Below are 56,429 nucleotides of genomic sequence, written 5' to 3' on the forward strand. Positions count from 1 at the left end.
CTTTTTCTAAGTTTTCGTGAATTTTACCTACAGCAACCGCCGCTTGATGTTGCGTTTCATACATTCCATATAAAGCAAAAATCTCTGATAATATAATATCATCCATTTGAATTTCACGAGGTGCTTGTGAGCGATATTGCCAAGCAGGAGGCCCCCAACCGATATACTCAGATCCTGATCCCATTAAAATTTCAGCGGTAAATCCTCCCCTTGATAAACAAGTGGCAGTAATTGCGGCCGCAAGCTCCGCCTCTGTTGCACCAGGCCTTGCAGTCACTCGCATTGCCTCGCTCATTGCTTCACCAATGGCGGCAGCATATCTTACATGAGCGAGCTCTTCTTCACTTTTAACTGATGCCCGTCTAAAGAAATCACGATACACACTGCTAAATTTTGCATAAGGAAATGCTTCCTTAATACCATTTAGAGTATTAAATGGCATTGCACCATCAAAATAAAATGGGGGATAAGGTTCTAAGCCAATAATACCAATATGTGCATTTTGTTGTACTCCCATCTCTTTTAGAAAATGAGCAATACTACGCCCTGTTTTTCCTACAACAAGATTATCTTCATCAATCCACTGCAAATCACCACGTAGTTTTGCCTGCATATGATCAGCTATCATCATTGGTGCAAAAGTAACTATCAATGGTTTCTTATCTTCATGAAAAATAACAACCGATCCTAATCTGTCATTTGTAAAATAGTGGTCAATACAAAACGGTGCAGGTGCTGCCGATTCTCTATCACCATAAATAATCAATGTATCTAATTGGTTATCTCTCATAATGTCTCTAGCTAACTGCCAGCGTCGGTCTCTTTCTTGTAAAGAAAAACTAGCTGGGATCACTGATTTACTTTTCATAGTAATACCTTCTTCTATTCATTCATTTGAATGAATTAAATTTAGCTTTAATATTTAAAATGATCAATCGTTTGGTTGATCAAAAAATGCGCTTTAAAAAATAAAAAGAAAAAAACCTGTAATATCAAAAGGTATTACAGGCTTAGACGTTTATGAAAAATAGGAAATAAAAGGATTAAGTATTTTGCGGTTGTACTTTCGGTCTAATAAACATTGCAGGAATAGTTAATGCCGCCATCAACCAGAAAATAAGGTATTCTTGGTTAGGAAGTTTTTCATATAACCATCCCGATACAATCGTCATAATAGCGATACTTCCCCCCATTGCTAGAGCAGAATAAACCGCTTGTAAACGAATAATTTCATGCTCTTGACGTGCAGTAATAAAACGCATTGCCGCTAAATGGCATACGGTAAATGTGCCACTATGCAAAATTTGTACAATAATAAGTGCCGGTAATGCTGTAAAACTGCCCATCATCCCCCAGCGCAATAGCCCTGCAAATGCTGAAAGTAATAATAAGTTTCGAGCACTCCAACGGCGGAATAAACGACGGCTAAACATAAAGACAACCACTTCAGCAACTACGCCTAAGGACCAAAGATAACCAATCGTTGCTGTATCATAGCCTGCTTTTTCCCAATAGAGTGCGCTAAAACCGTAATAAGCAGCATGAGCACCTTGTAGTAAAGAAACACATAATAGAAAACGCCAGACTGGGCCATCTGAAATCAGTTTCATAAATGAAACATGATGGTGTTCCGTTTTTTTGACCTTACCTTGAGGCATGATTTTTGGACGTAACATTGAGGTAAGGAATAATGCAAGAGTGCTGGCAATCAATCCATAAAGAATAATCGGGTGTCCAAAAGCATCAATCAATATCCCCAATAATGAGGAACTAATAATAAATGCAATAGATCCCCAAACCCGAATTTTGCCATAATCTAAAGGAAATTGTTTTTGCCATGTTCCCGCAAGTGAATCTCCCAAAGGCACCATGGGTGCAAAAAAAACGTTAAATCCGGTCATTACCAAAAAGAGCCAAGCCCAATGAGTGCCCAACATAAATGCAACGGTAAATAGGAGAGATAAAAAAGCAAAAAGTCGCAGTGCAGTAATGAGCTTTGATGGATCTTTTACAGCCGGCGTTAAAATCAAGCTTCCTACAAAACGAGCGGTTAAGCCCACCCCAAGTAGTAAGCCTATCATCGCAGGATCAACCCCCTCGCCCTTTAACCAGATAGACCAAAAAGGCAAGAAAATACCATATGAGAAAAAATACGTAAAATAATCTAAGGCAAGCCACAGTGTTGATGGAATAACCATCCAACCCCCCATTTTTAACATGCAAAAAAACCCGCCAAGAACATGTTCTCGAAGCGGGCTTGTATAACGGGTTTTATTATATCGTTACAAACTTATGCGTAAACTGGAAATTTAGCGCAGATATCCAAGACTTTTTGTTTCACTTTTTCAATGTTCGCTTCATCATTGATATTATCAAGGACATCACACATCCAACCGGCTAAATCTTTTGCTTCCGCTTCTTTAAAACCACGACGTGTAATCGCTGGAGAACCAATACGAATACCAGATGTAACAAATGGACTGCGAGGATCATTTGGCACACTATTTTTGTTCACAGTGATATTAGCACGACCCAGAGCAGCATCAGCATCTTTACCTGTAATATCTTTATCAACTAAGTCTAATAAAAACAGGTGGTTCTCTGTGCCACCAGATACTACTTTATAACCGCGCGCTAAGAAAACGTCTACCATTGCTTTCGCATTTTTTGCAACTTGTTGCTGGTAAACTTTAAACTCAGGTTCCATTGCTTCTTTTAATGCAACGGCTTTACCCGCGATCACATGCATTAAAGGACCACCTTGAGAGCCAGGGAATACGGCAGAGTTTAATTTCTTATAAAACTCTTCATCGCCACCCTTAGCAAGGATAAGACCACCACGAGGACCCGCTAATGTTTTGTGTGTTGTTGTAGTCACAACGTGAGCATGTGGTACTGGGTTTGGATAGACACCCGCTGCAATCATACCTGCAACGTGAGCCATATCGACAAATAAGTAAGCCCCTACGCTATCTGCGATTTCACGCATTTTAGCCCAATCAACCAAACCTGAATAAGCTGAAAAACCACCAATGATCATTTTTGGTTTATGCTTTTTAGCTTGCTCAGCGATATCTTGGTAATCAATTTTACCGGCTTCATCAATACCATAAGGAACGATATTGTAGAGTTTACCAGAGAAGTTAACCGGAGAGCCGTGAGTTAAGTGACCACCTTGGGCCAAATTCATCCCTAATACTGTATCACCCGGTTTAAGTAATGCCATATACACAGCCGCATTCGCTTGTGATCCAGAGTGAGGTTGTACGTTTGCATAATCAGCACCAAATAGTGCTTTGGCACGATCAATGGCTAATTGTTCAACAACATCAACGTATTCACAACCACCGTAGTAGCGTTTACCTGGATAACCTTCTGCATATTTGTTGGTCAGCTGAGATCCCTGCGCCTGCATAACACGAGGGCTAGTATAGTTTTCAGAAGCAATTAATTCGATGTGCTCTTCTTGACGAGTCACTTCACCTTCCATTGCATTCCATAATTCCGGATCGTAATCAGCAATATTCATTTCACGTTTTAACATTCACATCTCCTGACTCAGCTAACTTCACTAAAGGCGAACTCCCTTACGGGAGTAAGAATGACATACAGTGTAAACTCTTTTTCCTCATTGAGATAGTCCCAAAAGAAAAAATACGCAATCGTTTGCTAAACCACTATAACACAGTTCTATTACTTTTTGATAACCTCATTTTATCTGCTGTTTTTGTTCTTTTTGAGGCACATCTCGCTAATTTATGTAAACCCTCAACATCATTCTCTAAGATTTCCCCATTTTCCTAAAAAAAATAAAAACTCAGATTTACAAATAAAGCAAAAAGATATAAGTTGTATTAAAAATACATGTTATAAAAATCATATTAAACTGAATATTTTTCAGGAGCAATTATGTTAGATGCACAAACTATCGCGACAATTAAATCCACTATTCCTCTTATTGCTAAAACAGGCCCCGCGTTAACGGCGCATTTTTACGACAGAATGTTCTCTCGCCATCCTGAGTTAAAAGATATTTTTACCATGAGCCACCAAAGCAGTGGCGCACAACGTGAAGCGTTATTTAATGCGATATGTGCTTATGCAACGCACCTTGAGGATTTACCTGCTATTTTGCCGGCGGTAGAAAAAATTGCACAAAAACATGCCAGTTTGAATATTCTTCCTGAACATTATCCTATTGTTGGAGAAAACTTATTAGCCACCATTGATGAAATGTTTAACCCGGGCAAAGAAGTGCTTGATGCTTGGGGAGCCGCTTACCAAGTTTTGGCTGATGTTTTTATTAATCGGGAAGAGCAAATTTATCAACAAAAAGAACAAGCATCTGGAGGCTGGCGAGGATTACGTCACTTTAAAGTTAAGCATAAAGTAAAACAAAGTGAGGTTATTACCAGCTTTGAATTAGAGCCTGAAGATGGACAAGCGGTTACACCTTACCGTGCAGGCCAATATTTAAGTATTTATATTCGTGATGAGAAACTTGCAAATCAAGAAATTCGTCAATATTCCTTAACGCAATCGGCAAACAATAAAACCTATCGTATTGCGGTAAAACGTGAAGACAAGGGAATTTTATCTAATTTTCTTCATGACCATATCCAAGAAGGAGACATCTTACAAGTTGCCGCACCAGGGGGCGATTTTTATTTAGATATCTCATCAACAACGCCTGTCACATTAATTTCAGCAGGTGTAGGCTTAACTCCTATGTTAGCGATGTTGCACACTCTCTCTTCTCACCAAGCACAAGTCAATTGGTTACATGCAGCGGAGCATGGTGGCGTGCATGCTTTTAAGGAAGAAATCGCACAAGCAGGAAAGCAAATTGAACAATATCAACAAGCCGTATGGTATCGTCTCCCTCGTACTGAAGATATAATCAATAAAGACTATCAATTTGAAGGGTTGATGGATTTAACCAAGATACATGAATGGCTATCAATACCTAATATGCAGTTCTATTTCTGTGGTCCATTACCTTTTATGCAATCTGTCGCTAAACAACTTATTACTCTCGGTATTGAAAGCGATAAACTTCATTATGAGTGCTTTGGCCCTCATACTGTTATTAGCCAATAACAGCCAGAATAGGTAAGAGAATAAATTAAATAATAAGGAAAAAGCGCTGATTATTTTACTATTCAGCGCTTTTTATATTGGAAACAACTAACTATTTAATAAGTAACTTTTATTGATGTCGGTATAACATGATATTTAGACGAATAGCGATACCAAATAACACTAATTAAACAGAGTGTATAGCCGAACAACTCGCTACCTTCTTCCACCATATTTTTTACTGTGCGGTTATAGTCTTCACCTAACAATTTCTCCCACAAAATCCCCATACCAAATAAGCGAGAGAATAGTAAAACACTGAGTAAACCCGCCATAAGCATTCCTTGACTAGAATGCGTTATAAAATGGGTTAAGCCATATAATGTTTTTTTCCCTTCTCTGATAGCGATCGCTATACAGACAAATGTTACCGTTAATGCAAACCAAACCCATGAACCATGTGCTAATTGGTCAAAAACACCATCTAACTCACGAATTAAGATACACAAGAAAAAGCCCATAATCAGTGTGTATCCCCCTCTCATTTCTGGCTGTTTATAAGCAGGTATAAAGAAAAGAAGACATATTATAGCCACAATAAGTTCTTGCCCCAGTTCGGTTGCTGAGGTTTCAGAAATACCATTATTCAGCACCAAAATATCGAGGAAAATAAACCCTGTTGTTATTGCCACAATCATGGCGAAAAACAAAAATAAAGCAAAACGCTTTAATAAATAGCTAAGCACGATATTACCCATAGAATAATAAATATTTAAGTTGATGATAATAACTGTCTACAAAAGTTATTGAATAACATTTTGTGCCTTAAAAGGTGAGAATTTTAGTAAAATAAATTGTTTATTATCATCAATAGACTTGTATAAGATATAAATAGCACAATAGGTGAAACATAAAAAAACATTTTATGAACAAAGAAAGGTAATTATTAATATTACTTATTTAATGAGTATAATTATCAGCAATACAAATCATTTATTATCACTTATAAATTTATAAAAGATAATCAGTAAATAAATAAACTTATTGAGATAATATAAAAAAGAATTAATTAATAAAGATAAAAAAACCCGATAATTAAACTAATAATCATCAGGTTTCATAAACAACGCTTATTTATTTTTTAAATAGCTTCTTCGTCTTGCTCTCCAGTACGAATACGGATAACTCGATTCACATCAAAAACAAAAATTTTACCGTCGCCAATCTTCCCCGTTTGAGCGGTAGTCATTATAGTATCGACACAAGTTTCAGCGATTTCATCAGCAACAACGATCTCAATTTTTACTTTAGGTAAAAAATCGACCATATACTCTGCACCACGATAAAGTTCGGTATGCCCTTTCTGACGACCAAAGCCTTTTACCTCTGTTACCGTCATACCCGTGATACCAACTTCGGCTAATGCTTCTCTTACATCATCTAATTTAAACGGCTTAATTATCGCTTCAATTTTTTTCATCGGATTATCCTGCTATTACCAGTTATGGCGACCAAAACCGCTTGTGATCGGATAGCGACGATCTTTACCAAAATTACGACTGGTAATACGCGGTCCTACCGGTGCTTGACGACGCTTATATTCATTAATATCGACTAATTTTACCACTTTACGAACAATGGCTTCATCAAATCCAGCCGCAACCAAGTCAGAAACAGATTTATCTTGCTCAACATAGCCTTCAAGAAGGGCATCTAAAATATCATAAGGTGGTAGATTATCTTGATCTGTTTGTCCTGGTGCTAATTCTGCTGAAGGGGGCCTATCAATCACACGTTGTGGAATAGCGGGTGAAAGAGTATTACGATATTTAGCCAGTTCAAACACCAGTGTTTTAGGAACATCTTTTAAAACATCAAAGCCCCCCGCCATATCACCATATAAGGTCGAGTAGCCTACGGCAGATTCACTTTTATTACTCGTGGTGAGCACTAACCGACGACGTTTATTGGACATCGCCATTAAAATAACCGCACGACAACGCGCTTGTAGGTTTTCTTCTGTGGTATCGACAGCGCTACCTTTAAACATAGGCGAAAGTTGATCCATAAAAGCATCAAACATCGGCTCAATAGAGACAGTATCAAACTCAACACCTAATAAATCAGCTTGCTCTTTCGCATCGTGAATACTCATTTCTGAGGTATAGCGAAATGGCATCATTACCGCTTGAACGCTCTCTTTACCTAACGCATCAACGGCAATTGCAACCGTTAAGCCTGAGTCGATGCCCCCTGATAATCCTAATATAGCGCCTTTAAAACCATTTTTTGTCACATAATCACGCGTTGCCAGCACTAACGCTTGATAAACTTGCGCTACAGGAGAAAGCTCGGGTGCCGCATCTTGCATTGGTACGATAGTTAACTCATCAAACTCCACCACAGCCACTTGCTCATCAAAAGCCGCTAAACGATGGGTGATTGTTCCTCGCTCATCAAAGACTTTAGAACATCCATCAAAAACCAATTCATCTTGACCACCAATTTGGTTGAGATACACCACAGGCAGATGCGTTCTTTGGCAATGTTCTTTAATTAATTGGGTACGAATATGCGGCTTTTCACGACTATAAGGTGAAGCATTAATAGAAAGAACCAGATCAGCACCCGCTTGTTTTAGTGCATCAATAGGCTCGTTGATCCAAATATCTTCACAAATTAATAATCCTAAATGATAGCCTTTAAAAGGCACAACACAACGTTCATTTCCTTGTTGGAAATAACGTTTTTCATCAAATACACCATAATTAGGTAGCTGTTGTTTGAAGTAACGCGCCTGTAACTCACCTTGATAGAAAAATGACAGTGCATTATAAATAGTGCCGTTTTGCCACCAAGGATGCCCAACCACAATGGCCGTTTTCTTACTTGCTTGTTCTAAACGAACCAGTTGCTCTTCACAACGTTGTTGGAAATCAGGGCGAAATAGTAGATCTTCAGGAGAGTAACCGCATAACGCAAGCTCAGAAAACAAAACCAGATCGGCATCTTCTTGCGCTTTTACGGTGGCTAACATACGTTCACAGTTGCCTTCAATATCGCCAACAACCCAGTTTAACTGAGCAAGTGCGAGTTTTAATTTACGACTCATAAAAATTAGTCTCTCCAGCTATCTTTGCTATCTAAAGAAAGCAAGTTTAAAAAAATTTTTGTTATCTACAAAGATCATTCTTTGAAATCATTGGCATCAAGTCCATGACGTGACAACAATTTATAAAATTCTGTTCGATTTCGCCCTGCCATCCTTGCAGCTTGAGTGACATTGCCCTTTGTCATCTGCAATAACTTCCTTAAATAGGTCATCTCAAAATGTCCTCTTGCTTCAGCAAAAGTAGGTAATGCGGTATTTTCCCCTTGCAATGCTTGTGTGACAAGGGCTTCGCTAATCACAGGTGCAGTCGTTAAAGCGACACATTGCTCGATGACGTTAACTAACTGACGCACATTTCCCGGCCAACTTGCTGTCATTAGACATTTCATCGCATCCGTTGAGAAGCTACGCACAAAAGGTTTATGCCGTTTTGCTGATTCGCGCAATAAATGGTTAGCAAGAACAGGGATATCCTCGGCTCTTTCGCTCAACGTGGGGATACGTAAATTCACCACATTTAAACGATAGTATAAATCTTCTCGAAATTCATTACGCTCCATCGCTTTTGGCAAGTCACGATGGGTTGCAGAAAGAATACGCACATCAATATCAATATCACGATTACTGCCTAATGGCCGCACTTTACGCTCTTGTAATACACGCAGTAATTTCACTTGCAATGCCATTGGCATATCACCAATTTCATCCAGAAATAGAGTGCCTCCTTCTGCCGCTTGGAAAAGCCCTTCACGACTACTTACCGCGCCAGTAAAAGCACCTTTAGCATGTCCAAATAGTTCAGATTCTAATAATTGTTCAGGTAAAGCACCGCAGTTAATAGCAATAAAGGGTTTTTTAGCTCGTGGGCTGGCGCGGTGGATTGCTTGAGCAAGGACTTCTTTACCCGTACCGCTTTGCCCATTAATCAGTACGCTAACATCGGATTGTGCAACTAACTTGGCTTGCTCTAATAAACGTAACATTTGGGGGCTACGGGTCACGATATCTTTTGACCACTCTTCATCAGATACCGTCGTCACTAATTCTAATGCTTCATCGATAGCTTTATAAAGCGCATCTCTATCAACAGGTTTAGTCAAGAAACTAAACACCCCCTGTTGAGTTGCCGCGACAGCATCAGGAATGGAGCCATGTGCAGTTAAAATAATCACAGGCATACCGGGTTGTTGGCGCTGTATTTCTGCAAATAGCGCCATACCATCCATTTCATCCATACGTAAATCGCTGATCACCAGATCGATTTTTTCTTTTAATAATAGTTTAAGTGCTTCTTGCCCACTTTCAGCGGTAACGATATGAAACCCTTCACTTGTTAATCGCATACCCAGTAGCTTTAATAATCCCGGATCATCATCGACAAGTAAAAGATTCGCTGATTTATGGCCAGCCATGCACATTCTCCTTATTTAGATCCTGTTTCAGTAGGTTTAACCGTTGCGCTATTCTCTTTTTCTGTCGAGGTATTTTTCGCATCAGGTTTTACTTGCTCTGCTTTTGGTGGTTCAGGTTTAACTGCTGATACCGAAGGTTGTGAAACCTCATTATTTTCTTTGGTTATCGATTGCTCGCTTGCCGTTGACTTATTGGATTGCTCCGCTATCGGTTTATCGGCTGGTTTTTCTGCATTACTCGCATCTGAAGATTGAACATCAGATAGTGCTTCTTCTTGAGAAATAGCATCCACAGAAGCCCCTTGTTTTCGGCTCGATAATTGACGTTCAATTTGTGTGAGACTTTCGAGTTTTTTACGTGTGGTATTTAACTCATGCTCTAATGCATTATTTTGTTTTTTCAGCAAATCCATTTTATTTTCCGTTTCTGTAACAAAACGGCGATTACGATTTTTCTCATCAGCGAGAGCAAGCGTAAGCGTTTGATTCTCAATCCAAGTAGATAATAGAACACGCATAGAGCTTGGAAATTGCAATTGATAGCTTTCTAATAAAACCAGCTGAGCACGACGTTCAGCAACCGTCATTCCCGCTCGCTCTAATAAAATACTTTTATAAAAGGCGCCATCCCATCCGGCAACGATAACACTACTGGCTTGACGTTGTGCTTCTGTAGACATAATACGCTGTGTGCACTCAATGGTACGTAACCAAAATAGCGGATTATTGAGCCCTTCATGATAAAAAGCAGCTAAAGTTTTACATTCTGCCCAACGATAATCGATAGTTTTTTGTTTAACAACGGGGGTTTCAGGCTCAATATTAGCAGTTTCGGTCAGCGATTTTTGTGCACATCCAGCAAGAAACATAGGCAACATTATCCAACACAGATACTGTTTCCAGTGTGAAGCGATCCTCTTAATTGATGCAGGGGCCATAGATAATTGCTCATTAGCCAGTGTCTTTCGCTTTAATTTTTTATACTGATGAAAAGACACCTGTTTTTGTGACCTGATATGCATTATTTATTCTCAGAAAGTAGCGGTAGTTCAATACGAAAACAGACATCAGCATAGTCAGAATGAACAATATTTAACTCGCCATCCATTCTTTTGATACAGTCATGAGCAATACTTAACCCCAAACCACTCCCTTTGACAGCCCCTTTACGTAATAGAGAACCTTGAAAAAAGGGCTCAAAAATCATTTTTTGTTCTGATTCAGGGATCGGAGTGCCTTTATTGGCTATATCAATAACTATTTTCTGTTCAATTTGATAACTAGAGATCCAGATATTACCCGATTCAGCGCCATAGTGCACCGCATTCGAGTAGAGATTATCAATAACTCTTGATAATAACGTCGTTTCTGCTCGACATTTTTTCAGATCAAGTGAAATTATCGTCTTAATGCCTTTCGCTCGGGCGGGTAAACTATGCGCTAACACCACATCATTCACTAATGTGGTTAAATCAACTTCCTCAATTTGCTGAGGTACTTCGGAAAGTTTACGATTATAATCAAGTAATTGCTCAATTAATAATTGAAGTTGTTTACTACTATTATCAAGAATAGCTACGACTTCTTTTTGATCTAAGGTTAAAGGCCCTGCTACTTCATCCGCTAATAATTCTGTTCCTTCGCGCATACTGGCTAACGGTGTTTTTAACTCATGAGAAATATGACGTAAAAACTCATGGCGTTGCGATTCTAGCCATGCAAGACGTTCACTTAACCAAATAATACGTTGAGCTAAAGAGCGTAATTCACGTGGCCCCTGAAACGAATTCAAGTTATTATTTAATGTACGCCCTTCCCCCAATCGGTTAATCATTTTTTCTATACCTTTAACCGGACCGATGATCATACGGGTAAATAAGGCAATTAAAATCAGGCTAAAAACAAAAACAATTAAACTTTGCCAACCAAAATAACGCCCTTTTTCAGCAATAGCCATTTGTAGTTGCTCGCCACGACTAAAAATAATCTCTTTAGTTAACACGACAATGCGGTTATTGGCATAAGAAAATTGCTCTAATGCCTGTTGCATTTGAGAAGTGGGTTCACTATTTTTGCATTGAATTGATTTGAGCGTTTTCAAAGAAGTATTCAAGGCCTGTGCTTCTTTAGACTCAGAAAGAGGGATGATGGTCTGCTGCAAGGTAGAGAACATTTTGCTGTATTGTTGATAACGCTGTTGATACATTTCTTCATCAGTTTTATCACGCAATACACAATATCGTCGATAATTTCCTTCCATTTCAATAGCTAAATTACGCATCACCTCGCTACGCTCGGTATCCGCTAACGCATTTTTATTGGTAATAGCGGCTTGGTTACTAAGCTGATCCAAACTTTGATAAGCCTGATAGGCAAGGACGAGAAGCGGTAACAGCACCATCCAAAATGCCATGATAACCAATTGTCTTAAAGATCGGGGGAAAATACGCCACTTTTTCAATGAAATCATCTCAACACCTATTAGAGTAATGCGATGCTACATGACTTAATAACAAGAAAAAAGTCCGACATTGAAATTCAGATAGGAAAACGAACACAAGCGAGAACACGCAACAGGCTCTAGAAATGGGAGAGCGGAATATCTTACTGAGATATTCCGCTCGTCAATATTCATCTCTTTTCTCTCTAAAAGAGAATGAAGGTGGTGCCTCACTCCACGTGTCGCCCTGTGTTTGATAAGGCCCGAAGGCGAGTATCATGATGTTGGACGGTAGGCACCTTACTCTGGCGTCATTCTTGGCTTATGTGGTATGTTCCCACCCATATTGTGGACCGACATAAAAAGTTGAATGAGCAACTGATTAATATAATGCACAAGGCGTGCCAACTTTTCAATTAAAATCATAAATCATTAATTTTAAACGAAAAAGTATTTTTATCTTACTAAAATAAAAAACAGCCCCAATTTTTGATAGCGAAAAAATCAACAAGCTGTCTCCATTTCCAGACACCGTTAATTAAAAAATATTAAATTATTAAAATTCAACAAGTTAAATGTCACCTTTTGGCGACAATGAAAAAATGATGTGTCGTCGATTTTATACATTGATAATTTTTTCCTTTTATATCAACAAAATAAAGCCCCTCTAACTTGAGGGGCTTTGGGTTATAACACTGACTCTTTTTTATTACATCATTAGTCAAATTGCTTTCTGGCATTACGGAATAAGCGCATCCAAGGGCTATCTTCTCCCCAATTTTCTGGATGCCAAGAATGGCTCACTGTTCTAAAAACGCGCTCAGGGTGAGGCATCATGATTGTTGAGCGGCCATCTGTTGTGGTAACAGCGGTGATCCCTTTTACTGATCCATTAGGGTTTAATGGGTATTGCTCTGTTGGTTGACCATAGTGATCAACAAAACGCAATCCTACTAAATTTTGTGCTTCTAACTGCGCTAATTGTGCAGCGTCACGAAATTCAGCAAAACCTTCACCATGGGATACCGCAATTGGCATCTGTGAACCCGCCATACCTTGTAATAATAGCGACGGGCTATCAGTTACTTTTACTAAGCTAAAGCGGGCTTCAAAACGCTCTGAGCGATTGCGTACAAAGCGCGGCCATAAATCTGCCCCCGGAATAAGCTCGGCCAACGTTGACATCATTTGGCAACCATTACAAACCCCAAGTGATAACGTATCTTGACGTGCAAAGAATTGGGCAAACTCATCACGTAAACGATGATTAAATAAAATAGATTTAGCCCATCCCTCACCCGCACCGAGTACATCACCATAAGAGAAACCACCACAAGCAACCAATACATCAAAATCACTTAATGAGCGTTGTGCCGTATGTAAATCGCTCATATGAACATCAATAGCATCAAATCCAGCGCGATCAAAAGCTGCTGCCATTTCCACATGAGAGTTAACACCTTGCTCTCTTAATACCGCAATACGAGGACGACTGCCTGTAGCAATATAAGGCGCCGCAATATCCTCTGCGGGATCAAAGGTTAAGTGAACATTTAATCCCGGATCGTGACTATCTTGTTTGGCACGATGTTCTTCATCTGCACATTCAGGATTATCACGTAAACGTTGCATTTGCCATGTCGTTTCAGCCCACCAGACACGTAATGTACTACGTTTTTCGTGGTAAACTTCCGTTTCACGGCTTTGAATAATAATGTCATCACTTGGTGTTGCTTGCCCTAAGTAATGTAAACAATCCGCTAAACCATGTTCAGTAAACAGTGTTTCAACGCTTTCTTGATGCTCCCCTTTAATTTGGAACACCGCACCTAGCTCTTCATTAAATAGACCTGCTAAAATATCTTCGTCATAAGCACTGATATCAACATTAAGGCCACAATGTCCCGCAAACGCCATTTCGGCCAAAGTCACAAATAAGCCACCATCAGAGCGGTCATGATAAGCCAGTAATTTACCGTCGCTCACCAATTGTTGAATGACATTAAAAAACTGTTTTAACTGCTCTACATCACGTAAATCAGCCGCTTTTTGTCCTAGCTGACGATAAACCTGAGCTAATGCTGTTGCCCCTAATGCATTATGACCATTACCTAAATCGATTAGATATAAACGGTTTCCTTCTTGGGTAGAAAGCTCAGGAGTGACAGTTTTACGTACATCTTCAACACGGGAAAATGCGGTGATAACTAAAGAGAGCGGTGAAATAACTTCTTTCGTTTTCCCTTGTTCATCTTGCCAACGCGTTTTCATGGACATTGAGTCCTTACCCACCGGAATAGTAATACCTAATTGTGGGCATAGCTCTTCACCAATGGCTTTTACTGCATCATATAATCCCGCATCTTCACCAGGGTGACCCGCCGCAGCCATCCAGTTTGCGGAAAGTTTTATACGATTAAGTGACTGTACATCGCAACCAGCCATATTGGTTAAGGCTTCACCTACCGCCATTCGCGCTGATGCGGCAAAATCTAATAGTGCAATAGGGGCTCTTTCCCCTATTGACATCGCCTCGCCGTAATAGCTATCTAATGTGGCCGTTGTTACTGCACAGTTAGCCACCGGAATTTGCCAAGGTCCAACCATTTGGTCACGCGCAACCATTCCCGTAACACTACGATCACCAATAGTAATTAAGAACGTCTTCTCAGCAACGGCGGGTAAATGAAGTACGCGATAAACCGCTTCTTTTAAATCGATATCTTTACGATCGAGATATTCACCTGCTGTTTGATGTGATGTGACATCACGCAACATTTTCGGCGCTTTACCCAACAAGATATCTAAAGGCATATCTATTGGTTTATTATCAAAGTGTGTATCATTTAACACTAATTCACGCTCTTGTGTTGCCTCGCCAATGACCGCATAAGGGGCTCTTTCTCGTTGGCATAGCGCATCAAATAGTGGCATTTTTTCTGGAGATACCGCTAATACATAACGCTCTTGCGACTCATTACACCAGATCTCTAGAGGACTCATACCCGGTTCATCATTTAAAACGTTACGTAACTCAAAACGACCTCCACGCCCGCCATCATTGACAAGCTCAGGCATGGCATTAGAAAGCCCCCCCGCTCCGACATCATGAATAAATAAAATCGGGTTATCATCACCTAATTGCCAACAGCGATCGATAACCTCTTGGCAACGACGCTCCATTTCTGGGTTATCTCGTTGCACAGAGGCAAAATCTAAATCAGCATCTGACTGGCCGGAAGTCATAGAAGAAGCCGCACCACCTCCTAGGCCGATATTCATCGATGGGCCACCAAGTACAATTAACTTAGCACCCACGGAGATCTCACCTTTTTGCACGTGATCTTCGCGAATATTACCAATACCACCAGCCAACATAATAGGTTTATGGTAGCCTCGAATTTCAACACCATTATGGCTATTAACCTGCTCTTCATAGGTTCTGAAATAACCTAATAAGGCGGGACGACCAAATTCATTATTAAATGCGGCTCCACCTAAAGGGCCTTCTGTCATAATGTCCAGTGCACTGACAATACGTTCTGGTCTGCCAAAATCTTCTTCCCAAGGTTGTTCAAACCCCGGAATACGTAAGTTAGAAACGGAAAAACCGACTAAACCCGCTTTAGGTTTTGCCCCACGGCCTGTCGCCCCTTCATCACGAATTTCACCGCCAGAGCCGGTTGCTGCACCAGGCCACGGGGAAATTGCCGTTGGGTGATTGTGCGTTTCCACTTTCATTAAGATATGGACAGGCTCTTGATGATAACGGTAATGCCCTTTTTCCGTATCGGGATAAAAACGCCCAGCAACGGAGCCTTCCATTACAGCAGCATTATCTTTATAAGCCGACAAGACATAATCAGGAGTTTGCTCAAAAGTATTTTTAATCATTTTAAATAATGATTTGTCTTGCGCTTTACCGTCGATTATCCAATCTGCATTAAAAATTTTATGACGGCAATGCTCTGAGTTTGCTTGAGCGAACATATAAAGTTCTACATCAGTTGGATTGCGTTGCAAACGTTTAAAAGCATCTACTAGATAATCAACTTCATCATCAGCTAGCGCTAACCCCATTTCAATATTGGCAGCAACTAGCGCATCTTTACCGTGAGCAAGAACATCAATTGTTTTTAATGGGGTGGGTGTCTGTTCAGCAAATAGCGCATTAACTTGTTGATAATCGGTAAAAATTGTTTCCATCATACGATCATAAATAAAACCGTATAACAACTGCCACTGTTCTTCGGCCATCGTATCGCTATCTATATAATAAGCAATACCACGTTCAATTCTAACCACTTGTGCTAAACCACAATTATGGGCAATATCTGTCGCTTTAGTCGACCATGGTGAAATGGTTCCCGGTCGTGGTACAACAATACGCATCTCTCCAACAAGCTCATGCTCTGTTAATGAAGGGCCATAGTGCAGTAACTTGCTTAATTTAGCTTGTTCATCTTCAGATAGCTGTCCATCCACTTTTACAAAATGGATAAACTCCGCATAAATACCACGGACAGGAAGTTGGTTTTCCTGACATAAAGTTAATAGTTTATTAATACGAAAAGCGGATAAAGCGGGGGAGCCACGCAGGATTTCCATAATATTGAGTTCTCTCTTTTAGCAGCTAGCCTGATCAATCATTCAGGGGAAACGCGCCTAGTATAATAGAATAACCGCTCAGACGAAACCGTTTGCGTGAACAAAATAACAGCATTTAACTTAGCGTGTTTTCATCATTAATTGGTGTAATCAAGTTGCGTCTTAGCAAAATGTTGAGCAAAATGGTCGATTACTGGAAATTTATCCATGTTTAAATGACTACTTTACACACAATAAAAAACAACGTTAACGAGAACCAACCTATTGAACAATATAAGGATTAACTATTTCGTTATCGTTATCATAGCGCTATTTTCAGCCGCGATTATTGCACTGAATATTACTTGGCCTGACAGGCAAAAAGCGCAGATAAATAAGATTTTATCTCGTGGTGAACTTAGAGTGAGTACTATCCCTTCACCACTGATAACGATAAATGATAAAAAGGACCCCGTAGGTTTCGATTATGAATTAGTGAAACGCTTTGCTGATTATCTTGGCGTGAAACTTGTCGTTAATATGCGGACGAATATCAACCAACTCTTTGATGATCTGGAGAATAATAAAGCAGACTTTATTGCCGCTGGATTAATTTATAATAAAGAAAGGCTAGATACGACACGAAGTGGGCCAGCCTATTTCTCAGTTTCTCAACAACTGATCTATCGTAAAGGCACATTGAGGCCTCGTCGTTTTGATGAGCTTAATGGGCGCCTTGTCGTCGCAGCCGGTTCAGCTCATGCCAGCTTATTAAAAACATTAAAAGAAACGCAATATCCTGAACTCGAATGGGAAGAGTCAGAAACTAAAACGACATCACAGCTACTTGAAGAGTTATCTGAAGGTAAAATAACTTATGTACTAGCCGATTCAATCAGCGTCGCGGTACAACAACGCATTCACCCTAATGTTGCAGTCGCTTTTGAGGTGACGGAAAGTCGTCCATTAACGTGGTATTTACCAAATCAAGATGATAATAGTCTGTATGCAGCCATGTTGGATTACTTCAATCAACTTTCCCAAGACGATGTGCTCGCAAGACTAGAAGAGAAGTATTTTGGTCATGTTGGTTCATTTGACTACTTTGATACACTCTCTTTTATTACCGCCATTGACTCAATATTACCTAATTATCAACCTCTGTTTGAAAAATATGCCGAGACTTTTGATTGGCGTTTATTAGCAGCAATGGCTTGGCAAGAATCACATTGGGATCCCCATGCCACGTCACCGACAGGTGTAAGAGGCTTAATGATGCTAACACGTCCAACTGCGTCAAGTATGGGTATAACAGATAGGTTAGATCCTGAAGAAAGTATCAAAGGAGGTGCACAATATTTAAAACATCTTCTTTCTCGCCTACCAGATACTATCCCTGATGATGAAAAAATCTGGTTTGCACTTGCCGCTTATAACATGGGATATGGTCATATGTTAGATGCAAGAAAGCTAACCGAACAGCAAGGCGCCAATCCTAATAGCTGGTTAGATGTAAAAGCGCGGTTACCTTTGCTCAGCCAAAAGAAATACTATTTAGATCTTCCCTATGGTTATGCGAGAGGACATGAAGCTTATCGTTATGTTGAAAATATTCGTCGCTATCAACTCAGTTTAGAGGGATACCTACAAGCAAAAGAGAGTAAAAATAAGATCCTATCGAAAGACGAAAAAGACGATTCAGCCAATACTGCTTTATTACCGCCTCGCTCCGTAGGAACCCCCTCTTCATCTTAGTTGTCAATTATATAGCCTCTTTTTAGGGGCTTACTACCCTCGTTTTTTATTCATCTAACCACAATTTTAGCAGCATAATCCTCTCTATACCGTGCCATAACTTGGTATCCTCCCCCTCTTGAAGGACGGGTTTTACTGCGAACTTGATAAAAAATGTTACTATTTTAATACTTTTTTTATTAAAAATAGTTAAATTACTCATGTTAAAAAAAATAACAAATTAATCTAAAACCACTCACAGAATGAGTAATTTGACTTAAAAACAACCAATAAGGCTATTTTTAGTACATTGGAATAGGTTATATATAAGAAAATATTAATATAAATACTTAATCATTATCTCACTATTTACTATTCATTTTGTTATTAATTTCTTACAAAAATCTTATTTATCTATAAAAATTAACTTTATAGTTACAAACAAAGCTTATAAATAACTGAAAAATATACTTTATTATATTTTATTATTAGTTTTATTAATTTTTTTAAAGTTATGTTAATAACAGCATAGTTTATAACGTTAATATAATGTTAATCATCATATCTATTAAATTTCTCTGCCATATAAACTTTTTTACCCGTATTAGGAGTAATAAAGAGAATATTTCTATATAAAAAACTATTAAAAAGGAATTTATAGATTAAAATATGAAAATTGCACAAACTAACAAAATCTTATATCACTGATAGTATTTTTACTGATATCATATAAACCAGTCATTATCCGACTTGATGAAAAATGTAATGTACATCAATTTTTACATTTGGACATCAATACTATTTTTATTTTTAGTCAATAATAATACGTACTACCTTCAAGGGATCATCTATAATGAAACTGAGTAAAATTGCTTTGGCTGCGGCTTTAGTATTTGGTATTAATTCTGTTGCTACAGCTGAAAATGAAACGCCTGCACCAAAAGTAAGTTCAACTAAAGGCGAAATTCAATTAAAAGGTGAAATTGTTAATTCAGCATGTGGATTAGCAGCATCTTCAAGCCCTGTAATTGTTGATTTCAGTGAAATTCCAACTTCTGCATTAGCAAATCAGCAAAAAGCAGGAAATATCAAAAAAGATATTGAATTACAAGACTGTGATACAACTGTAGCGAAAACTGCCACAGTTAGCTATACACCAAGTGTTGTTAACGCTGTAAATAAAGATTTAGCCTCTTTTGTTTCTGGTAACGCATCTGGCGCAGGTATTGGCTTAATGGATGCGGGTAGTAAAGCAGTTAAATGGAATACTGCAACTACACCAGTACAATTAATTAACGGTGTATCTAAAATCCCATTCGTTGCTTATGTTCAAGCTGAATCAGCTGACGCTAAAGTAACGCCAGGTGAATTCCAAGCCGTTATCAACTTCCAAGTTGATTATCAGTAATCATATTGATTTAAATATCTAAATTAATAAATAAGTAATTACTGCGAAAACGCAGAGGATTTCCTCTGCGTTAAATTCAATAAAACACTTCAATTTAATAAAAATGAAAAGTAATTAAATAAATATTTATTATTTAATTACTTTTTATTTAATATAATAATTAGGCGTTTATTCATGTTAATTCCTTATTCACCCCACACAATATGGAAGACCATTTGTGCGACTTTGCTATTAAGCTTGGCGTTTTTCTCACAAGCAGAGCAGGACGATTCTGTGGAATTTAACATTCATATGCTAGACGCGGAAGATCGCGATAATGTCGACCTTTCACGTTTTTCTACCTCAAATTATATCATTCCGGGTATGTACTATTTAGATATTCGTCTAAATGGTCGCGACTTTCCTCGCCAAAATATTAATTATATTGAAGTAGCAGATAATCATTCCGTGGCTTGTATCGACCCTACTCTTTTAAAAAAGTTAACAATCAACCAAGAAAACCAAAAATATATCAAACAAATATCACCAGATTGTTTTGATATTAGCCAATTACCCGGTATCTCGATTAAAAATGATGGTGGTGTACTTGATATCACGTTACCGCGCTCATTAATGAAATATGAAGAATCTGATTGGACTCCTCCGGAGCTTTGGGATAGCGGAGTCTCTGGGCTTATTTTTGATTATACATTAACAGGAACGTCAACTCGCCCTAATAAAGGCAATAATAACAATACGTTAACTGGTTATGGTCAAGCGGGATTAAACTTGGGTGAATGGCGTTTACGAGCTGAATATCAAGGCAATTATTCTTCTGAATATTCATCTAACAATCGTTTTGATTGGAACCAAATTTATGCCTATAAGCCATTACCAGATCTCGCCGCCAAACTAACGGTTGGGGAAACTTATTTAAACTCTCAAATTTTTGATAGTTTCCGTTTTACAGGAGCCAATTTACAAAGCGATGAGAGAATGTTACCCCCTTCTCTCCAAGGCTATGCACCTGAAATTCATGGCATCGCCAATACCAATGCAAAAGTGACGGTAACCCAAAATGGACGTTTAATTTATGAGACAACCGTACCTGCTGGCCCTTTCGTGATTAACCATCTACAAAATACCGTACAGGGTCAACTCGATGTTAGAGTTGAAGAGCAAAATGGTAAGATTAACGAATTTCAAGTGCAAACCGCTAATTTGCCTTATATGACTCGCCCAGGATCTGTGCGTTTTAATACCTCACTGGGACAGTCATCTGTGAACAACCATAAAATGCAAGGCCCTATTTTCTATCAAGGGGATTTTTCATGGGGAATGAATAATACATGGTCTCTCTATGGTGGTGCTTTACTTACCGCTAAAGATTATAACGCATGGTCTTTAGGTATCGGCCATGATATGGGACGTTTTGGTACCCTTTCTGGTGATATTACACAGTCTTATAGCAAAACCTATGATAATGAAAAAATCAATGGGATGTCTTTTAAACTAAACTATGCAAAAACTTTTGATGAGTACCACAGTACCATTACTTTTGCAGGTTATCGTTTCTCAGAAAAAACATTTCGCTCTTTTTCTCAGTATATTGATGAGCGTTATAACGGCATCAATAATAATGGCTATGAAAAAGAAATGTACACCATTACCGGTAATAAAACTTTTTGGGCAGATGATGCAGAGAAATCGACCACCCTCTATCTCTCTTATCGCCACCAAAATTACTGGGATAAAAATACTCAAGAGCAGTATGGTGTCACAGTAAGTCGTAATTTTTCCATTATGGGGATTGAGCAAATCAATACCAACTTGTCAGCATTTCGTACCCAATATAAAGGGAATACTGACGATACGCTCTCTTTTAATATTTCACTACCATTAGGAAGTGGTCGCAATATTGGTTATAACTTGCAAGATAACAATGGCAAAGTGACACAAATGGCCTCTTATGCTGATAATCGCGATTATAATAATTTATGGCGCATAAGAGCAGGCTTAAGTTCGGATAAGAAAGCCAATACCGATGGTTATTATCAACATCGTTCCCAGTATGCAGAAATCAATGCCAATGCAAGCTATCAACAAGATAATTACTTAGCCGTGGGCGCAACGATAAAAGGCGGTTTTACTGCTACTCGTTATGGAGCTGCATTACACAGTAGCAGTATGACCTCTAGCACCGCAAGAATAATGGTGGATACTGATGGTGTTGCAGGGGTGCCCTTTAATGGTCAAAGCACGACTACGAACCGCTTCGGCATTGGTGTACTAACCGACTTAACAAGTTATAACAATGTTGATGCACGTATTGACGTCGATAAGATGGATCAAGATATCGAAACGCGTAAAGCCATTGCTTCAACAACCTTAACAGAAGGTGCCATTGGTTATTACCAATTTCCGGTTCGTCAAGGTGAACGCTTAATGGCTGTCTTACAGACAACTGATAATAAATACCCTCCTTTTGGTGCGGAAGTCACCAATCAAAAAGGGGAAAGTATTGGTATGGTGATGGAAGAAGGCCTTGTTTATATTGCGGGTGTTAACCTTAATGAATCATTAAATGTAATTTGGAACGGTAAAACACAATGTTCAATTACCATTCCCGCGGAAATAACAGATCCCTTAAAACATCAATCGCTCGTTTGTCAGGATCGTTAACAAATAAAATTAATAATGAGAGATAATTAACATGAACTCATTCAGCACACTAAAAACACTATTTTGTGGCTCTTTGCTGGCACTGAGTCTAGTGAATACAACACAAGCGGGTGTTTCACTGGATAGAACTCGTATTGTATTAACGGGTAATGAAAACTCAGCCAGTGTTAATTTAAAAAATACCAGCCCTGATATTCCTTTTTTAGCGCAATCTTGGGTTGAAAATGAAAATGGGCAGAAGATCTCTTCACCCTTAGTGGCACTTCCACCGTTACAACGCCTTGATGGTGCTCAAAAAGGCGTAGTTCGCATTACAAAAACAGCTGAAGTTGGGCTATTACCTCAAGATAGAGAATCACTGTTTTATTTAAATGTGCGTGAAATTCCACCCGCACCAAAACAAGCCAACGTATTACAGATGGCGATGCAGTCACGCATTAAATTATTCTATCGCCCTAGTGCCATAGTACCTGAAAAACCGGGAATGGTTTGGCAAGATCAACTGGTGTTTAAAAAACAAGGTAATAAATTTATTGTTAATAATCCAACCCCTTATTACATCACGATTATCTCACTTTCTAATAAATTAAATGGTGAGGATAGCGATAAATTAACCACCTTCCCAGGATTAATGGTTGCGCCAAAAGCTTCACTGGATATACCAGTAAAAACCAGTAACGTTAATCAGTTTTATATGATGTATGTAAATGATTACGGTGGACACCCAGAGCTCAAATTTGTATGTCAGCAAGATAGCTGCAAAGTAGCCCCTAAAGATCAACAACCTAAATATTAATAAACTTGATGCCGGTAGGAATAAAATGATCCTCAATAAAAAAAACATTCATTCCAAATCAGTAATGCTATTTTGTGCCGGCATTGTTTCTTTAATGCCATTGCACGCAATTGCTTATTTACAAGGTGAAGTGAGAACCAATGGTGGCCCTAATATTTTCTATGCCGTATTAGATCACACCACCTTTCCTAATAACAAAGCGGGAGAATTAGCAACAGTAAACTTTTCGTTGCCTGATCGCTATGATGGCACGGTATATTGTCCTAACTCACGTATTTATGATCGTGCATTAACCTATTTTAAAGCAACGACTGATTTACCTCCTGTTGGTAATAACTTTTATCAATTAAATGAGTATGTTGATATCAAAATTAATTTTGAAATTTGGGGGCCTAATCCTTTACCCACAGTGCCCTTTTCTGACATACCTAATAATAGAAATAACCAACAAGGTTGCAGAGTACCCTCTTCACCTAAACCGCATATTTCCTCAGGAAGTAGCGGTCAACTCACTTTCCGTTTAAGAAAACCCATTATTAATGGTGTCAGTCTTAATGGGCAATCTCTTGCACAAATGTATGCCATGGTAAGTCACAGCGGTGCGCCAAAAACCTATGGCTCAGAGCCCATTTCTAAATTAGTGATCACCTCGGGGATCATTACCACTAAAGATAAATGTATCTTTAATAATGGTTCACCAATTACCTTTGACTTTGGTAATGTGGGAAATACCTCTGATTATCTCAATGGGCAAAACTACAAAATTACTCGCAACATCCCCATCAAATGCGAAGGGGGAAGTTTTACCGATCCTAATAGCAGAATAATGTTTAAAGTTCAGACTGGTAGCTCAGGTATTGCGAGTTTTGATTCTAATTACCTTGGTACAACAGGCTCTGTAGATAGAAGTAACTTAGGTATCGTCTTAAGAGATAAGTCAGGTACGATTATCCCACCTAACCAATATTTTTCAGTTGGCAAACTCAATAATTTCAACGGAAATTGGGAAGTAAGTGCAGCCCCCATCGCCAAAGCGGGCAGTAAAATTACCGAAGGTGAATTTTCAGCTCATGCGACACTCATTGCGGAGTTTATGTAATGAAAAACAGCATAATAAAGTCAGCTATAACTTGCTTGTTATTGCTCTCTCCTAGCACTTTTGCTGCCACTGATATTATTGGTGGAGAGATGGAATTTAAAGGTGTTGTTGTTGCACATGGCTGTACGATTGTTGCGGGAGATGAAAATAAAGTTATTGATTTCAAACAAATATCTGCAAAAGATCTCTATTCTCTACAAAAAAGCAACCCCGTTGCTTTTAGTATCAGTTTAGAAAATTGTAGCCAAGATATTTATAAAAGTGTCACTATCACATTAGATGGTCAAGCGCATTCAACAATGCCCAATCATATAGCCGTTACTGGGAGTGGCTCAGAAGATCCGAAAAGTATTGGTATCGCTTTTACCGACAAGGCACATAATATTATTGAATTAAAAAAACCAAGTGCTCCTCAACAGCTTAATAATAAACGAGTACAATTTGATTTTATGGCCTATGTTGAAGCAACATCATCAGCTATTCAAAATCAAACGATACTCACAGGACCATTTCAAGCACAAGCAACCTATACACTCAATTACCAATAACAATTAAGCCAAATAGATGCTATTTGGCTTTCTCTTGTATGATTAAGCCTTGAGTAATTAAACGTTGCTGTTGTTTCAGTTGTTTTTTCTCTGCCCTTCTCATCTTAAAAAACTGGCTCAAGAGTTGTGCGCACTCCTCACCTAAAACACCCGATGTTATTTCAACTTTATGGTTCATTCCGGGATGTTGCAAAATATCAATAAATGAGCCTGCGGCACCTGTTTTTAGATCAGATGCACCATAGACCACTCTTTTTACACGGCTATGCACAATTGCTCCAGCGCACATAACGCAAGGCTCTAACGTGATATATAATGTGGCGTCAAGTAGGCGATAATTCTGTAGATGTTTCCCACCTTTACGCAATGCCATAATTTCCGCATGTGCAGTAGGATCATTATCAATAATGGAGTGATTCCAACCTTTAGCAATGATTTTATTATCAGCGACTAACACGGCTCCTACAGGAATTTCACCGAGTTGTTGTGCTTTATGTGCCTGCTCAATCGCTTTATGCATCCAATAAATATCATCTTTAATTTTATTCACAAGAACATCTCTTCATTATTATACAGCGCGGTATTGTAGCCTGTTTTAGATTGATAACTAAAGATATTAGCGTGTGAAATGTTGTAAAAGATATTCCCCTCTGCAACATCAATATATTTAGAATCTTTCACGTATATGATAATCTCACACTCTTTTGTATATAATTGTGTATTTATTTTGTGTGGCAGTGCTCTATTATTTGTAGTAACACTGTCAATTTGCAGTAAAAATACAACCAATAAACTAAAAGTAACATATAAGTGCAAGATATAAGTTACTGTAATTTAATAATTTATATATTAAGTGACTGATATGGCTTTACTAATTACGAAGAAATGCATCAACTGCGATATGTGCGAACCCGAATGTCCTAACGATGCCATTTCAATGGGGAATGATATTTATGAAATCAATCCTGATCTTTGCACTGAATGTGTAGGACATTATGATAAACCGACTTGTCAGTCGGTATGCCCTATCACGAATACAATTATCATCGATCCTGCTCATACTGAATCGCAAGATGAATTATGGGAAAAGTTTGTACTGATCCACCACGCTGACAAAATCTAAGCAAACGCAATCGGGAATAAATTTAAGCGTTATTTTTCTAAAATAACGGTTGCACAGGCGTAACGTTGCTCATCAGCCAGTGTCACGTGAATAGCATTTATTCCCGCTTTTTGCGCCATCTCTTTTGCCACAGCTAAAAAGTGCAATGTTGGTTTACCTAATTCATCATTAGCGACTTCAAAATGGTTAAATGCCAATCCTAAGCGAATGCCTGTACCTAATGCTTTGGCTGCGGCTTCTTTTACCGCAAATCGTTTAGCTAAAAAACGAACGGGTTGTTTATGTGATTGATATATAATCCATTCATTATCAGTAAGAATACGTCGCGCGAGGCGTTCTCCTGAACGCCCTATTATCTCTTCAATACGTGATATCTCAACGATATCCATACCTATACCAACAATAGCCATTAGCGACGCGCTTCTCTCATTAGGCGTTTCATTTCTTCAACGGCTGGTGCAAGCCCACTAAATACCGCTCGACCAATAATCGCATGACCAATATTGAGTTCATAAAGTTCAGGTAATGCAGCAATACGTTGTACATTATGATAATGCAAACCATGACCTGCATTGACTTTTAAACCTTTAGACGCTGCATAGGTTACCGCATCACGAATGCGAACAAACTCCTTCTCTTGAGCCTGTTCATCTTCAGCGTCAGCATAAGCACCGGTATGAATTTCAATAAAAGGAGCGCCGACACGATCTGCTGCATTAATTTGCTCATGGTCAGGATCAATAAATAAAGAGACTTTAATCCCCGCTAATGATAAACGTTTAATCGCATCAGCCACTTTCTCTTCATTACCCACCACGTCTAAACCACCTTCTGTGGTCACTTCTTGGCGTTTTTCAGGCACTAAACAACAAAAATCAGGTTGAGTTTGGCAAGCAATCTCAATCATCTCTTCTGTTACCGCCATTTCTAAATTTAATCTTGTTTGAACCGTTTGGCTGATCAGCATTAAATCACGATCGGTAATATGACGTCTGTCTTCACGTAAATGAATAGTGATCCCATCAGCACCCGCTTGTTCCGCAATAAATGCCGCTTGAACCGGATCGGGATAAGTTGTACCACGGGCATTACGTAGGGTTGCAATATGGTCAATATTAACGCCAAGTAGAATATCAGACATGCTCTTCTCCTGAAAAATAACGTTGTATTACCTTAGTTTACACATTCCATAGAGAAGAAAAAGACAATATTATTTATCCTCTATCAATACGCTTTTTTTCGCACACTTTTTAATAGCAAATTGCCGAAACAGCTCTCTACTTTTTAATGGTTTTCCACCTAAATAAGGTTTCAAGGCCATTCGTGTAAACCTTTTTGCTGCTTTCAATGTACCAGCCGTAGGAAATTCTCGTTTTGCCAGCGATTTTAATTCCAATCCAGTAAAACTATAGTGATCAACCACCAAACTGGCAATAAAGCCTTTTTCTTCTCGGTATCGATAAGTCATGGTATCAGAAACAGGTTCACCACTTCCTGCACAATGCAAAAAGTCTAGGCCATAACCCAATTGCGTTAATAACGCTAATTCAAAGCGCCTTAGAGCAGCTTCTGGAGTAGTTTCACTGGCAGCAAGGATTTGCAAACAAGATAAGTATTCGAAAAAAAGCGTGCTATATGATGTGCCATTTTCCAAAACACGAGAAAGTAATTCATTGAGATACAGACCACTGTAAAGTACTGTGCCTGTTAATGGTAATGCTAAAGAGATAGGCTCAGCATCACGGAGGGTTTTTATCTCACCTCGCCCACTCCAACGAATGAGCAAGGGAGTAAAAGGTTGAAGAGCTCCTTTTAAAGGAGAGCGACGGCCGCGCGCACCTTTTGACAATATGCGCACTCGCCCTTCATTCTCAGTGAAAAAATCGAGCAATAAACTCGTTTCACTGTAAGGCCGAGCATGGATAACAAATGCACGTTGCCAGCCTTCCACTTCAGTAACCTACTATTTTAAATCGTCCACATAGCCAAGGCTACGTAAAGCACGTTCATCATCCGCCCAACCCGCTTTTACTTTCACCCAAAGTTCAAGATGAACTTTGTTTTCAAATAAATCTTCCATATCCATGCGGGCTTCCGTACCGATTTTTTTGATTTTAGCGCCTTTATTACCAATCACCATTTTCTTCTGGCCTTCACGTTCAACCAGAATCAAACCGTGAATATCATATCCACCGCGATCGTTAGTAACAAATTGTTCAATTTCAACCGTCACAGAATAAGGTAATTCTTCACCTAAAAAGCGCATCAATTTTTCACGAATAATTTCTGACGCCATAAAACGTTGAGAGCGATCAGTAATATAATCTTCTGGGAAATGATGAATGGCTTCAGGTAAACAGTTACGCACTATTTTAGCAATAGTATCGACATTCATGCCTTTTTCAGCACTAATCGGCACTACATCTAGAAAATCCATTTGTTGACTTAAAAAACCAATATGTGGCAGTAACTTGGTTTTATCTGTAACGTTATCAACTTTATTAATCGCTAATAGCACAGGACAACGTAGTGATTTTAATTTGTTTAATACCATTTCGTCATCAGGCGTCCAATTGGTTCCTTCGACAACGAAAATAACCAGTTCAACATCACCAATAGAGCTACTTGCTGCACGGTTCATTAAACGGTTAATGGCTCGCTTTTCTTCAATATGCAAGCCTGGGGTATCCACGTAAATAGCCTGATATGCACCATCAGTATCAATACCCATGATACGGTGACGGGTGGTTTGTGGCTTACGTGAAGTAATAGAAACTTTCTGCCCCAATAATTGGTTCAGTAATGTTGATTTCCCTACATTAGGGCGACCGACTATCGCAATAAATCCGCAATAGGTTTGTTCTTCGCTCATTCAAGCTCCAATTGTATTAATGCCTGTTCAGCAGCGGCTTGTTCGGCTTTACGACGGCTTGTACCCATCCCTTTAACAGGTTGGTCGATACCGCTTATCTGACAATGGATCGTAAACTCTTGGTCATGAGCTTCACCACGTACTTGTACAACAACATAAGAAGGTAGTGGTAAATGACGTCCTTGCAAATATTCTTGCAAGCGAGTTTTAGGATCTTTTTGCTTATCACCCGGACTGATTTCAGCCAAGCGATTCTCATACCATTTTAAGATGATATTTTCGATATTTTGAATATCACTATCAAGAAAAATAGCACCAATTAACGCTTCTACTGTGTCGGCCAAAATAGATTCGCGACGAAAACCACCGCTTTTTAATTCTCCCGGCCCTAACCGTAAACATTCACCGAGTTCAAATTCACGTGCTAGTTCAGCGAGGGTATTACCACGCACTAAGGTTGCACGCATCCGGCTCATATCCCCTTCATCGACACGAGGGAAACGATGGTAAAGCGCATTAGCAATGACATAACTTAGAATTGAATCACCTAAAAATTCTAAGCGTTCATTATGTTTACTACTTGCACTACGGTGAGTAAGTGCCTGTAAAAGTAATTCATTTTGTTTAAAAGTATAACCCAGTTTTTTTTGTAACTGGTTAACTAATAGAGTATTCATGTGCGATCAATTTCCATTACTTAATTTGAAGCACACGCAACAAACCTGTTTAAAAACAACGAGATATTATCGGGTTGAATAACAGAACTGTTGCGTTTGCACTGGCTCCTGTTTATACAGGAGCCAATCATGTTTAAAGAAGTGGCATATTCTACACTGAGATAGAAAGGAATGCTGTAGCTATTTTGTTAAAAATTACTTAATGCCACCAATACGGCTGAAACGAACACCTGTAGGCCATTCATTTTCTTGTTTCTCGAAGCTCATCCAAATCGTTGTGGCTTTACCGACTAAGTTTTGCTCAGGCACAAAGCCCCAGAAACGACTATCTGAACTACCATCACGGTTATCACCCATCATAAAATACTGACCTTCAGGGACAATCCACGTACCTTGAGGTAATCCCGGTTGAATAAATTCAGGTACAGTAACATCTCCCGGAATAGTCATAATACGATGAGAGACATCACCAATCGTTTCAATTCTCTCTTCTTGGCGAAATTGCGTAGCTGTAGAAATTGGCTCTTCAATCGGAATCGATTTCATACCGCTAATACGTTGACCACCAGGTACACTTTGTAACAGTAATGTCCATTCACTAGGATACGCTGTACCATAGGTTACCGCTATTTCATCATCACATATTGCTTTATTACAATTTGGGTAAATGTGTAATTTCTTCGACGTCATGTCATACACTATTTTATCCCCCGGTAAACCAATCACCCGTTTAATAAAGTCAGTTGATGGATCACGTGGGTATTTAAATACCGCAATATCACCACGTTTAGGTTTACCCGTACTAATCAAGGTTGTTTGTGTAATAGGATCTTTTAATCCATAAGCAAATTTTTCAACCAAGATGAAATCACCGACTAATAAAGTCGGCATCATCGAACGAGATGGGATCTGAAACGGCTCATACACAAAGGAACGCAAAATCAATACAATCGCCAATACAGGAAACAGAGAGCCTAATGTCTCTGCCCAGCTTGGTTTATTAATCGATTTTGCTAACTCTTGCTGATCCTCACTTCCCTGCGTTAACTCTTGTAAACGTTTTAACTTCGCTTTGCGGGCTGGCTTTAATTTAAAACGATCTATACACCAAAAAATACCCGTAATTAGCGTTGCCAACGTTAGGATCAAGGCAAACGTGCTAGCCATATTTTCTCCTTAAATTATTTATCTTTACCAACATGCAGTATGGCTAAAAACGCTTCTTGTGGTAACTCGACATTACCAATTTGCTTCATACGTTTTTTACCTTCTTTCTGTTTCTGCAACAGTTTTTTCTTACGGCTAACGTCACCACCATAACATTTAGCTAATACGTTTTTACGTAACTGTTTAACAGTTGAACGAGCAATAATATGATTGCCAATTGCAGCTTGGATCGCAATATCAAACTGTTGACGTGGAATGAATTCTTTCATTTTTTCCACCAACTCACGTCCACGATACGGTGCGTTATCATTATGGGTGATTAATGCAAGTGCATCGACTCTCTCACCATTAATTAAGACATCAACACGTACCATGTTGGAGCCTTGGAAACGCAGGAAGTTATAATCTAACGAAGCATAACCGCGAGAGGTTGATTTTAAACGGTCAAAGAAATCTAATACCACCTCAGCCATCGGAATTTCATAAGTTAATGAAACCTGATTACCATGATAGACCATATTAGTTTGAACGCCGCGTTTTTCGACACATAAAGTAATCACATTACCTAAGTATTCTTGCGGTAGTAACATATGACATTCCGCAATAGGCTCTCTGATCTCTTCAATATTGTTCAGTGCCGGCAGTTTTGATGGGCTATCAACCATGATGATATCACCATTGGTCATTTCCACTTCATAAACTACTGTTGGTGCTGTGGTGATCAGGTCAAGATCATATTCACGCTCTAAACGCTCTTGGATAATCTCCATATGGAGAAGGCCTAAGAAACCACAACGGAAACCAAATCCTAATGCGGATGAACTTTCCGGCTCATAAAAGAGTGACGCATCATTTAAGCTTAATTTTCCTAATGCATCACGGAATGATTCATAATCGTCAGAACTGACCGGGAATAACCCCGCATAAACCTGTGGTTTGACTTTTTTAAAGCCCGGTAATGGTTTGTCTGCAGGCTTCTGTGCGGCTGTTAATGTATCCCCAACAGGGGCACCAAGAATATCTTTAATACCGCAAACTACCCAGCCTACTTCACCACAACTTAGCGATGTTGTATCAACTTGCTTAGGCGTAAAAATACCAATACGGTCGATATTATAAACTTGCCCTGTACTCATCACTTTGATTTTATCGCCTTTGTTGACTTTACCGTTTTTGATCCGGATAAGTGAGACAACACCAAGGTAATTATCAAACCAAGAGTCAATAATAAGTGCTTGTAGAGGCGCGTCAGGATCGCCTTCTGGCGCAGGTATTTCTTTCACCAGACGTTCAATCACTTCTTTTACACCCACGCCGGTTTTAGCAGAACAACGCACTGCATCGGTCGCATCAATACCGACAATATCTTCAATCTCTTCAGCGACACGCTCAGGCTCTGCGGCAGGTAAGTCAATTTTATTCAATACCGGAACGACAGTAAGATCCATATCTATCGCCGTATAACAGTTTGCTAATGTTTGGGCTTCAACCCCTTGCCCTGCATCGACAACCAGTAAAGCACCTTCACAAGCGGCAAGAGAGCGAGAAACTTCATAAGAGAAGTCAACGTGTCCTGGCGTATCGATAAAGTTAAGCTGATAAACTTCACCGTCATCAGCGGTATAATTGAGTGTTACGCTTTGTGCTTTGATGGTGATACCACGCTCACGCTCAAGATCCATAGAATCAAGAACCTGCGCAGCCATTTCACGATCTGTTAAGCCACCACAAATTTGAATAATTCGATCTGATAGCGTCGATTTACCGTGGTCAATATGTGCGATAATGGAAAAGTTACGTATGTTTTTCATTCTGAAATTATTTTTCTCTATTGCTTTGCTCTATAAATCTGGCTTTAGCGTCGTTCATGGACACAAAGCGAAAACTCTATATTGCAGGAGTTATGATTGATGACGCATTCTACACACTAGAGACATTATACTCAAAGAAACGTTCATCAAACACAAACATTTATGATAAAGCTTACCTTTATTTATGCAGCGTAACTGCACTTTCACTAGATAGAAATTTGATTTTTATCTATCAATAAAAAAGATCAGAACCATAAAATAAGTTTAATAACAAAAAATGGAGCCTATGCCCCATTTTTTATCATATTCATTCTTTATTATTATTCTTGATATTGTACTTGCAATTCATTAGGTGGAAGTCCTATTTGTAAAATAATAGGTTCAAATCCTTCATCTTTACTCCACCAGCGGGCAATATTTTTAGCTAATAAGAAGCCTAACACTCCCCCCACTAAACCACTACAAAAAATAGCCAACTCACTAGAAAGCCACAGACTGGCTATCCCTGCAACGATAAATAATCCCAGCAAAGGAGTAAGATAAACCAACATAGCGGAACGAAGTAAACTATTTTCTGGTATACCAACTTCCACTTTTTGCCCCACCACTAAAGGTTGTTCAACAGGAAGTTCTAACTGATGAACAGTTTCAGGGCCTATTTTATTTAATAAATAAGAACCACAAGCTGCTCGAGCTTGGCAACTCCCGCAACCGGACGATGAGCCATAACGTAGTAAAGCCCTCCCTTGTTGCCAATGTACGACTGTTGCCCACTCTTTAACCATAACTTATACCTTTTACTTTTTGGTAAACACCACACTGTTGACGATTTTCTGTGCTGTTATAAATGGCAATTGTCCAATAAAGGTAATTTCATTGCCATCTTTATCATAGGTATAAATTGTATTACGACCATATCTCAATGCTTTATCACGTTCGGGGGAATTTAATTGCTGACCACTTTTGTTAACATAAATGGAGAAATCGAATAAGCCGTCACTATATAAAATAGATTGACTAAATTCATTTTCAGCAATTTGATGATTGCTACGTTTTACCTCTTTAAATCCTTCTGGTAACGTTGTCACACGCCAATTGTAATTCAGTGCTTGAGTGGCTTTGGGGATCAACAATAGCGGGGGCATATTCACTTTATTGAGTGAATCTAACTCACTGATGATTTCTTTATTTTGATTAGCGGTGATCACCCGAAATTGTTCAATAACGTCATTATTTTTATCAAGCAGATCGACCCTTAATGGCAAATATCTCTCTTCATCAATAAATAAGACATATTCATAACGGTCATTATTTTTTGATAGCACACGAACAACACGACTTGGAATGTCACCGATATGCGTTCTTCCCGCATCAATAAAATTGTAATACTCAGCGAGTTCAGCAAAATTTTGATAAATGATTGCAGGGAGATAATCAACGATATGTTCATTACGCAAACTAAACGCATCTAAACCTGGTTCAAAATAACTGATTTCATTCCCTCGTTGCACGATTTCTCGACGAGTGCTATCCATCTGCATCAATTGTGCCACAGGTTTACCATCGACAAGTGCATGACGATAACGAATAGGAACAATACCTTGAGAATTGATATTAATAAAAGATAATTCGTAAGTAGCGGTTTGCGTTGTATTACCCATCTTTTGCAACAAAGCCTCGGCATTTCCTATTTGAGGTTGTGCCAAGGCTTGTGTTGGTATTGATAGGTAACCCGCTAAAAGTAAAGCGGATAACCATGATTTTTTCATTACGACTCTATTGTTCCTACACGTAATTATAAATTGATACCACAATGATTACTGAGCCTGTTGCTGAGTTGTGTTTTGCGATGCTACAGGCACTTCATCTTGTGGTGCATTGTAGATACGGCGATCTAACTCATACTGTTGCAACATAAGTCCAAGGCGTTGATTACGCTCTTGTAGACGTGTTTGTTGATTTTGGCCTAAATTATCACTTTGTAAATTTAAGCTGACTGGTGCCCCATTCCCCATAATAGGTTGAGTATTAAACACCGGCGTATCAACTTGGAAATCCTCAGCGCTATTGTTGCCATTATATTGCTGAACACCCACAATGACAGCTAATGACACACAGGCAGCAACACCAATTTGTGTTAACTGGCTAGCCCAAGGACGTAATTTTTGTAAGAAAGAGTGCTGACGCCATTGAGAAGGCGCAGGTTGCTGCTCTTGCTGTTGTTCAGGACTTATGCGGACTGGCTCATTTTCTAAAGCGAGTGCTACGCGACTTGCGATATCAAAGTGGATAACCTCTCCTACATCACCACGCATTGCATCACGAACTAAGTGGTAACGTTGCCATGTTTCTTTCATAGATTCATCACGGGCAATCGATCCCATTAATTCTTTATCAAGAACTTCGCCATCCATAAATGCAGAAAGTTTCTCTTTTTGCATGTAAAAGTACCCTTCAGTAAATGAGGGTTCAGCCATCTTATAACTCTTGTATTAATGGTTGAACCTTATTATCAATAGCTTCTCGCGCCCTAAAAATACGTGAACGAACCGTACCTACAGGGCAATCCATAATAACGGCTATCTCTTCATAGCTTAAGCCGTCAAGTTCCCGAAGTGTAATAGCAACCCTTAAATCTTCGGGTAACGACTCTATGGTTTGAAAAACTACTCTCCGTAACTCTTCAGACAACATTAAATTCTCAGGGTTCGAAATTTCTTTTAATGCGTTTGATGTTTCAAAATTTTCAACATCACTTGCATCTAAGTCATTTGAAGGCGGACGCCGCCCTTGTGCTACCAGATAATTTTTAGCTGTATTCACAGCGATGCGATAAAGCCATGTATAAAATGCACTATCACCACGGAATGATCCAATAGCTCGATAGGCTTTTATAAAGGCTTCTTGTGCAACATCTGGCACATCACCCTGAGGTACATAACGGGAAATCAGACTTGCTACCTTGTGCTGATAGCGGATAACTAGCAAGTTAAACGCTTTCTGGTCACCCAGTTGTACCTTCTCGACCAACATTTGGTCCGTTAACTGCTCGCTCATTAGAGATGGACTCTCCCGAAGTCAAGCCTCAAACTATTTTTCAATGACTCCGTCATATTACTCTCGTTATTCCTTCTCGTTTTTATGAGCTACTTACGTTAGAGCATTAAAATAGAATGAAGTTCAATTCAATTATAATAATAAGAGATGAATCACAAAAAACTGTCGTTGTAATCACCAACCAATCTGCAATTTGCCAAGAAAAAAGCGATAACACAATGTGATAATTTAAATATATACCTTTATTTACAACAATATATACAATCTTAAACAATGTAATATTAACGGCAACATTAGTCTTTAATAATATAAATAAAAATCTGTGACCCAAGATTGGAACTGGGTTGTGTAATGACCATCATTATTGCGGATAATCAGCTCTTCAATATTACATGGTTTAGTTTCGCCTTGATACTGTCTTTGAAAGGCTAGCAATATGCGATGGTAAGGCTTATCTGCACTATCTTTAATATTAACTCGCTGTACGACATTCCACCCTTTTCTTTGTGAGATTTCAATAAACTGTTCACCGATTAAATAGGGTAACACCACACAAAATAGGCCTTCATCTGTAATAAGCTGTTGTGCATTATCAAGCAAACCTTCATGGGTCAATGTTTTCGTATAACGGGCTTGCTCGCGCTCTTGGTTACGGCATGCAACCGCTGGCTCAAAATAGGGTGGATTACTCACAATAAGATCATAGCGAGTTGGCGCTTGTTGCGCATATTGATAAATATCATGATGATAAATATGGATTAACGAACTCCACTGTGATTGTTGCGCATTTTCACGCGCCTGTAATGCGGCATCTTCATCAAGTTCAATACCATCAATACGCTCAACCTGCGGGGCACGTTGCGCTAACATCAAGGCAATTAATCCACTTCCTGTACCAATATCGAGCACCGTTTTTGCTTTAGTGATAGGCGCCCAAGCACCTAATAAAACGCCATCAGTACCCACTTTCATTTCACACTTATCATGAGCGACAAAAAATTGTTTAAATGTAAACCCGCCTTTGCGTAAACCTGCTTTCTTTACTTTCTTTTGCTTCATTGAATCGCTCTAATGATTTGTATAACTCTTTCTATTCTTAGAATGAATGCAATCCATATAATAGAAAAAGCGATATATGGTAAGATAACTTTTTTGCTACCTCTATCTTAACATTAAACGCTTGATATTCGATGCTTGCTTATTGACTTTAAGCCTAAAAAACAACACATAGCTAGAACAATCGATGATATATAATGTGATAGCGGTAAATCCTCTGGCTTTTAACAGAGGATAATGTCAAAATCCGCGCCCTAAATAGAGGTATACAATGACAGCCACGACATTTTCCAGTCTTGAACTTGATGAAAGTTTATTGACCGCATTAGAAGAAAAAGGATATCAACGTCCTACTGCTATTCAAGCAGAAGCTATCCCTGCCGCAATGGAAGGACGTGATATATTAGGCTCTGCACCAACGGGTACAGGGAAAACAGCGGCATTCTTACTTCCTGCTATTCAACATTTACTTGATTATCCACGAAAAAAATCAGGGCCACCTCGTGTTCTGATCTTAACTCCAACCCGTGAACTTGCTATGCAAGTCGCTGATCAAGCAAAAGAATTATGTGCTCATACCCATCTAGACATCGCAACTATCACCGGCGGTGTTGCTTATATGAATCACGCAGAAGTTTTTAGTGAGAACCAAGATATTGTTGTTGCTACAACAGGTCGCTTATTGCAGTACATCAAAGAAGAGAACTTTGACTGTCGTGCTGTTGAAATGCTGATCCTCGATGAAGCAGATCGTATGTTAGATATGGGTTTTGCTAACGATATTGAAACTATTGCTGGGGAAACTCGTTGGCGTAAACAAACATTACTCTTTTCAGCCACATTAGAAGGCAATGCTGTGATTGATTTTGCACAGCGAATTCTTAATGAACCGGTTGAACTGAACGCTGACCCTTCTCGTCGTGAGCGTAAAAAAATTCAACAATTTTACTATCATGCAGATAATCTTGACCATAAAACTGCCTTACTTGCACATTTACTCAAACAAGAAGAAGTTAAAAAATCGATTGTTTTTGTACGTAAAAGAGAGCGAGTCAGAGAGTTAGCCGCAGCATTAGAAAAACAAGGTATCAAAGCCAGCTACCTTGAAGGCGAAATGGCTCAAACACAACGTAACGAAGCGATTAAACGTGTAGAGTCTGGCAAAATGCATGTGCTGATTGCGACAGATGTGGCGTCTCGAGGTCTTGATTTAGAAGATATCACCCACGTCTTTAACTTTGACTTACCGCGCACAGCTGATGTTTATTTGCACCGTATTGGCCGTACAGGTCGAGCGGGTCGTAAAGGGACTGCCATTTCATTAGTTGAAGCACACGATTATCCGCTACTTGGTAAAATTAGCCGTTATATCCAAGAGCCGATTAAATATCGTGTTGTAGCCCAATTACGTCCAGTGACTAAAGCCCCTAGTCAAAAAGCATCATTTAAGCCTTCTAAAAAAGTATTAGCAAAACGCAAAGCGAAAAAAGTAGAAGAGAAAAAAAACGTAAAAGAGAAAGTACGCGCACGCGATCGTAAAAATATTGGTAAACGCCGTAAAACCGCTACTGATAAAACCACCATCACTGCGGAAAAAACTAATCATATAAAAACAGAGCAACAATAATCTGTCTTCTTTACGTTACTTTGAACCATAATAATAAACCGTCGTTATTTAATAGCGACGGTTTTTTATCTTATCTTCTTTATTGATAAACAAAAAAACCTGATATAAACATACCAGGTTCTATCATTACTTAATGATTTTTAGTGAAAATTACAGGCTTTCAGTGAAAGTACGAGTAATTACATCACGTTGTTGTTCTGGTGTCAGTGAGTTAAAACGCACTGCGTAGCCGGATACACGAATAGTCAATTGAGGATATTTCTCAGGATTGTTAACGGCATCTTCTAATGTTTCACGGCTTAATACGTTAACGTTTAGATGTTGACCACCTTCTACACGTACTACCGGTTTAGATTCTACCGGTACTTCACGGTATTCGATGTTGCCTAATGCATCACGGCTAACAACTTGGCCTTCTTCAAAACCTTTTTTCGCACAAATACAACGTGCTTCGCCGTTTTCATCATCTAACAACCAAAAAGAATGTAATAAATCGTCGTTATCAGCTTTAGTAATTTGGATACCAGTAATCATTTCGACCTCCAATGTGGGCACAAAATCAAATTCTAATGGCATATCAGAATTTGGGTATTTGGTCTAACCAATGTTTCTGTTTACTTATATACCAGTATAAATGGCGTCATTCTTTGATAAATATCAATAAAATTGATAAGGACATAACGGGTAATGGTGCAAAGTCTTGTTTTAAATCAATAATTACAACCCATGCAATTGCAATTTTTTTTGTAAATTTTCAAAAATTTTTTTAAATAACAATTAATTCGATTTTTTCGAGACGGAACATTTTCTTTCCATGGGTGAAATCGGTAAGCTTAGCCCCATAAGATATCAACAAGGATTTTATGTTATGACTACACCATTAACTTGGCATGATGTAATAGGTGCTGAAAAAGAAAAACCCTATTTTCAGCAAATTTTGTCTCAAGTCGCACAACAAAGACAAGCAGGCAAAATAATTTATCCTCCACAAGAAGATGTATTTAACGCTTTTCGCTTCACTCCCTTTGAAAATGTTAATGTTGTGATTTTAGGTCAAGATCCTTACCACGGCCCCAATCAAGCCCATGGGCTTTCCTTTTCTGTACGTCCCGGCGTTCCGGCTCCCCCTTCATTAGTTAATATGTATAAAGAGCTTGAACAAGAATACCCTGACTTCAAACGACCTAATCATGGTTATCTTGAGAGTTGGGCTCAACAAGGGGTATTACTACTTAATACCGTTCTTACAGTAGAGAAAGGCCAAGCTCACTCTCATGCTAACTATGGTTGGGAAGTTTTTACTGACGCGGTTATCGAACAAATTAATCAACGTCGTGAAGGCGTTATTTTCCTACTTTGGGGCGCTCATGCTCAGAAAAAAGGTCGTTTTATTGATACTAATAAACACTTTATCTTAAAAGCCCCTCACCCTTCACCACTCTCTGCACATCGTGGTTTTTTAGGCTGTGAGCATTTTAAACAAACCAATAATCTATTAGCGCAACAAGGACGCACGCCCATTAATTGGCAACTTGATCCTATTGAATAAGCTAGTGATAAAAACACAAAACCGCACAAAAGTGCGGTTTACCTATCCCACGCCCTGACTTATTGGCGCATTGATATAAGAATTATGGCTCTTATTTCGATACCACGACCATTGCTGGACGTAATAGACGACCATTTAAGGTATAGCCTTTTTGCATCACATCAACGACATGGTTTGCTTCATGCTCAGGGCTATCAATTAATGTCATCGCTTGGTGTACTTCAGGATTGAAGGCGACATTTTTTTCTTCAACGACTTCAATACCAAACTTACGCACCGCATCTAAGAATGATTTCAGGGTTAACTCTAAACCTTCAATCATCGGTTTCATTTGTTCATTTTCATGATCAGCGGCAGATAAAGCACGCTCTAAATTATCCAATACAGGTAGTAGCTCATTAGAAAATTTCTCAAGCGCAAATTTATGTGCTTTTTCAACATCCTGTTGAGTACGACGGCGAATATTCTCAATTTCGGCTTGAGCACGGATCATCGCTTCACGTTCCGTTTTTTGTGATTGCTGCAACTGTTTTTCCAGCTCATCAACGCGTGCAAGCGCTTGAACTAACTCAGCTTGTGCATCAAACTCCGCCTGAGCGTCTTCGCTTTTCACTTGCTCTTGAGATTCATTCATTACCGATTCCATTCCTTCTTTTTCTTTTGAGACTTGCTCTTCATGTACGTTTTGTTCTTTACTACTCATGAATATCTCCGCGTAGTTTTAGTATTCATCTTCATATTTAGTTTATTATGGGGATCAATAAACGGGTTTCAAGGAATAGGCGCTAAACGAGGGTAAAAAAAATGCCAGATAATACCGTAACGGAAGAAAAACAATTTAAATGCATTGGCATCGTCGGTCATCCCCGCCATCCTGAAGCACTTTCGACACATGAAATGCTCTATTATTGGCTCCTTGATAAAGGATATGACGTCATTATCGATACCCAAGTTGCTGAAGAATTAAAGCTCACCGATGTACAAACGGGCGATTTAACACAAGTCGGCAAACTCGCTGATCTAGTTATTGTTGTCGGGGGTGATGGCAATATGCTAGGCGCCGCCCGTGTTTTATCGCGCTATAATATCAAAGTGATTGGTGTAAACCGCGGTAACTTAGGTTTTCTGACCGATCTTGATCCTGATAACGCATTACAACAATTAACTAATGTATTAGCAGGCCATTATCGTGAAGAAAAACGCTTCTTACTTGAAGCTCGTGTCTGTGCTGAAGGACAAAGAACACGGATTGGCACCGCCATTAATGAAGTCGTACTTCACCCCGGCAAAGTGGCGCATATGATTGAGTTTGAAGTCTATATTGATGATCGTTTTGCATTTTCACAACGTTCTGATGGTCTAATTATTACCACACCAACCGGATCGACGGCGTATTCACTCTCTGCAGGTGGCCCTATTCTTACACCTAATCTTGATGCGATTGCGCTGGTTCCGATGTTCCCCCATACGCTCTCTTCACGCCCTTTAGTCATTAGTAGCGACAGTCAAATTCGCTTAAAATTCTCACAAACCAATATTGATTATGAAGTCAGTTGTGATAGTCAGCTTGTGTTACCTATCAAAGAAGGAGATGAGGTAATTATTAAGCGGAGTCGACAAAAACTTAACTTAGTCCACCCAACTGACTACAACTATTTTAATACACTCAGCTCAAAATTAGGTTGGTCAAAAAAAATGTTCTGATTTTTGTGCCTCGCTACTTTACTGTATAAAAAACCAGTTTATACTGTATGTAATTACAGATATGTTTTTATACAGGAGAGGCACTATGCTGACTCAATTAACTATTAGTCATTTTGCCATAGTCCGTGAACTTGAAATCGACTTTTCTGGTGGCATGACCACAATTACCGGTGAAACGGGCGCAGGTAAATCTATTGCGATTGACGCATTAGGCTTGTGTTTAGGAAACCGTGGTGATGCTAATATGGTTCGCCCTGGTGCCACTAGAGCGGATTTATGCGCACGATTTTCACTCTCTGATACCCCTTCCGCCCAGCGTTGGTTAGAAGAACATCATCTTGACGATCATAACGAATGCCTATTAAGAAGAACCATTGCAGCAGATGGCCGCTCTCGTGGTTTTATTAATGGTACTTCTGTTCCTTTGTCTCAACTAAGAGAGCTTGGCTCATTGCTGATCCAAATTCATGGGCAACATGCTCATCAACAACTATTAGAGCCTCGCTACCAAAAACATTTACTTGATATCTATGCTAATGAACCTGCTTTATTAAAAAAGATGAAAGCGGCTTATCAAACCTGGCATCAGAGTTGCCAAACCTTAGCGACTTTTCAACAACAATCTTTAGAAAGAGAAGCAAGGCAACAACTGATTGATTATCACTTAAAAGAGCTTAACGAGTTCCAACCTGTTGCGGGGGAATACCCTGAATTAGATCAAGAATATAAAAGGTTATCTAATTGTGGTCAATTTCTGACCTTGAGCCAAAATAGTTTGCAGATCTTAAGTGATAACGAAGAACAAAATATTTTAAGTATGCTGAATGTGGCCAAGCATGAAATCAGCGAACTTTCCACAATGGAGAGCCAATTTAATTCACTGTTAGATATGCTGGAAGAAGCAAGTATTCAAATTAGCGAAGTGAGTGATGAACTACGCCACTACAGTGATCGTTTAGAAATGGATCCTAACCGTTTATTCGAACTAGAAAAACGTATTTCCAAATATATTAGTCTATCTCGTAAACATCGCGTCACCCCTGAAGAGCTATATGAACTGCATCAACAATTAATTGAAGAAAAAGAGGCACTATTACGCCAAAATGATGACTGTGATGCATTAATGGAACAAGTTAAAATTGATCATGCAGCTGCATTGAACGTAGCAAAACAACTTCATCAAATTCGTCAACAGTATGCACACGAATTAAGCCAGTTGATTACTAATAGCATGCATCAATTATCAATGCCTCATGGCTATCTTACTGTAGATACATTGTTTGATGAAAATGTCTTACAAATTGATGGTGCGACAAAAGTTGAGTTCAATGTCACCACCAACCCGGGGCAACCTCATCAAGCTCTCTCTAAAGTTGCGTCTGGCGGTGAGCTATCACGTATCGCACTTGCAATCCAAGTGATCACCGCAAAAAAAATGGATACACCCGCACTGATTTTTGATGAAGTGGATGTTGGTATTAGTGGACCAACAGCAGCTATTGTCGGTAAGTTATTACGTGAATTAGGCGAATCGACACAAGTTATGTGTGTTACTCACCTACCGCAAGTAGCAGGTTGTGGTCATCAACACTATTTTGTTAATAAAGAGACTAATGGTGAAGAGACAGAAACCACCATGAAGCTGTTAACTAAAAAAGAGCGTTTACAGGAGTTAGCCCGCTTATTAGCAGGAAGTGAAGTGACTAAAAACACCCTTGCTAATGCAAAAGATCTGCTGGCAGCCTAACGATTAACAAACTTTTATCGATATTTAGGGTCTTAGGCAGAGCGTGAAAGGTTTTCAATTGCTGCATTGTCGATTATCATCGTCACTATGACCCTAAAAGGAATGTAATAGCCATGCGTTTTAAACTGTTAAAAGTTGCCGCCTTATCTTTAGTCGTAATGACTTCAGGTTGCTCGATGTTCGAAAGACTGGTTTATCACCCAGATATCAATCAGGGTAATTATTTAACACCAGCCGAAGTCGCCAAAGTTCAACAAGGAATGACACAGCAGCAAGTTCAATTTGCCCTCGGAACACCTATGCTGAAAGATCCTTTCGGAACTCAAACTTGGTATTATGTTTTCCGTGAACAGCCAGGCCATCAAAAAGTGCGTCAAGAAACTCTGACACTAACATTTGATAATAATGGCATACTGACTAAGATTGATAAACAAGGTGATATGCCGAGTTTTTCTAATCAAACCAGTAAAGACTAATCTCACTATACGATTGGCAAAAACGAAATTGCACCCCATTTGTAATTCAACAATGGGGTGTGTTTTATGACCAACATATCGGTGCAATCAATGAGATACAATGATTTGATTATGACGTGGTGAAAATGTTAACTATTCAGTTTTTTGGCGTGCTTTTTCAGCGCGTTTACGGCGCATCTCTTTAGGATCAGCGATTAACGGTCGATAGATTTCAACGCGATCGCCATCACGCACATTATCACTCAATTTTGCTGGCCGACTATAGATACCCACTTTATTTTTAGTTAAATCGATATCATTACAAATCGTTAAAATATTTGAGGCAATAATTGCTTGCTCAACAGTATCCCCCAGTGTTAGCTCCACAGGGATAACATATTGTTTATCTGGTAACGCGTAGGCTACCTCAACCCATATTTTAGTCACGATAAATCTCTTTCGCTCTTTGAGTAAACGCCTGCACCATATTATTTGTTAAGTCTTTAAAAATACGGCCAAAAGCTAACTCAATTAATTTATTGGTGAACTCAAAGTCTAGCTGAAACTCAACCTTACATGCATTATCATCTAATGCGGTAAATACCCAGCCTCCGGTTAGTTTACGAAAAGGGCCATCCACAAGACGCATATCAACACGTTCATTGGTTTTTAAAAAATTATGGGTAGTAAATGTTTTACTGATCCCTGCTTTAGAAACCTGAACAGATGCAATCATTTCTTCTGGAGTGCTTTTGATCAGTTTACTTCCAACGCATCCTGGTAGAAAATCAGGATAAGTAAGAACATCATTCACTAGTTTAAACATTTGCTCTGCACTAAAAGGAACTAGAGCAGATCGACTAATCTGAGGCATAGTTATTCCTGTACGACAACACTGTGTGCGATCATATCATTGAACAGTGATTAAATAAAAATCTAATGGAATATAGCTTAAGTTTTACGCAATTGAAAAGAAAACAGACGCTTAAATGATTTCTTTCTATTGCTCATACAGTATAATGTGGAAATTATGACAAAGAAAAAATCACACAAACCCGGCTCTGCCACTATTGCACTCAATAAACGTGCTCGCCATGAATATTTCATTGAAGATGAAATCGAAGCGGGACTGTCGTTACAGGGCTGGGAAGTTAAATCACTGCGTGCGGGTAAAGCCAATATCAGTGATAGCTATGTAATCATGCGTGATGGTGAGGCGTACCTGTTTGGTGCCACCATTACACCGTTAAACGTTGCCTCTACTCATGTTGTTTGTGATCCGACACGTACGCGTAAGCTGTTATTAAAACAACGTGAATTAGCTAATCTCTATGGCCAAATAAATCGTGATGGTTACACCGTGGTTGCCCTTTCCTTATATTGGAAAAATGCATGGTGTAAAATCAAAATTGGCGTAGCTAAAGGTAAAAAAGATCACGATAAGCGTGACACCATAAAAGATCGTGAGTGGAAATTAGACAAAGCACGTATCATGAAAAATGCTAACCGCTAAATTGCGTTAACTACTAGCAATAGCAGGTATTTTTCTGATATACTCACTTTCAACAACTTGGGGCTGATTCTGGATTCGACGGGATTTGCGAAACCCAAGGTGCATGCCGAGGGGCGGTTGGCCTCGTAAAAAGCCGCAAAAAGATAGTCGCAAACGACAATCAATATAAAGCACTAGCAGCTTAATAACCTGCCTAGAGCCTTCTCTCCCTAGCTTCCGCTCTTAAGACGGGGATAAAGAGGAGTCAAACCCAAAAGAGATCGCGTGGATGCCTAGCTTGGGGTTGAAGCGTTAAATTTAATCAAGCTAGCTTATTTGTGGCGTGTCTGTCCGCAGCAAGTAAGTGAATTTAAAGACTAGACTAAGCATGTAGTGCCGCGGATGTAGAAATTTCGGACGCGGGTTCAACTCCCGCCAGCTCCACCAAATTATCTTCCAAGGACGTCCAAAGAAGACTGAAAAGCCCGCTAACTCAATGAGTTGCGGGCTTTTTTATATCCTACACTGTCCTATTTTATCCCACCCAAGCTAATTCCTTTAGGCCCATTGATAGGCCCAACGAAAAGAACTAACATCTTTGTTGGGCCTAAACGCATGGAGATTTTTCATGGCAAGAAAAACTAAGCCATTAACTGATACCGAAATCAAAGCAGCTAAACCGCAGGACAAGGACTATCAGCTGTATGATGGTGATGGACTCACACTGCTAATCAAATCTAGCGGAAGCAAGTTATGGCAATTCCGTTACTACCGCCCTTATACAAAACAAAGGACCAAACAAAGTTTTGGAGCCTACCCAGCTGTCACACTTTCGGATGCTAGAAAACTTAGAGCGGAGTCTCGCTCATTACTGGCAAAAGATATTGACCCTCAAGAATATCAGAAAAATCAAATAAGAAACTCTCAAGAAGCTAAAACCAATACCTTTCAACTTGTTGCTGAACGTTGGTGGGAAGTGAAGAAGTCCACCGTCACAGAGGACTATGGTAATGATATCTGGCGTTCACTTGAACGAGATGTGTTTCCCGCCATAGGCGATATCAGCGTCACCGATATCAAAGCTCACATATTGGTTCAAGCGATACAACCGGTACAAGCTAGAGGCGCGCTAGAAACCGTTCGCCGTCTTTGTCAGCGCATTAACGAAGTCATGATCTATGCTCAAAATACTGGCTTAATTGATGCCGTTCCAAGTATCAACATTGGTAAAGCTTTTGAAAAACCAAAGAAAAAAAATATGCCAAGTATTCGTCCAGAGCGGTTACCGCAACTGATGCAAACAATGCGTACAGCTAATATTATTTTGCCTACCAGATGTTTGTTTATGTGGCAGCTACTTACCATATCCCGCCCTGCCGAAGCAGCTGAAGCCCGTTGGGATGAAATCAACTTTGAAACCAAGGAATGGAAGATACCCGCTGCCAGAATGAAGATGAACCGAGAACATACAGTTCCGTTATCTGACGCTGCTTTAGCTATTTTAGAGCTAATGAAACCACTCAGTGGTAACCGTGAGTTTATCTTTCCTAGCCGTATCAAACCTACCCAACCAATGAACAGTCAAACCGTCAATGCGGCTTTAAAACGTGCCGGATTCGGTGGCGTATTGGTTTCACACGGTCTACGCTCAATTGCTAGTACGGCACTCAATGAGCAAGGATTTCCACCTGACGTTATCGAAGCCGCCCTAGCCCACGTTGATAAAAACGAAGTTAGACGCGCCTATAATCGCAGTGACTACCTAGAGCAAAGACGCCCCATGATGCAATGGTGGGCTGATTTTATTGAGGAAGCAGATAGGGGGAGTATTATTGAAGGCGGGATAAGAGGGATATCGCTAGTTGGGTAATTTGTGTGTACCCGCTCTAATCTGAGCGGGTACTATAACAACACAGAGCTATACATCATCCAAACGTCGGCTCTGTGACAAAAGCAGACGTTTAAATATCCTATCCTATTGTAAGTTATAAAAAAGCGATGTAGTGTTCTACACATTAAATTTACAAAGGCCGAAAAGTCCGTGTTTAAAAACGGTTCTTTCCGCAGAATAAGTGTAGTGATGTGATGGACGTCCCTCTATGTAAGTTTTGCCATACTTATGTTGAGCGATTTTATTCACAGAGGTACTACATCATGAACGAAATTAAAGTTATCGGTATCGATCTGGCAAAATCTGTCTTTCAGGTTTGTTCTGCACAACAAAGGACAGTGCTAGTCAGCGCTTGAGCTGTTGCGAAAAGAATTTGCTTACGAATAGTTCTTAGTTGATTAGTTAAAATAGCCTTATTGATATCTATATAAGTAATAAAAAAGTATTTTAAATAATCAATTAGTTTGAAAATAAACAAAATTCTACGTTCAAAACATACCATAGGGTTCACCTACAATCTGTAACCATCTATTAGTGAAGTAAACCCCCATATATTGACAATACTCTACCACCCCCAACGAAGTTTATCATACATTGCAGCTAATTTTCTGTAGCTACTTGCATAAGTCGATATTGAATAATCAAACTTAGATTGATTATCTATTAAAAATTTTTTTAAAAGTGTTAAATTAATTTTACTAACAGATAAAAATGGAATATATGCGCAAGCATTTTCAGGAGTGCATAAATCAATTATTTGCTCCATACTCATATGTCTATAAGTTCTAAAAAATGTTTTTTGGTAACTTTTAGATCTAAATGATGTAATTTCTCTATTTACCACTTTATCCAATTTATATGTGCTACCATCGTAATCTGATTGATTTTTTATACCTAATTTATTTAAATAAGTAAATACTGGAACATATGGGGTGTACCTTGATTCAGCTGGCGCTACATGTAAGAGTATTTGTTCGGGGTCAAATGTATTTTCTTCATCTAAAAGATTTCTAAATAAGTCTAGTACTTTTATAGTTTCATAACCTTTTGAAGCTAATCCATTGTGTTCTTGGTGGGCCACCCCAACACCAACAAGAAACTCAACATCTTCTTTTGAATCAATTTGATCAATATCTACAACACATATCTTTTTTTCTGGCTCAGATGATTGAACGAGCTCATATAGCTGTTCTTTACAATATCGTAAAACCCTCGCTGGAATTTTACGCTTTGTTGAATCAATCGCTCTATATACCTCAGAATAGTCATTTGTTTTTACTAAAACCAATGGAATCTGAATGCCGTCAATAGTTAGATAAGTATCTGATACATTGGGTTCTTCGCCCTCTGAAAGGCGCTGTATGAATATTAAGTTTTTCCTTAGTTGTTCTACATTATCTCGCCCTATACATGCAGAAATAGCTGATAACAAACTACTGATATTTTCATCAGATATTGAATAACCTATAAATACAATTGGGTGCTCAACAAATAAAGTGATCAACTTTGCTGCTAAATATGTATTTTTCTCATTAAATGATTGGTAATCAGAACTAGTTAAAATTAATGAGTCTGGTTTTGTAGCACAGCCATGAATTTTATATATCTCACCAATTTCTTGTGGATTAGAAAATAATAGTTCTTCTTGACCAATATATGTTTTATATTCAGGAAATAGCTGTTCTATGAATAAATCCCAGTTAGTAGTAATAACTCCATCGACATTTAGATTAGCTAATAATGTGATTTCATCAGCATGTTCAGATTCTATCGCTTTTGATTGATCTAACGTTTTAAGGTAGTTTGTTATTTCTATTCTCAGCGCAGAAGTTTCATCTAAAATTTTGGATTTATATCTTTCTACACTATTTGAATATTCACTTGATGACCACCAGTATTCATTAAAATCTTTAGCTAGTAACGATGCTATCTTAGGGTAGTTACCATTTGCCGAGGCTAAATAGTATTCAAAAGGCTTTCCTGCAACACAAAACTTGCTCAGCAAGCCTCTCCAATCCTCTAGCCCTAGATATCTCCTAGAGAATCCAGACCCGAGAAAAAGAAATGGCCCAGCAGTGCGACTACTAAATATTTCTATTAATTTCTGTTCTATCGTCATATCAAGCCCTCAAATAATAAATATTTTAGATATCATATCTGATATAGCAGTTAAGAAAAAATATGTAATATCAAAATCTTTTATTAAATTATAACAAGAATGACATTTGAGCCATTACTTAGCGGTATATTTTTTCCTTTTTGATTTATTTTATAGCATTTAGTTACTCATACGCTTTTGTTAGTGCTGGCAGCAGAGAATCAATCCGTAGTACTGAAACTGGTGGTAGCTAACACTGGCTCTGTTAATGTTTTGGGTATCAGCGTACATTACCCGTAGTTCGTGGATATACTTAAGCAACCCACCAACAATAAGCTGAGGCACAAAAAATCACAAGTAGGTTCCTTTTTAAAAATCGCTCCGTTTTCAATGAGTTTCCTCTGTAATTAGGCCTTTACTTGAATGCCATAGTGATAGGCAATAATTGCGATTTGATTAAATCGATTTAATTGAAATGACTGAGCCGTAATGATTTGGCTCTTATTGCTATTATCCTCTTTCAGCAACTAATTATTTTTATGTTCAGAAACAGCCAGCCTACAAGCCTAGGAACACAATCATTAAGAAGAACTAGAATGAGTTATCTATTTTCATAACTTCACCTGCTCTTCCTTGTAATAATTAATGGCGCTCTGGCATCATTTTCCTAAGTTGGCTTATCACTGCCACATGTGTTAATTGTCATACAGTAAGCACCGCGAGCAAGTATTGATATCGAAAGTAGCATAAAGAAAATTACAGCAACTATCGGTTTCTATAACATATAACAGCCTCCGCTTCTCCGCGATTAACTAATCCACGCGAGACCTTTCCACCTACATAAACCCATTTTTTATTTTTTCAAAAGCACCATATTGCTCGTCAGTGTTTAGCTTTTTAAGCATTCTAGAATTTCGCCCAAAAAATCAGTTTCACCTCATCTGAATGGCAAAGTTGAACGTTCCCAAAAGACAGATAACGCTGACTTTTATGCTGCCATAAACATCCCAACTGAAGGTCTGAATGAGCTGTTGGCAGCATTATTATAATTGGGAACAGTCTCGCTCCTCGCTCAGACCAGCCGGTCAGGCTTAGTTATGTTCTACCCAACAAAACCTGTTAGTTCAAGTCTGAGCTAATACCTCTCAATTAAACCTGACTGGTTCCAAAGTTTCTAAAGTCAGTAATCAGCTCCTTTGTATTCATTTTAGCCAGATACGTCATGCGTAATAGGAAATCAAAATAATTAGAATGACGGGCCAGAGCATCTCGTCTATCAAATCGAAATACGGGATTCTCTGGAAAGTTAACTAATGGTGCATAGTCTGGGTACGCTAAGCCAATGGCGCTACACCATGCCCGTTGTATTCTAGTCGCCATATTATTGGCATCATCTTGTAAATAGTTGCCTAAATAGCCGTATATATCTCGATTAAATAACAAAACTAAATGGTAGTGAGGATATTCACTTTCATTACGTTCTCTTACCCAAGCATAATAAGGGAGTGCTGGTGTACCTGAACGCCCCGTACGATGATGTGCGGCTCTCAGTTGGCTTTTTAGTGACTCGATAAAACGGGTAATGGCTCGCTCATCCGTGCGTTGAAAACATACCGGCATATCTGGGGCATCAGGACTACTATCCTGAGCGAATCGTAAATCAACTCGGATTGCAAATACTCGGTTATGGTGTTCTAGTGTATTCTCAACCACTGCCAGTAATCGACGAAGGATATAATACGATATCGAGGAATCATAGCGATCACTCGCGATAGTTATCAGTTGATCCAATTCTGTTTCAGTTAATGCATAAGCTGACATTTTTATTACCTTACTATCATAGAAATAGCGATATCTGTATTCGTGTTTAAGTACCTATCGCATCCATAACACTATAAGTTATAGACACAATAGGTACGGTGATTAAATAAACATTGCTTTGTTGATTGATAGGTGTTATTGTTATAAATTAGTATTTTATTTAGTAAGATGGTATATATTACCTATACCGACATCATTCCATTTAATAAAAGACAGACTCCCCCCTCCCCAAAGCCGCAATAAACCTCGCTTGGTGATATAATTCTACTCACTGATATTATTAAAAATAACTCTGAAGTTATCCTGATTTTGGTGAGTTATTGAGTATGAATACCCCTCTGCTACTGAACGGAATATTCAATCGTTCCGCTAACTCTTCAGGTGTCATTTTTGCACCAATAAATCCCACATAACCAATGCTATCTTGAATAAACCGTTTCAGTTTCCCCTCTCTTTCCAATTGGTTAATAGCTGGCTCTAAACGCTCACTGTGTCTAACTGCTCTTGGTCCATATTTAATAATATAATTCGTTCTAAAATTATAAGATCCATTACTCTCTAAATGACTCTCAAGCCAATCGAGTAATTTTTCAGCATCACTAGGCTCCCTCGTTTCATCAGTTTTAGCGATAAAGTGATTGAGATACCACTGTGTGATATAAAATGCCGCATTCAAGGTTTCTTTTGTGATCAGCGTTGAATTCGGTGTCATAAAAACCTGCATCACTGCCGCAATTCTCGACGCATGTTCCATATAGCGCGCAATAAAATCCTCATAATGTGAAAATGCCGTGTCCTGCTTCATACAATCTGATATGATTCGCTGCTGTTCATACCAGTATTTTTGTGCCTCCACCGTTAATGTGATACACTGACGTTCACCACCATACTCTCTTCGCAATGCAGACTTGTCTAAGTGCGCGATCAAAACGGAAGAGAAGGCATCAAATGCATGCGCGTCTAATCGTAAAGTGTTCAGGTCATCCAACCTAGTTAATGAATTGTTCAAATCCACGAATAAAAAACGGGCTAGCCCACCAGAATATCGAAACTTCGTGCCTTTTTTCCTCAAATAATGATTAAACAATTCCGGCTGTAACATTAACAAGATGCTAAAACGGGCATCTGAAATAAAGTCGCTGTCGCGTGAAACACGGCTCACCGAAATACTCTCTCCACACCAGAGTGAATTTAATAACGAAATTTTATGAAATAGATTGCCGTCAAACAAAGCCCCAGCTTCATCTGAGGCCAGTGTTAACACTGGATACCCTTGCCCTAATTCCCGAGTTAATGCCTCGCTGGTGGGATCATTGATAATTAAACGCCTTTGAACCGGCGTAACAGGCGCTTGTTGTAGGCATTCATCTAACTGACGACGAGCCTCAGCCACATCACCGTTATCCTTAAGCATTTTTTGATAATGTTTCTCATGAGCTTTTAGCTCTATTTTCCAAATAGCCTCATGCCGTTGATACTCCGCCTGTGCTGAACCATATTCTCTTTTTTGTGCTTCTTCCCACTGAATAACCGGTGCTATCAACATTCTGAATACCGTCGTCTTTTTACTGCCCGACTTGGCGAGCACAAGCGTATAAAGTGAAGTGGGATAGCGAATCCCTTGGATAGGTTGAACATCAACATTATCCTGACACCCCATCCCCATAATCCCTAATAGGGTAGGTAAAATAATATCTGGGCTCGCCCCTGTTTGAGCGTGTATGTGCCCTATCAGCTGCTGAAAAAATTCAGGTAAACATTTCAACTGCAAACACAGTTCTGGATTATCATTTGACATTTTTCTTGATCCTTAATTTAATCGACAACTAAACTTCACGTGAAGCAACCCATTTTTCGATCTCACTGTATAACCATCCAACCGATGAAGCACCAAGCTTAAGCGGTTTTGGAAACGTGTCATCATAATACTTTGAGCGTGGATTCAATTTTTCATAAATACTGGAACGAGATATCCCCAGTACTTTGGTGAGTTCTGTAATGCGGAGAATACGTAAGGATTGAGTTGTTGTTGACATGTTATGCCCTCCGAGTGTGTTTCATTCGACGTAGACTTTGCCACAAGTTCTGGCAGTATTTCCCCGTACAAATTTGGAAACCAATTTAGGAGGAGTGTATGCGCCATCATAATTTTGCCAGTATCATGTTAACGGTTTGTCGCGTATTCGAGCTAAATACAAAAGACATCACCGGTAATGCACTGAATATGCGAGATAAATATGCAACCTCAGATTTTTCATTGCATCAAAAGTTTTTTGATATCTATTACAATAAAATCATTGACATAATAGATGCCGAGGCAGTTTATAGTCAGGAGGACAGACGTGATGTATTCTATAAATATGAACAACTGTATAACGAAGTTGTGCATAAGGTGGTTTATTCTAACTTAGAAAAAGATATCATCACAAAAAAATACATGGAAACAGCGATACCCGCCATTATTGCACTCGATATGTATCAAACTCTCAGTCGCCATACTCAAAATGAGCAGCCTCCAAGCTTTTATCACCATATACAGGCCTTTTTATTGAGTGATGACTACCTCCTCGATAATTCGGATCCTAAACACCTATTTCAAGGTGTCAGACATTACTTGAAAAAAATGCTTAAGCAGCAAAACATACAACCGAAAGAGAGCTTAATGGAAATCAACTCATTGATTGATAATATCCGGAGTGGCAAAAACCCAAAAACAAGCTCAATTAAACACGCGATTAAGATTTGCAAATTTGAAGCAAAGAATTTCGAGAACGAACTTGATGAATTTGAAAAAACCTATACATCTTTAAGTACCTTATTAAGACTTCAAAATACCACAGGGTGGGTACCTCTCATTACTCAGCATTATCGTGAATTGATGGAGGAAAATATGCGTTCATCCCATCTGTTATCTTCACTACATATGTATCTCTATCGATTTGATTACGACAAAGGTTTATTAGAGGAATGTGCGAAAACCCTTATTCATTATGCCAATGTGATTACCCCAAAAAAAGATCGTATAGAACAGTACAGCCTAGCGATTAATTATTTAAAATCGATGATATTTAAAGGAGACTTTCCTTCCTCTAATCATACTGAAAATGAATTTAAAAATTTAAAACGTTGGTTTGAAAAAAGAGCGGATATTCCCTTATTAGCTCCCTATGCTAAACTCACTGTAATCATCGATTTATTACACAATAAAAAACTTGAAGAAGCGTATCAACTGACGCATGAAATGTTATCTGAAGAATTACCTTACGGATATTTAAAAGCAACTTTTGCAAACATTAGCCTCGCATTGAAAATAAAGCTAAAGAAAAACACAATAAAAAATGGGACACTACTGCGTTTAATTAATCCGATTTTAAATTCACAAGGTGAATACGTTGATTTTGCTCTGGGTTCAGCAACATCACTAAATAATCCCATCATCAAAGACCCGAATAATTTAACAATCCTTCGAGCAATTAAAACCTACAACACACTCATTACTACAATTACCCCCGCTGAAGATAACGAAGAGATTGAACGTTATCCACAAACGATTTCAGGCTTATTAAATGAGGTTAATACCGCTCTTGAAAAACTTGATGACCAAATCTCTTATCTTGATGAGTTTTGTAGCGAACATTTTGCCGATATAATAATTGAACAAAAGGTACTGACTCGACGAGAGCTGACTCAAAATCTAATTGGTATCTTAAATCATTGTACCCTAACTAATTGCATTGGTTGTTTACCTGTATTAATGAAATATCTGAAGGCACCAGATGAAAGACAAGACGCTATCACTTCTTTTATGGGGATCTCAGAATACGATGAATACAAAAGATGTTTATTAAGAAAAATGTTACATATCGTAAATAAAAAGTTAGATCAGCAAGCCAACACACAATAATTTTTTACTACAAAACACTTATAGGCCCGGCTACAACGGCTACATGTAGCCGTTGTAGCCGGAGGAGAACATCATTTTTATTACATCCCATTTCGTTTGCAGAATAAAAATATTCTTTAGCCAAAATGCTCCATCACTTAAATAAATTTAGGATGATTTCTAAAATAGAAAACTTGAGAGAAAATATATCTTTCTTCTACAGTAAGGAATAGCATGAAGACTCTTTGAAGGAAGTATCTATAAAAATTCATTAATGAGATAGAGTGCAAAGAATAAAAATCGAAAAACAACTTAAACATTTTAATGTTAGTATTAGCATTTAAATGATGGAACGATCTTAGAAAAAGGTTATTAGAACAAATTTAATCACAAAGATATTTTCAATAACCATAACTATATTGTAAAAAATTGTTAACATTACTGATATTGGAAAGATAATATATATTACATCCTATTACACAATCCGTGGATTATTTTTAAAAACAATATCTTTATCACCCTACTGTAATGTAATAATCAATTATGTAAACAAGAGATCGAAATATAAATAAAACAGTTTTATTAGCCTGACAGTTAATAAGCTAACTGCACCATAAAATGTAAAGAGTAACTATTAACACAATAATTAAGTATGCTAACCTTCCAATGTCAAGTCTAATTAACGATACTGACTACCAAATAATCAAAGAAATAAGAAACATCATATTTGATCAAAAAAAGCAAAAAAGCAAAAAAGCAAAAAAGCAAAAAAGCAAAAAAGCAAAAAAGCAAAAAAAGTATACTAAGAACCTATCCCAAAAGGAATTGTCAGATAATACATAATGATAATTTATGAGGGCAAAGCATGGTGGGTAACAAGTGGCAAATCAGTGATGAACTCTGGGAGAAAATGGCTCCTCTCATCCCGGAGCATAGAACTCAACACCCGCTGGGTACGCACCGCAAGCGGGTTGATAATCGCGCTGCAATGAACGCCATTTTCTTCGTACTCAGGACGGGTTGCCAGTGGAATGCGCTAAATGCCACCGGTATATGCTCGTCAAGCTCTGCTCATCGCCGATTTCAGGAATGGCGGGATGCTGGAGTATTTGAACGCTTCTGGCAAAACGGGTTGCTTGCTTGCGAACAGTTGGACGCTATTGACTGGTCGTGGCTGTCGATGGATGGTTGTATGACCAAATCACCGCTGGCAGGCTCAAAAAAACAGGCAAGAACCCAACAGACCGGGGGAAACGGGGCGTAAAGCGCAGTCTGATGACCGATGCGAACGGATTGCCTCTCTCTGTGGTGGTCGCTGGAGCAAATACGCACGACATAAAGCTGGTTGCGGATACGCTCGATGCCCTCCAGACGGGCAGACCGGGCAAGAGGCTCCGGTTGTGCATGGACAAAGGGTATGAAGCGGAATGGTTGGGATCGTATCTGAAAAGTCGTCGCTATGAACCTCATATCCAGTCACGGAAGGATGAGTCAGAAGCCATCAAAAACACGGATTTTAAGGC

General features: G+C 38.8%; 47 protein-coding genes, 1 other RNA gene and 2 pseudogenes (1 of these 50 cut by a window edge). 19 read left to right on the forward strand and 31 right to left on the reverse strand.

The genetic code is table 11. The features are described from left to right. The 3 genes from AACV00_RS11105 to glyA form a co-directional block, all read right to left on the reverse strand. Positions 1-868, reverse strand: partial view of a M24 family metallopeptidase gene (locus AACV00_RS11105; protein WP_161679885.1) — the 5' portion only. 401 nt of this gene lie to the left of the window's left edge; 868 of the gene's 1,269 nt are visible here — the first part of the coding sequence; it begins with the start codon at positions 866-868; its stop codon lies off the left edge, out of view. A 175-nt stretch (positions 869-1,043) separates the two neighbouring features. Beyond that, the gene (locus tag AACV00_RS11110; RefSeq protein ID WP_036900443.1) at positions 1,044-2,198 is read right to left on the reverse strand and encodes a 3-phenylpropionate MFS transporter; all 1,155 of its coding nucleotides are present in this window, start codon (positions 2,196-2,198) and stop codon (positions 1,044-1,046) included. A gap of 92 nt (positions 2,199-2,290) precedes the next feature. After that, entirely contained in the window at positions 2,291-3,544 is a 1,254-nt protein-coding gene (gene glyA, locus AACV00_RS11115; protein ID WP_004243862.1) for a serine hydroxymethyltransferase, read from the reverse strand. Between the two features lie 365 nt (positions 3,545-3,909). Here glyA and hmpA point away from each other — a divergent pair, with 365 nt between their 5' ends. Beyond that, positions 3,910-5,100, forward strand: a complete 1,191-nt coding sequence (hmpA, locus tag AACV00_RS11120) for an NO-inducible flavohemoprotein (RefSeq protein ID WP_004243863.1) — start codon at positions 3,910-3,912, stop codon at positions 5,098-5,100. A 95-nt stretch (positions 5,101-5,195) separates the two neighbouring features. On the opposite strand, the gene AACV00_RS11125 is transcribed toward hmpA, so the two are convergent. From AACV00_RS11125 to purL, 7 genes are all read right to left on the reverse strand, one after another. Beyond that, the gene (locus AACV00_RS11125) at positions 5,196-5,837 is read right to left on the reverse strand and encodes a hypothetical protein (RefSeq protein WP_161679883.1); all 642 of its coding nucleotides are present in this window, start codon (positions 5,835-5,837) and stop codon (positions 5,196-5,198) included. Between the two features lie 383 nt (positions 5,838-6,220). Then, positions 6,221-6,559: a nitrogen regulatory protein P-II gene (glnB, locus tag AACV00_RS11130; protein WP_004243865.1), complete on the reverse strand. Its 339-nt coding sequence runs from the start codon at positions 6,557-6,559 to the stop codon at positions 6,221-6,223. Positions 6,560-6,574: 15 nt separating this feature from the next. Continuing rightward, positions 6,575-8,191, reverse strand: a complete 1,617-nt coding sequence (locus AACV00_RS11135; protein ID WP_063108438.1) for an NAD+ synthase — start codon at positions 8,189-8,191, stop codon at positions 6,575-6,577. Between the two features lie 74 nt (positions 8,192-8,265). Next, entirely contained in the window at positions 8,266-9,603 is a 1,338-nt protein-coding gene (glrR, locus tag AACV00_RS11140) for a two-component system response regulator GlrR (protein WP_004243867.1), read from the reverse strand. Positions 9,604-9,614: 11 nt separating this feature from the next. Continuing rightward, the gene (gene qseG / locus AACV00_RS11145; protein ID WP_012368133.1) at positions 9,615-10,541 is read right to left on the reverse strand and encodes a two-component system QseEF-associated lipoprotein QseG; all 927 of its coding nucleotides are present in this window, start codon (positions 10,539-10,541) and stop codon (positions 9,615-9,617) included. A gap of 83 nt (positions 10,542-10,624) precedes the next feature. Continuing rightward, on the reverse strand, positions 10,625-12,073 hold the full coding sequence (locus tag AACV00_RS11150; RefSeq protein WP_004248446.1) for a sensor histidine kinase: 1,449 nt from the start codon (positions 12,071-12,073) through the stop codon (positions 10,625-10,627). Positions 12,074-12,760: 687 nt separating this feature from the next. Then, on the reverse strand, positions 12,761-16,651 hold the full coding sequence (purL, locus tag AACV00_RS11155; RefSeq protein WP_036970975.1) for a phosphoribosylformylglycinamidine synthase: 3,891 nt from the start codon (positions 16,649-16,651) through the stop codon (positions 12,761-12,763). A gap of 264 nt (positions 16,652-16,915) precedes the next feature. Here purL and mltF point away from each other — a divergent pair, with 264 nt between their 5' ends. From mltF to AACV00_RS11185, 6 genes are all read left to right on the forward strand, one after another. Then, the gene (gene mltF, locus AACV00_RS11160) at positions 16,916-18,385 is read left to right on the forward strand and encodes a membrane-bound lytic murein transglycosylase MltF (RefSeq protein ID WP_004248448.1); all 1,470 of its coding nucleotides are present in this window, start codon (positions 16,916-16,918) and stop codon (positions 18,383-18,385) included. Between the two features lie 832 nt (positions 18,386-19,217). Beyond that, a complete protein-coding gene (locus tag AACV00_RS11165) occupies positions 19,218-19,772 on the forward strand; it encodes a fimbrial protein (RefSeq protein WP_004248449.1) in 555 nt (184 codons plus the stop codon). A gap of 174 nt (positions 19,773-19,946) precedes the next feature. Then, positions 19,947-22,433, forward strand: a complete 2,487-nt coding sequence (locus AACV00_RS11170; RefSeq protein WP_036895330.1) for a fimbria/pilus outer membrane usher protein — start codon at positions 19,947-19,949, stop codon at positions 22,431-22,433. Between the two features lie 31 nt (positions 22,434-22,464). Further along, positions 22,465-23,229, forward strand: coding sequence for a fimbrial biogenesis chaperone (locus tag AACV00_RS11175; RefSeq protein WP_004243877.1), 765 nt, complete (start codon positions 22,465-22,467; stop codon positions 23,227-23,229). 25 nt (positions 23,230-23,254) lie between these two features. Then, complete coding sequence (locus tag AACV00_RS11180) at positions 23,255-24,328, forward strand: fimbrial protein (RefSeq protein ID WP_004248451.1); 1,074 nt, start codon at positions 23,255-23,257, stop codon at positions 24,326-24,328. Then, positions 24,328-24,876 (forward strand): fimbrial protein, encoded by a 549-nt coding sequence (locus AACV00_RS11185; RefSeq protein WP_004248452.1) that lies wholly within the window; start codon positions 24,328-24,330, stop codon positions 24,874-24,876. The genes AACV00_RS11180 and AACV00_RS11185 overlap by 1 nt, the downstream gene beginning before the upstream one ends. 19 nt (positions 24,877-24,895) lie before the next feature. Here the strand turns inward: AACV00_RS11185 and tadA are convergent, their stop codons facing one another. Next, entirely contained in the window at positions 24,896-25,426 is a 531-nt protein-coding gene (gene tadA / locus AACV00_RS11190) for a tRNA adenosine(34) deaminase TadA (protein ID WP_004248453.1), read from the reverse strand. A gap of 312 nt (positions 25,427-25,738) precedes the next feature. On the opposite strand from tadA, the gene AACV00_RS11195 reads away from it, so the two are divergent. Beyond that, a complete protein-coding gene (locus AACV00_RS11195; RefSeq protein ID WP_004243886.1) occupies positions 25,739-25,999 on the forward strand; it encodes a YfhL family 4Fe-4S dicluster ferredoxin in 261 nt (86 codons plus the stop codon). Positions 26,000-26,028: 29 nt separating this feature from the next. On the opposite strand, the gene acpS is transcribed toward AACV00_RS11195, so the two are convergent. The 12 genes from acpS to trmN all read right to left on the reverse strand — a co-directional run bounded on the left by acpS (position 26,029) and on the right by trmN (position 36,642). Then, positions 26,029-26,409, reverse strand: coding sequence for a holo-ACP synthase (gene acpS, locus AACV00_RS11200; RefSeq protein ID WP_004243887.1), 381 nt, complete (start codon positions 26,407-26,409; stop codon positions 26,029-26,031). Next, positions 26,409-27,140, reverse strand: coding sequence for a pyridoxine 5'-phosphate synthase (pdxJ, locus tag AACV00_RS11205; protein ID WP_004243888.1), 732 nt, complete (start codon positions 27,138-27,140; stop codon positions 26,409-26,411). Before pdxJ ends, acpS begins: the two co-directional genes overlap by 1 nt. A gap of 69 nt (positions 27,141-27,209) precedes the next feature. Continuing rightward, the gene (recO, locus tag AACV00_RS11210) at positions 27,210-27,950 is read right to left on the reverse strand and encodes a DNA repair protein RecO (RefSeq protein WP_004248456.1); all 741 of its coding nucleotides are present in this window, start codon (positions 27,948-27,950) and stop codon (positions 27,210-27,212) included. Between the two features lie 12 nt (positions 27,951-27,962). Continuing rightward, complete coding sequence (gene era / locus AACV00_RS11215; protein ID WP_004243892.1) at positions 27,963-28,871, reverse strand: GTPase Era; 909 nt, start codon at positions 28,869-28,871, stop codon at positions 27,963-27,965. Beyond that, the gene (rnc, locus tag AACV00_RS11220) at positions 28,868-29,548 is read right to left on the reverse strand and encodes a ribonuclease III (RefSeq protein ID WP_004248457.1); all 681 of its coding nucleotides are present in this window, start codon (positions 29,546-29,548) and stop codon (positions 28,868-28,870) included. The genes era and rnc overlap by 4 nt, the downstream gene beginning before the upstream one ends. 195 nt (positions 29,549-29,743) lie before the next feature. After that, the gene (gene lepB / locus AACV00_RS11225; RefSeq protein WP_004248458.1) at positions 29,744-30,715 is read right to left on the reverse strand and encodes a signal peptidase I; all 972 of its coding nucleotides are present in this window, start codon (positions 30,713-30,715) and stop codon (positions 29,744-29,746) included. A gap of 14 nt (positions 30,716-30,729) precedes the next feature. Further along, entirely contained in the window at positions 30,730-32,526 is a 1,797-nt protein-coding gene (lepA, locus tag AACV00_RS11230; RefSeq protein ID WP_004243894.1) for a translation elongation factor 4, read from the reverse strand. A 320-nt stretch (positions 32,527-32,846) separates the two neighbouring features. Continuing rightward, positions 32,847-33,311: a SoxR-reducing system protein RseC gene (gene rseC / locus AACV00_RS11235; RefSeq protein WP_004243895.1), complete on the reverse strand. Its 465-nt coding sequence runs from the start codon at positions 33,309-33,311 to the stop codon at positions 32,847-32,849. A 12-nt stretch (positions 33,312-33,323) separates the two neighbouring features. Further along, positions 33,324-34,295, reverse strand: coding sequence for a sigma-E factor regulatory protein RseB (rseB, locus tag AACV00_RS11240; RefSeq protein ID WP_004243896.1), 972 nt, complete (start codon positions 34,293-34,295; stop codon positions 33,324-33,326). A 48-nt stretch (positions 34,296-34,343) separates the two neighbouring features. Then, positions 34,344-34,967: an anti-sigma-E factor RseA gene (rseA, locus tag AACV00_RS11245; RefSeq protein WP_012368140.1), complete on the reverse strand. Its 624-nt coding sequence runs from the start codon at positions 34,965-34,967 to the stop codon at positions 34,344-34,346. Between the two features lie 37 nt (positions 34,968-35,004). Continuing rightward, complete coding sequence (gene rpoE / locus AACV00_RS11250) at positions 35,005-35,583, reverse strand: RNA polymerase sigma factor RpoE (protein ID WP_004243899.1); 579 nt, start codon at positions 35,581-35,583, stop codon at positions 35,005-35,007. Positions 35,584-35,883: 300 nt separating this feature from the next. Next, positions 35,884-36,642 (reverse strand): tRNA(1)(Val) (adenine(37)-N(6))-methyltransferase TrmN, encoded by a 759-nt coding sequence (trmN, locus tag AACV00_RS11255; RefSeq protein WP_004243900.1) that lies wholly within the window; start codon positions 36,640-36,642, stop codon positions 35,884-35,886. A 268-nt stretch (positions 36,643-36,910) separates the two neighbouring features. On the opposite strand from trmN, the gene srmB reads away from it, so the two are divergent. Then, on the forward strand, positions 36,911-38,266 hold the full coding sequence (srmB, locus tag AACV00_RS11260) for an ATP-dependent RNA helicase SrmB (protein WP_004243902.1): 1,356 nt from the start codon (positions 36,911-36,913) through the stop codon (positions 38,264-38,266). A gap of 150 nt (positions 38,267-38,416) precedes the next feature. On the opposite strand, the gene grcA is transcribed toward srmB, so the two are convergent. Further along, positions 38,417-38,800: an autonomous glycyl radical cofactor GrcA gene (gene grcA, locus AACV00_RS11265; protein WP_004248459.1), complete on the reverse strand. Its 384-nt coding sequence runs from the start codon at positions 38,798-38,800 to the stop codon at positions 38,417-38,419. 334 nt (positions 38,801-39,134) lie between these two features. Here grcA and ung point away from each other — a divergent pair, with 334 nt between their 5' ends. Beyond that, on the forward strand, positions 39,135-39,815 hold the full coding sequence (ung, locus tag AACV00_RS11270; RefSeq protein ID WP_110706930.1) for a uracil-DNA glycosylase: 681 nt from the start codon (positions 39,135-39,137) through the stop codon (positions 39,813-39,815). Between the two features lie 91 nt (positions 39,816-39,906). Here the strand turns inward: ung and grpE are convergent, their stop codons facing one another. After that, positions 39,907-40,518 carry a nucleotide exchange factor GrpE gene (gene grpE, locus AACV00_RS11275; RefSeq protein WP_004243909.1) on the reverse strand — a complete coding sequence of 204 codons (612 nt, stop codon included), beginning with the start codon at positions 40,516-40,518 and terminating at the stop codon, positions 39,907-39,909. Positions 40,519-40,619: 101 nt separating this feature from the next. Between grpE and nadK the strand changes: the two genes are divergently transcribed. The 3 genes from nadK to bamE all read left to right on the forward strand — a co-directional run bounded on the left by nadK (position 40,620) and on the right by bamE (position 43,742). Further along, positions 40,620-41,519 (forward strand): NAD(+) kinase, encoded by a 900-nt coding sequence (gene nadK / locus AACV00_RS11280; RefSeq protein WP_110706574.1) that lies wholly within the window; start codon positions 40,620-40,622, stop codon positions 41,517-41,519. Between the two features lie 85 nt (positions 41,520-41,604). Continuing rightward, positions 41,605-43,266: a DNA repair protein RecN gene (recN, locus tag AACV00_RS11285; RefSeq protein WP_049211185.1), complete on the forward strand. Its 1,662-nt coding sequence runs from the start codon at positions 41,605-41,607 to the stop codon at positions 43,264-43,266. 113 nt (positions 43,267-43,379) lie between these two features. Further along, positions 43,380-43,742, forward strand: a complete 363-nt coding sequence (bamE, locus tag AACV00_RS11290) for an outer membrane protein assembly factor BamE (protein ID WP_004243912.1) — start codon at positions 43,380-43,382, stop codon at positions 43,740-43,742. A gap of 132 nt (positions 43,743-43,874) precedes the next feature. Here the strand turns inward: bamE and AACV00_RS11295 are convergent, their stop codons facing one another. Both AACV00_RS11295 and AACV00_RS11300 read right to left on the reverse strand, forming a co-directional pair. Continuing rightward, a complete protein-coding gene (locus tag AACV00_RS11295) occupies positions 43,875-44,168 on the reverse strand; it encodes an RnfH family protein (protein WP_004243913.1) in 294 nt (97 codons plus the stop codon). Further along, on the reverse strand, positions 44,161-44,595 hold the full coding sequence (locus AACV00_RS11300) for a type II toxin-antitoxin system RatA family toxin (RefSeq protein WP_004243914.1): 435 nt from the start codon (positions 44,593-44,595) through the stop codon (positions 44,161-44,163). The genes AACV00_RS11295 and AACV00_RS11300 overlap by 8 nt, the downstream gene beginning before the upstream one ends. A 156-nt stretch (positions 44,596-44,751) precedes the next feature. Between AACV00_RS11300 and smpB the strand changes: the two genes are divergently transcribed. The 3 genes from smpB to AACV00_RS11315 all read left to right on the forward strand — a co-directional run bounded on the left by smpB (position 44,752) and on the right by AACV00_RS11315 (position 47,083). Then, positions 44,752-45,234 (forward strand): SsrA-binding protein SmpB, encoded by a 483-nt coding sequence (smpB, locus tag AACV00_RS11305; protein ID WP_004243915.1) that lies wholly within the window; start codon positions 44,752-44,754, stop codon positions 45,232-45,234. Between the two features lie 59 nt (positions 45,235-45,293). Beyond that, positions 45,294-45,660, forward strand: a transfer-messenger RNA (tmRNA) gene (ssrA, locus tag AACV00_RS11310). Between the two features lie 181 nt (positions 45,661-45,841). Beyond that, positions 45,842-47,083: an integrase gene (locus AACV00_RS11315; RefSeq protein ID WP_161679881.1), complete on the forward strand. Its 1,242-nt coding sequence runs from the start codon at positions 45,842-45,844 to the stop codon at positions 47,081-47,083. 586 nt (positions 47,084-47,669) lie between these two features. On the opposite strand, the gene AACV00_RS11320 is transcribed toward AACV00_RS11315, so the two are convergent. Continuing rightward, a complete protein-coding gene (locus AACV00_RS11320; RefSeq protein ID WP_161679880.1) occupies positions 47,670-49,223 on the reverse strand; it encodes an SIR2 family protein in 1,554 nt (517 codons plus the stop codon). A gap of 887 nt (positions 49,224-50,110) precedes the next feature. Here AACV00_RS11320 and AACV00_RS11325 point away from each other — a divergent pair. Further along, positions 50,111-50,273: pseudogene (locus tag AACV00_RS11325) on the forward strand (IS481 family transposase); the annotation flags it as partial. A gap of 78 nt (positions 50,274-50,351) precedes the next feature. On the opposite strand, the gene AACV00_RS11330 reads toward AACV00_RS11325, so the two are convergent. From AACV00_RS11330 to AACV00_RS11340, 3 genes are all read right to left on the reverse strand, one after another. After that, on the reverse strand, positions 50,352-51,023 hold the full coding sequence (locus AACV00_RS11330; protein WP_161679878.1) for an inovirus Gp2 family protein: 672 nt from the start codon (positions 51,021-51,023) through the stop codon (positions 50,352-50,354). 298 nt (positions 51,024-51,321) lie between these two features. Then, positions 51,322-52,794: a YfjI family protein gene (locus AACV00_RS11335; RefSeq protein ID WP_161679876.1), complete on the reverse strand. Its 1,473-nt coding sequence runs from the start codon at positions 52,792-52,794 to the stop codon at positions 51,322-51,324. Positions 52,795-52,849: 55 nt separating this feature from the next. Next, positions 52,850-53,059: a helix-turn-helix transcriptional regulator gene (locus AACV00_RS11340; RefSeq protein ID WP_036941055.1), complete on the reverse strand. Its 210-nt coding sequence runs from the start codon at positions 53,057-53,059 to the stop codon at positions 52,850-52,852. A 98-nt stretch (positions 53,060-53,157) separates the two neighbouring features. Between AACV00_RS11340 and AACV00_RS11345 the strand changes: the two genes are divergently transcribed. Together AACV00_RS11345 and AACV00_RS11350 are read left to right on the forward strand one after the other, a co-directional pair. Continuing rightward, positions 53,158-54,927: a hypothetical protein gene (locus AACV00_RS11345; protein ID WP_036941057.1), complete on the forward strand. Its 1,770-nt coding sequence runs from the start codon at positions 53,158-53,160 to the stop codon at positions 54,925-54,927. 844 nt (positions 54,928-55,771) lie between these two features. Then, positions 55,772-56,429: pseudogene (locus AACV00_RS11350) on the forward strand (IS5 family transposase); the annotation flags it as partial.

Source organism: Proteus sp. G3927 (genome assembly GCF_963894685.1).
Classification (GTDB): Bacteria; Pseudomonadota; Gammaproteobacteria; order Enterobacterales; family Enterobacteriaceae; genus Proteus; species Proteus mirabilis.

Excerpts from the sequence above, each read along its gene's own strand:
- hmpA (WP_004243863.1), top strand. The coding sequence starts at position 3,910 with ATGTTAGATGCACAAACTATCGCGACAATTAAATCCACTATTCCTCTT.
- AACV00_RS11110 (WP_036900443.1), bottom strand. The coding sequence starts at position 2,198 with ATGGTTATTCCATCAACACTGTGGCTTGCCTTAGATTATTTTACGTAT.
- grpE (WP_004243909.1), bottom strand. The coding sequence starts at position 40,518 with ATGAGTAGTAAAGAACAAAACGTACATGAAGAGCAAGTCTCAAAAGAA.
- glnB (WP_004243865.1), bottom strand. The coding sequence starts at position 6,559 with ATGAAAAAAATTGAAGCGATAATTAAGCCGTTTAAATTAGATGATGTA.
- glrR (WP_004243867.1), bottom strand. The coding sequence starts at position 9,603 with ATGGCTGGCCATAAATCAGCGAATCTTTTACTTGTCGATGATGATCCG.
- rseC (WP_004243895.1), bottom strand. The coding sequence starts at position 33,311 with ATGGTTAAAGAGTGGGCAACAGTCGTACATTGGCAACAAGGGAGGGCT.
- AACV00_RS11150 (WP_004248446.1), bottom strand. The coding sequence starts at position 12,073 with ATGATTTCATTGAAAAAGTGGCGTATTTTCCCCCGATCTTTAAGACAA.
- rseA (WP_012368140.1), bottom strand. The coding sequence starts at position 34,967 with ATGCAAAAAGAGAAACTTTCTGCATTTATGGATGGCGAAGTTCTTGAT.
- AACV00_RS11340 (WP_036941055.1), bottom strand. The coding sequence starts at position 53,059 with ATGTCAACAACAACTCAATCCTTACGTATTCTCCGCATTACAGAACTC.
- lepA (WP_004243894.1), bottom strand. The coding sequence starts at position 32,526 with ATGAAAAACATACGTAACTTTTCCATTATCGCACATATTGACCACGGT.
- AACV00_RS11180 (WP_004248451.1), top strand. The coding sequence starts at position 23,255 with ATGATCCTCAATAAAAAAAACATTCATTCCAAATCAGTAATGCTATTT.
- AACV00_RS11345 (WP_036941057.1), top strand. The coding sequence starts at position 53,158 with ATGCGCCATCATAATTTTGCCAGTATCATGTTAACGGTTTGTCGCGTA.
- rpoE (WP_004243899.1), bottom strand. The coding sequence starts at position 35,583 with ATGAGCGAGCAGTTAACGGACCAAATGTTGGTCGAGAAGGTACAACTG.
- AACV00_RS11195 (WP_004243886.1), top strand. The coding sequence starts at position 25,739 with ATGGCTTTACTAATTACGAAGAAATGCATCAACTGCGATATGTGCGAA.
- glyA (WP_004243862.1), bottom strand. The coding sequence starts at position 3,544 with ATGTTAAAACGTGAAATGAATATTGCTGATTACGATCCGGAATTATGG.
- nadK (WP_110706574.1), top strand. The coding sequence starts at position 40,620 with ATGCCAGATAATACCGTAACGGAAGAAAAACAATTTAAATGCATTGGC.
- AACV00_RS11170 (WP_036895330.1), top strand. The coding sequence starts at position 19,947 with ATGTTAATTCCTTATTCACCCCACACAATATGGAAGACCATTTGTGCG.
- ung (WP_110706930.1), top strand. The coding sequence starts at position 39,135 with ATGACTACACCATTAACTTGGCATGATGTAATAGGTGCTGAAAAAGAA.
- purL (WP_036970975.1), bottom strand. The coding sequence starts at position 16,651 with ATGGAAATCCTGCGTGGCTCCCCCGCTTTATCCGCTTTTCGTATTAAT.
- srmB (WP_004243902.1), top strand. The coding sequence starts at position 36,911 with ATGACAGCCACGACATTTTCCAGTCTTGAACTTGATGAAAGTTTATTG.
- AACV00_RS11175 (WP_004243877.1), top strand. The coding sequence starts at position 22,465 with ATGAACTCATTCAGCACACTAAAAACACTATTTTGTGGCTCTTTGCTG.
- bamE (WP_004243912.1), top strand. The coding sequence starts at position 43,380 with ATGCGTTTTAAACTGTTAAAAGTTGCCGCCTTATCTTTAGTCGTAATG.
- recN (WP_049211185.1), top strand. The coding sequence starts at position 41,605 with ATGCTGACTCAATTAACTATTAGTCATTTTGCCATAGTCCGTGAACTT.
- rseB (WP_004243896.1), bottom strand. The coding sequence starts at position 34,295 with ATGAAAAAATCATGGTTATCCGCTTTACTTTTAGCGGGTTACCTATCA.
- AACV00_RS11185 (WP_004248452.1), top strand. The coding sequence starts at position 24,328 with ATGAAAAACAGCATAATAAAGTCAGCTATAACTTGCTTGTTATTGCTC.
- AACV00_RS11330 (WP_161679878.1), bottom strand. The coding sequence starts at position 51,023 with ATGTCAGCTTATGCATTAACTGAAACAGAATTGGATCAACTGATAACT.
- smpB (WP_004243915.1), top strand. The coding sequence starts at position 44,752 with ATGACAAAGAAAAAATCACACAAACCCGGCTCTGCCACTATTGCACTC.
- AACV00_RS11320 (WP_161679880.1), bottom strand. The coding sequence starts at position 49,223 with ATGACGATAGAACAGAAATTAATAGAAATATTTAGTAGTCGCACTGCT.
- rnc (WP_004248457.1), bottom strand. The coding sequence starts at position 29,548 with ATGAATACTCTATTAGTTAACCAGTTACAAAAAAAACTGGGTTATACT.
- acpS (WP_004243887.1), bottom strand. The coding sequence starts at position 26,409 with ATGGCTATTGTTGGTATAGGTATGGATATCGTTGAGATATCACGTATT.
- AACV00_RS11315 (WP_161679881.1), top strand. The coding sequence starts at position 45,842 with ATGGCAAGAAAAACTAAGCCATTAACTGATACCGAAATCAAAGCAGCT.
- era (WP_004243892.1), bottom strand. The coding sequence starts at position 28,871 with ATGAGCGAAGAACAAACCTATTGCGGATTTATTGCGATAGTCGGTCGC.
- AACV00_RS11135 (WP_063108438.1), bottom strand. The coding sequence starts at position 8,191 with ATGAGTCGTAAATTAAAACTCGCACTTGCTCAGTTAAACTGGGTTGTT.
- AACV00_RS11165 (WP_004248449.1), top strand. The coding sequence starts at position 19,218 with ATGAAACTGAGTAAAATTGCTTTGGCTGCGGCTTTAGTATTTGGTATT.
- qseG (WP_012368133.1), bottom strand. The coding sequence starts at position 10,541 with ATGGCCCCTGCATCAATTAAGAGGATCGCTTCACACTGGAAACAGTAT.
- AACV00_RS11125 (WP_161679883.1), bottom strand. The coding sequence starts at position 5,837 with ATGGGTAATATCGTGCTTAGCTATTTATTAAAGCGTTTTGCTTTATTT.
- AACV00_RS11300 (WP_004243914.1), bottom strand. The coding sequence starts at position 44,595 with ATGCCTCAGATTAGTCGATCTGCTCTAGTTCCTTTTAGTGCAGAGCAA.
- grcA (WP_004248459.1), bottom strand. The coding sequence starts at position 38,800 with ATGATTACTGGTATCCAAATTACTAAAGCTGATAACGACGATTTATTA.
- lepB (WP_004248458.1), bottom strand. The coding sequence starts at position 30,715 with ATGGCTAGCACGTTTGCCTTGATCCTAACGTTGGCAACGCTAATTACG.
- pdxJ (WP_004243888.1), bottom strand. The coding sequence starts at position 27,140 with ATGTCTGATATTCTACTTGGCGTTAATATTGACCATATTGCAACCCTA.
- trmN (WP_004243900.1), bottom strand. The coding sequence starts at position 36,642 with ATGAAGCAAAAGAAAGTAAAGAAAGCAGGTTTACGCAAAGGCGGGTTT.